Source organism: Plantactinospora sp. CA-294935 (assembly GCF_050936445.1).
In the GTDB taxonomy this organism is placed as follows: domain Bacteria; phylum Actinomycetota; class Actinomycetes; order Mycobacteriales; family Micromonosporaceae; genus Plantactinospora.
The window spans coordinates 281,238-338,908 of record NZ_JBNJMU010000001.1; the positions used below are offsets into that span (position 1 = coordinate 281,238).

General features: G+C 74.0%; 42 protein-coding genes (1 of these 42 only partly in view). 22 read left to right on the forward strand and 20 right to left on the reverse strand.

The genetic code is table 11. The features are described 5' to 3' along the window. Positions 1–1,000, forward strand: the 3' portion of a protein-coding gene (locus ACQEVC_RS01390; protein ID WP_432872574.1) for a pectate lyase family protein. It extends 128 nt beyond the left edge of the window; the window shows 1,000 of its 1,128 coding nt (coding positions 129–1,128); its start codon lies off the left edge, out of view; its stop codon occupies positions 998–1,000. Between the two features lie 56 nt (positions 1,001–1,056). On the opposite strand, the gene ACQEVC_RS01395 is transcribed toward ACQEVC_RS01390, so the two are convergent. Then, positions 1,057–1,752, reverse strand: a complete 696-nt coding sequence (locus ACQEVC_RS01395; protein ID WP_432872576.1) for a GNAT family N-acetyltransferase — start codon at positions 1,750–1,752, stop codon at positions 1,057–1,059. A 383-nt stretch (positions 1,753–2,135) separates the two neighbouring features. Between ACQEVC_RS01395 and ACQEVC_RS01400 the strand changes: the two genes are divergently transcribed. Genes ACQEVC_RS01400 through ACQEVC_RS01415 form a run of 4 tightly spaced genes read left to right on the forward strand, consistent with a single transcriptional unit; the run spans position 2,136 to position 6,372 of the window. Then, positions 2,136–4,904 (forward strand): nitrate- and nitrite sensing domain-containing protein, encoded by a 2,769-nt coding sequence (locus ACQEVC_RS01400; protein ID WP_432872579.1) that lies wholly within the window; start codon positions 2,136–2,138, stop codon positions 4,902–4,904. 51 nt (positions 4,905–4,955) lie between these two features. Then, positions 4,956–5,375, forward strand: coding sequence for a roadblock/LC7 domain-containing protein (locus tag ACQEVC_RS01405; RefSeq protein ID WP_318400639.1), 420 nt, complete (start codon positions 4,956–4,958; stop codon positions 5,373–5,375). A gap of 9 nt (positions 5,376–5,384) precedes the next feature. After that, on the forward strand, positions 5,385–5,771 hold the full coding sequence (locus ACQEVC_RS01410; RefSeq protein WP_432872581.1) for a DUF742 domain-containing protein: 387 nt from the start codon (positions 5,385–5,387) through the stop codon (positions 5,769–5,771). After that, the gene (locus tag ACQEVC_RS01415; RefSeq protein ID WP_432872583.1) at positions 5,752–6,372 is read left to right on the forward strand and encodes a GTP-binding protein; all 621 of its coding nucleotides are present in this window, start codon (positions 5,752–5,754) and stop codon (positions 6,370–6,372) included. Before ACQEVC_RS01410 ends, ACQEVC_RS01415 begins: the two co-directional genes overlap by 20 nt. A 264-nt stretch (positions 6,373–6,636) precedes the next feature. Here ACQEVC_RS01415 and ACQEVC_RS01420 read toward each other — a convergent pair whose 3' ends face one another. Beyond that, positions 6,637–7,152 carry a nucleoside-diphosphate kinase gene (locus ACQEVC_RS01420; protein ID WP_432872584.1) on the reverse strand — a complete coding sequence of 172 codons (516 nt, stop codon included), beginning with the start codon at positions 7,150–7,152 and terminating at the stop codon, positions 6,637–6,639. A gap of 120 nt (positions 7,153–7,272) precedes the next feature. Further along, complete coding sequence (locus ACQEVC_RS01425; RefSeq protein ID WP_432872585.1) at positions 7,273–8,517, reverse strand: DUF418 domain-containing protein; 1,245 nt, start codon at positions 8,515–8,517, stop codon at positions 7,273–7,275. Positions 8,518–8,679: 162 nt separating this feature from the next. On the opposite strand from ACQEVC_RS01425, the gene ACQEVC_RS01430 reads away from it, so the two are divergent. The 3 genes from ACQEVC_RS01430 to ACQEVC_RS01440 all read left to right on the forward strand — a co-directional run bounded on the left by ACQEVC_RS01430 (position 8,680) and on the right by ACQEVC_RS01440 (position 20,295). Then, positions 8,680–9,345 (forward strand): TetR/AcrR family transcriptional regulator, encoded by a 666-nt coding sequence (locus tag ACQEVC_RS01430; protein WP_432872587.1) that lies wholly within the window; start codon positions 8,680–8,682, stop codon positions 9,343–9,345. A 247-nt stretch (positions 9,346–9,592) separates the two neighbouring features. After that, on the forward strand, positions 9,593–14,821 hold the full coding sequence (locus tag ACQEVC_RS01435) for an amino acid adenylation domain-containing protein (protein ID WP_432872588.1): 5,229 nt from the start codon (positions 9,593–9,595) through the stop codon (positions 14,819–14,821). Next, positions 14,818–20,295 carry a non-ribosomal peptide synthetase/MFS transporter gene (locus ACQEVC_RS01440; RefSeq protein ID WP_432872590.1) on the forward strand — a complete coding sequence of 1,826 codons (5,478 nt, stop codon included), beginning with the start codon at positions 14,818–14,820 and terminating at the stop codon, positions 20,293–20,295. The genes ACQEVC_RS01435 and ACQEVC_RS01440 overlap by 4 nt, the downstream gene beginning before the upstream one ends. 47 nt (positions 20,296–20,342) lie before the next feature. Here ACQEVC_RS01440 and ACQEVC_RS01445 read toward each other — a convergent pair whose 3' ends face one another. Beyond that, positions 20,343–21,215 carry an LLM class F420-dependent oxidoreductase gene (locus ACQEVC_RS01445; RefSeq protein ID WP_432872592.1) on the reverse strand — a complete coding sequence of 291 codons (873 nt, stop codon included), beginning with the start codon at positions 21,213–21,215 and terminating at the stop codon, positions 20,343–20,345. 260 nt (positions 21,216–21,475) lie between these two features. Next, a complete protein-coding gene (locus ACQEVC_RS01450) occupies positions 21,476–21,808 on the reverse strand; it encodes a putative quinol monooxygenase (RefSeq protein WP_432872593.1) in 333 nt (110 codons plus the stop codon). 207 nt (positions 21,809–22,015) lie between these two features. On the opposite strand from ACQEVC_RS01450, the gene ACQEVC_RS01455 reads away from it, so the two are divergent. Further along, a complete protein-coding gene (locus tag ACQEVC_RS01455) occupies positions 22,016–23,233 on the forward strand; it encodes a PP2C family protein-serine/threonine phosphatase (protein WP_432872595.1) in 1,218 nt (405 codons plus the stop codon). 108 nt (positions 23,234–23,341) lie between these two features. On the opposite strand, the gene ACQEVC_RS01460 is transcribed toward ACQEVC_RS01455, so the two are convergent. After that, positions 23,342–24,451 (reverse strand): FUSC family protein, encoded by a 1,110-nt coding sequence (locus ACQEVC_RS01460; protein WP_432872597.1) that lies wholly within the window; start codon positions 24,449–24,451, stop codon positions 23,342–23,344. A gap of 112 nt (positions 24,452–24,563) precedes the next feature. Between ACQEVC_RS01460 and ACQEVC_RS01465 the strand changes: the two genes are divergently transcribed. Continuing rightward, positions 24,564–25,106 carry an NUDIX domain-containing protein gene (locus ACQEVC_RS01465; protein WP_432872599.1) on the forward strand — a complete coding sequence of 181 codons (543 nt, stop codon included), beginning with the start codon at positions 24,564–24,566 and terminating at the stop codon, positions 25,104–25,106. A gap of 21 nt (positions 25,107–25,127) precedes the next feature. Here the strand turns inward: ACQEVC_RS01465 and ACQEVC_RS01470 are convergent, their stop codons facing one another. After that, a complete protein-coding gene (locus ACQEVC_RS01470; protein ID WP_432872601.1) occupies positions 25,128–25,718 on the reverse strand; it encodes a TetR/AcrR family transcriptional regulator in 591 nt (196 codons plus the stop codon). A gap of 56 nt (positions 25,719–25,774) precedes the next feature. On the opposite strand from ACQEVC_RS01470, the gene ACQEVC_RS01475 reads away from it, so the two are divergent. From ACQEVC_RS01475 to ACQEVC_RS01495, 5 genes are all read left to right on the forward strand, one after another. Further along, positions 25,775–26,899: an FAD-dependent oxidoreductase gene (locus ACQEVC_RS01475; protein ID WP_432872603.1), complete on the forward strand. Its 1,125-nt coding sequence runs from the start codon at positions 25,775–25,777 to the stop codon at positions 26,897–26,899. A gap of 133 nt (positions 26,900–27,032) precedes the next feature. After that, complete coding sequence (locus tag ACQEVC_RS01480) at positions 27,033–28,448, forward strand: hypothetical protein (protein WP_432872605.1); 1,416 nt, start codon at positions 27,033–27,035, stop codon at positions 28,446–28,448. Positions 28,449–28,771: 323 nt separating this feature from the next. Then, positions 28,772–29,989 carry an AAA family ATPase gene (locus tag ACQEVC_RS01485; RefSeq protein ID WP_432890944.1) on the forward strand — a complete coding sequence of 406 codons (1,218 nt, stop codon included), beginning with the start codon at positions 28,772–28,774 and terminating at the stop codon, positions 29,987–29,989. Continuing rightward, the gene (locus ACQEVC_RS01490) at positions 29,986–31,236 is read left to right on the forward strand and encodes a vWA domain-containing protein (protein WP_432872607.1); all 1,251 of its coding nucleotides are present in this window, start codon (positions 29,986–29,988) and stop codon (positions 31,234–31,236) included. The genes ACQEVC_RS01485 and ACQEVC_RS01490 overlap by 4 nt, the downstream gene beginning before the upstream one ends. 39 nt (positions 31,237–31,275) lie before the next feature. Further along, positions 31,276–32,580 (forward strand): BTAD domain-containing putative transcriptional regulator, encoded by a 1,305-nt coding sequence (locus ACQEVC_RS01495; protein ID WP_432872609.1) that lies wholly within the window; start codon positions 31,276–31,278, stop codon positions 32,578–32,580. A gap of 4 nt (positions 32,581–32,584) precedes the next feature. Here the strand turns inward: ACQEVC_RS01495 and ACQEVC_RS01500 are convergent, their stop codons facing one another. The 9 genes from ACQEVC_RS01500 to ACQEVC_RS01540 form a co-directional block, all read right to left on the reverse strand. Continuing rightward, positions 32,585–34,513 carry an ABC transporter ATP-binding protein gene (locus tag ACQEVC_RS01500; protein WP_432872611.1) on the reverse strand — a complete coding sequence of 643 codons (1,929 nt, stop codon included), beginning with the start codon at positions 34,511–34,513 and terminating at the stop codon, positions 32,585–32,587. Beyond that, positions 34,510–35,052: a TlpA family protein disulfide reductase gene (locus ACQEVC_RS01505; RefSeq protein WP_432872613.1), complete on the reverse strand. Its 543-nt coding sequence runs from the start codon at positions 35,050–35,052 to the stop codon at positions 34,510–34,512. The genes ACQEVC_RS01500 and ACQEVC_RS01505 overlap by 4 nt, the downstream gene beginning before the upstream one ends. Positions 35,053–35,074: 22 nt before the next feature. Next, complete coding sequence (locus tag ACQEVC_RS01510; RefSeq protein ID WP_432872615.1) at positions 35,075–35,578, reverse strand: MauE/DoxX family redox-associated membrane protein; 504 nt, start codon at positions 35,576–35,578, stop codon at positions 35,075–35,077. An 85-nt stretch (positions 35,579–35,663) separates the two neighbouring features. After that, a complete protein-coding gene (locus ACQEVC_RS01515; protein ID WP_346256102.1) occupies positions 35,664–35,864 on the reverse strand; it encodes a hypothetical protein in 201 nt (66 codons plus the stop codon). 151 nt (positions 35,865–36,015) lie between these two features. Beyond that, positions 36,016–36,570 carry a S26 family signal peptidase gene (locus ACQEVC_RS01520; RefSeq protein ID WP_432872617.1) on the reverse strand — a complete coding sequence of 185 codons (555 nt, stop codon included), beginning with the start codon at positions 36,568–36,570 and terminating at the stop codon, positions 36,016–36,018. Positions 36,571–36,667: 97 nt separating this feature from the next. Further along, positions 36,668–37,651 (reverse strand): nitroreductase, encoded by a 984-nt coding sequence (locus ACQEVC_RS01525; protein ID WP_432872619.1) that lies wholly within the window; start codon positions 37,649–37,651, stop codon positions 36,668–36,670. Continuing rightward, on the reverse strand, positions 37,652–38,743 hold the full coding sequence (locus ACQEVC_RS01530; protein ID WP_432872620.1) for a GNAT family N-acetyltransferase: 1,092 nt from the start codon (positions 38,741–38,743) through the stop codon (positions 37,652–37,654). Beyond that, complete coding sequence (locus ACQEVC_RS01535) at positions 38,740–39,180, reverse strand: DUF4188 domain-containing protein (RefSeq protein ID WP_432872622.1); 441 nt, start codon at positions 39,178–39,180, stop codon at positions 38,740–38,742. Before ACQEVC_RS01535 ends, ACQEVC_RS01530 begins: the two co-directional genes overlap by 4 nt. Before the next feature lie 3 nt (positions 39,181–39,183). Next, entirely contained in the window at positions 39,184–40,773 is a 1,590-nt protein-coding gene (locus ACQEVC_RS01540; protein WP_432872624.1) for a phenylacetate--CoA ligase family protein, read from the reverse strand. A 129-nt stretch (positions 40,774–40,902) separates the two neighbouring features. On the opposite strand from ACQEVC_RS01540, the gene ACQEVC_RS01545 reads away from it, so the two are divergent. The 5 genes from ACQEVC_RS01545 to ACQEVC_RS01565 all read left to right on the forward strand — a co-directional run bounded on the left by ACQEVC_RS01545 (position 40,903) and on the right by ACQEVC_RS01565 (position 48,611). After that, positions 40,903–41,550: an HD domain-containing protein gene (locus ACQEVC_RS01545; protein ID WP_432872626.1), complete on the forward strand. Its 648-nt coding sequence runs from the start codon at positions 40,903–40,905 to the stop codon at positions 41,548–41,550. 257 nt (positions 41,551–41,807) lie between these two features. Then, positions 41,808–44,033 carry an MMPL family transporter gene (locus ACQEVC_RS01550; RefSeq protein ID WP_432872628.1) on the forward strand — a complete coding sequence of 742 codons (2,226 nt, stop codon included), beginning with the start codon at positions 41,808–41,810 and terminating at the stop codon, positions 44,031–44,033. A 78-nt stretch (positions 44,034–44,111) separates the two neighbouring features. After that, a complete protein-coding gene (locus ACQEVC_RS01555; RefSeq protein ID WP_432872630.1) occupies positions 44,112–45,287 on the forward strand; it encodes a sensor histidine kinase in 1,176 nt (391 codons plus the stop codon). After that, a complete protein-coding gene (locus tag ACQEVC_RS01560) occupies positions 45,284–45,973 on the forward strand; it encodes a response regulator (RefSeq protein ID WP_432872632.1) in 690 nt (229 codons plus the stop codon). The genes ACQEVC_RS01555 and ACQEVC_RS01560 overlap by 4 nt, the downstream gene beginning before the upstream one ends. Before the next feature lie 106 nt (positions 45,974–46,079). Further along, positions 46,080–48,611, forward strand: coding sequence for an ATP-binding protein (locus tag ACQEVC_RS01565; RefSeq protein WP_432872634.1), 2,532 nt, complete (start codon positions 46,080–46,082; stop codon positions 48,609–48,611). 36 nt (positions 48,612–48,647) lie between these two features. Here the strand turns inward: ACQEVC_RS01565 and ACQEVC_RS01570 are convergent, their stop codons facing one another. The 3 genes from ACQEVC_RS01570 to katG all read right to left on the reverse strand — a co-directional run bounded on the left by ACQEVC_RS01570 (position 48,648) and on the right by katG (position 53,072). Continuing rightward, positions 48,648–49,490, reverse strand: a complete 843-nt coding sequence (locus tag ACQEVC_RS01570) for a trypsin-like serine peptidase (protein WP_432872636.1) — start codon at positions 49,488–49,490, stop codon at positions 48,648–48,650. A gap of 206 nt (positions 49,491–49,696) precedes the next feature. Beyond that, positions 49,697–50,695 (reverse strand): hypothetical protein, encoded by a 999-nt coding sequence (locus tag ACQEVC_RS01575; RefSeq protein ID WP_432872638.1) that lies wholly within the window; start codon positions 50,693–50,695, stop codon positions 49,697–49,699. A gap of 163 nt (positions 50,696–50,858) precedes the next feature. Then, a complete protein-coding gene (gene katG, locus ACQEVC_RS01580) occupies positions 50,859–53,072 on the reverse strand; it encodes a catalase/peroxidase HPI (protein WP_432872640.1) in 2,214 nt (737 codons plus the stop codon). A gap of 843 nt (positions 53,073–53,915) precedes the next feature. On the opposite strand from katG, the gene ACQEVC_RS01585 reads away from it, so the two are divergent. Together ACQEVC_RS01585 and ACQEVC_RS01590 are read left to right on the forward strand one after the other, a co-directional pair. Beyond that, positions 53,916–54,104, forward strand: coding sequence for a hypothetical protein (locus tag ACQEVC_RS01585; protein ID WP_432872642.1), 189 nt, complete (start codon positions 53,916–53,918; stop codon positions 54,102–54,104). Continuing rightward, a complete protein-coding gene (locus ACQEVC_RS01590; protein WP_432872644.1) occupies positions 54,095–57,061 on the forward strand; it encodes an AfsR/SARP family transcriptional regulator in 2,967 nt (988 codons plus the stop codon). The genes ACQEVC_RS01585 and ACQEVC_RS01590 overlap by 10 nt, the downstream gene beginning before the upstream one ends. Positions 57,062–57,158: 97 nt before the next feature. Here ACQEVC_RS01590 and ACQEVC_RS01595 read toward each other — a convergent pair whose 3' ends face one another. Next, positions 57,159–57,281, reverse strand: coding sequence for a hypothetical protein (locus ACQEVC_RS01595; protein WP_432872646.1), 123 nt, complete (start codon positions 57,279–57,281; stop codon positions 57,159–57,161). Between the last annotated feature and the right edge of the window lie 390 nt (positions 57,282–57,671).

Consider the following 57,671-nt stretch of genomic DNA (forward strand, 5'->3'; position numbering starts at 1 on the left):
CGCCGCCGGGCTGGTCGGGGTACTCGCGCTGGCCTCCCCCGGCGCCGCCGGGCCGGCCCAGGCCGGGCCGTTGGACCGGACCGCTCCGGCGGGCAACGCGACGATCCTGTGTACGGACGCCCCGATCGGGTTCGCCTCGGTCAACGCCCTCGGCTTCAACGGCACCACCGGTGGCGCGGGCGGACCGACGGTGACCGTGACCACCGCCGCCGCGCTGGAGGACTACGCCGGGCGACCCGGGCCGTACATCATCCGGATCTCCGGCCGGATCCCGCTCGACGACATGGTGACCGTGGTGGCGAACAAGAGCATCCTGGGTGTCGGCAGCACCGCCGAGATCACCGGCGGCGGCCTCCAGATGGGCTCCACCACCCGGCCCGGCAACAACGTGATCATCCGGAACATCCGGTTCACCGGCGCCGAGGACGACTCGATCAGCGTCACCAACAAGGCCCACCACGTCTGGATCGACCACAACGACCTCTCCGACGGCTACGACGGCCTGCTCGACATCAAGCGGGAGTCGGACTACGTGACGGTCTCCTGGAACAGGTTCCACAACCACAGCAAGTCGTCGCTGGTCGGCCACTCGGACACGTACACCGCCGACGTCGGGAAGTTGCGGGTGACGTACCACCACAACTTCTTCGACGGTACGGATCAGCGGCATCCCCGGGTGCGGTTCGCCGACCCGGTACACGTGTTCAACAACTACTACCGGAACAACGCGCTCTACGGCATCGCCTCCACAGAGGACGCCGGCCTGATGGTCGAGGGCAACTACTTCGAGAACGTGGCGCACCCGATCTACGTCGGATACGACAAGAGCGGCCCCGGCCGGGTGGTGGAGCGCAACAACATCTACGTCAACTCGGGTACCCCGCAGACCGCCGGCACCGTGGTCGAGCCGCGGGGGCTCTATCCGTACAGCGTGGATCCGCCGGCCAGCCTGCCGGGCACGGTCTCCGGTGGGGTCGGGGTGGGCAAGGTCTGTGGCTGAGGGCCACCGGTCGGGTAGGGGTGGGCAAGGTCTGTGGCTGAGGGCCACCGTCCTCGTCAGACGGTCCCCGGGCACGGGGGCGTCGACCGGGCCGTCCTCTCCAGTCCGTAGGCGGACCAGCCACGGTGGTCGAACCCGGCGGCCTCGGCGACCCGGGCCGAGGCGAGGTTGCCCGGATCGTGCAGGTACGTCGGCACCGCGCCCTCGTCCAGCACCCGCCGGGCCGCCTGTGCCACCAGCCGGCGGGCCAAGCCCCGGCCCCGGCCCGCCGGCTCGGTGCCGACGGCGATCTCCTGCCCGTAGCCGTCGTGCCGCTTGATGCCCACCCCGGCGAGGTAGCCGCCGTCGGAGTCCCGCACCACAAGCACCTCGCCGCCGAACGGCCGCAGCCACGGCGGCACCACCGGATCGACGGCGTCGACCCACTCACCACGGTCCGGCAACGGCGCCGGGGCGAGCGTGTAGCGGAACACCGCCCGGTAGCCCACCCAGCCGGGCAGGCCCACCACGGCGGGCAACTCGGCCAGCAGCGCCGCGATCGGCCGGGCGCCGAGCGCGCGTACGGCGGCGGCCCGGGCCGGCGGCACCGAGAGTACGACCCCGAGCGGGCTGCCGACTCCGACGACCGGGTGCGGCTCACCGTCCCAGCCCGGTTGGATCCGGCGCTCGGAGCCGACCACGTCCAGCGATCCGCCGGCCGGCCACTGGCCCAGCCAGGTCACCAGATGGTGATGCAGCCGCTGGTCGAGCATGCACCCGCCCCCGATCAACCTCCGGCCCTCGACAGGCCCCGCCCGGTCAACCCGATCTCAACGCCCGGTCAACCCAATCTCAACGAAGGTTATCAATGGAAGCCGGCCCCCGACCGATGCCGGGGGCGATCCCGGCAGCGGGACCGGCCAGAGTGGACACACCCGGACGGGCGGAGCCACCGTCATTCTCCGATCAGCAGGCCAACCGCCCGGGAAGGGCCAAAAAGGTGATCTTCGTTCAAACCGGGGGTTGAGGCATCACACCGGGCGCTGCTAGCGTGCGCCGGGTACTCAAAGATCGTGGATGCGACCCAGGGCGCCCGCGACGCCAGAACATGGCGAGTGATCGATCATTCGGCCTCCGACCGGCACGGGACGGTGTAATGGGCTTTCGTGCTTCGCGCCTGCGTACCAAGGTTGTCGCCCTGCTGGTCACTCTGGCCGCGCTCTGGGCATTCGGCGCATGGGTCACCCTCCGCGACGGGTTGAACCTGGTCTGGGTGCAGACTCTCGAGGCCCAGGTGTACGCCCCGAGCGAACCGCTGGTCCTGAACCTGCAGAACGAGCGGCGGCTCTCGCTGAGCTACCTCGGTGCACCGGAGGCACCGGCCCGGGAGCCGCTGGAGACCGAGCGCCGCAAGGTACGCGCGGACGTAGCGATCTTCCGTGCCGAGACGCAGGCCTGGTTCACGAAGCTGGCGGCGCGGCCGGAACTGGAGCGACGGGTCGACGAGGCACTGGCCAAGCTCGACGGGCTGGCCACCGTCCGGGAGGCGATCGATGCCCGCCGCATCGACCGGCTGGCCGCCGCGCAGGCGTTCACCGAGGCGATCGACACGGTCTTCCGGATGTACGGCTCGCTCGGCAACCTCGACGCCGGCGACATCGACCGCCGGGTCGAGAACCTCATCCGGTTCACCAAGGCGCGGGAGCTGGCCTCCCAGGCCGACGCGCTGCTGACCGGAGCGTACGCCGCCAACCGGATCAGCCCGGCCGAGCACGCCCGGGTGATCCAGTTGATCGGCACCGAGCGGCTGATCGCGGACGAGGCGATGGCCGAGCTGCCCCGGGCCGACCAGGACCGCTACCGCCAGGCACTCCGGCAGGGACCGCTCGCCCGGCTGCGCGCGGCCGAGGACCGGATCGTCCTCAACGGACGGCCGAACGGCCGCCCGGCGGTTCCGGCGGACGAGTGGCGCGGCACCGTCGACCCCGGGTTGCAGGAGCTGCTCCGGTTGCAGATCGCCGGCGGCGACGAGGTGGTCAAGGCCGCCACGCCCGGCGCCATCGGGACCCTCGTACGGATGCTGATCATGGCCATCCTCGGCCTGGTCGCCGTCGTCATCTCGGTGAACACCGCACGGTCGATCGTCCGCCAGCTCGAACGGCTCCGCGAGGCGGCCCTCAAGCTCGCCCACGAGCGGCTGCCCGACCTGGTCGGCCGGCTCGGCCGGGGCGAAACGGTCGACGTCGGCGCGGAGGCACCGCCGCTGGAGGCCGGCCCGGACGAGATCGGGCAGGTGGCCCAGGCGTTCAACGTCGCCCAGGAGACCGCCGTACGGACCGCGGTCGAGCAGGCCGAGCTGCGCCGCAGCGTACGGGACATCTTCCTCAGCCTGGCCCGGCGTACCCAGGCGCTGATCCACCGGCAGCTCACCCTGCTGGACGCGATGGAGCGCCGGGAGAACGATCCGGAGGAGTTGGAGGACCTGTTCCGGGTGGACCACCTCGCCACCCGGATGCGGCGCAACGCGGAGAACCTGATCGTGCTCTCCGGTTCGACCCCGGGCCGGGCCTGGCGGCGGAACGTCCCGATGATCGACGTACTGCGGGGCGCGGTGGCCGAGGTCGAGGACTACGCCCGGGTCACCGTGCTGCCGGTCGGCGCGGTGGACCTCGCCGGCCGGGCGGTCGGCGACGTGATCCACCTGCTCGCGGAACTGGTCGAGAACGCGCTCTCCTTCTCTCCCCCGCACACCGGGGTGCAGGTCAGCGGTCAACTGGTCGCCAACGGCTACGCCGTGGAGATCGAGGACCGCGGGCTCGGCATGAGCAACGAGGATCGGGTCGCCGCCAACGAGCGGATCGTCACCCAGCACGAGTTCACCCTCACCGGCGGCGCCGCCCAACTCGGCCTGTACGTGGTCAGCCGGCTCACCGAGCGGCACGGCGTACGGGTCCGGCTCAAGGAGTCGCCGTACGGCGGCACCACCGCGGTGGTACTCCTCCCGCTGAGCCTGATCACCGACCGGAGCGCCGAGGGCGAGCCGACCACCGGCTCGATGCCGGTCGAGCGGCTCGCGGCGAGCGCGATCGGCGGCAGCGTACGGCGACCGCCGGGGCGGGAGATCGGTCGCCTGGCGGAGCGGGAGTCGGTACTCCCGCCCGGGCCGGCGCCGGGACAGCGCCCGGGCCGGCGCCCGGAATCGGATCCGGCCCAGCAGGCGCGCCGGGCTGTCGAGTGGCCCGCGGCCGGGAGCCCGCTCGACACACCGGGGCGGCCGGCGGGCGCACCGCCGAGGCCCGACCTGGCACCACCGGCCCCGGGCCTCGCACCGCGGGTGTCGGAGCTGCCGGCCCTGCGGCCCGACCGTGCCCCGACCCGGCCGGAGGGGGGCGCGACGGAGCCGGACGCCACGGCGTCTCCCGGGTCGGCCGGGTCGACGGCGCTCCCGAAATCTGGCGGGCCGACGGCGTTGCCGAAATCTGGCGGGCCGACGGCGTTCCCGGGATCGGCAGAACCGACGGCGCGGTCCGGACTTTCCTCCCGGTCCCCGGGGCAGGCGACCGGGTCGTCCGATGTGGCGTCGCCGGATGCCCGGCCTGGTGCGGGCGCCGCACCGGCGGCCGGGTCCGGATCGTCCCGGCCGGTGGGCTCTGCCTCGCCGGAGGCCGGACAGGGCCCGGCGAGCGGATCGGCCTCGCTGACCCCGTCCGGGCTGCCGGTCCGGGTCCGGCAGGCGAACCTCGCCCCGCCGCTGCGTGACGGTGACGACCGGACCGAACCGGAGCCGGCGGAGGACCACGCTCCCCGTACTCCTGAACAGATCCGCCGGATGATGAGTTCCTATCAATCGGGCACCCGGCGCGGACGGTCCGACGCCGCGCGCCCGCGCGACGACGGGACCGGGTCGGTTCCGCCCGAGGACTGACCGCGCACCGTGTCCGAGATGGCGATGTCACCGGTAGAGAGGGACGAACCCGTGCAGAAGACAGCCTCGAACCTCGACCTGACCTGGTTGCTGGACGACCTGGTCAGTCGGGTGAAACAGACCCAGCACGCCGTCCTGCTCTCCGTCGACGGGCTGCTCATGGCCTCGTCGCGGGAGCTGGACCGGGACGACGCGGAGCACCTGGCCGCGGTGGCCTCGGGCGTGCAGAGCCTGGCCCGGGGTGCCGGCAAGCGGTTCGGCGGCGGGCCCGTGCAGCAGACCATCATCGAGATGCGCTCGGCGTTCCTCTTCGTCACCGCAGCCGGGCACGGCGCCTGTCTGGCCGTACTCGCGTCCGAGGACGCGGACGTCGGTCTGATCGCGTACGAGATGGCGATGCTGGTGACCCGGGCCGGCAAGTACCTCGCGTCGAGCAGCCGGGCACCCGACGCGCCGGTCCAACGGCAGTGATTCCCGGCCATGACCGAGTACGAGGAGCCTCCGGAAATCCACTGGGTCGACGAGCACGCCGGCCCGGTGGTCCGGCCCTATGCGGTGACCCGGGGTCGAGCCCGGCCGGTGACCGGTAAGTTCGACCTGATCTCACAGGTGAGCACGGTGCGGACGGCCTCCTCCCAGGACATCGGGCTCGGGCCGGAGCACCTGGCGATCGTCGCGCTCTGCCGGCGGCAGCTCTCGGTCGCCGAGGTCGCGGCGCACCTGGACCTGCCGCTCGGCACCATCCGAGTACTGCTCGGCGATCTGCTCGAACGACAGCTCGTCCGGGTGTTCGAGCCACGGCCGGCACCGGTCCTGACCGACAACAGCGTTTTTGAACGGGTGATAAATGGGCTACGCGCACTCTGACGGTGCCGACCAGACTCCGGCGCCCGGCGAACCGATGCCGACCGCCGTCAAGATCCTGATTGCGGGAGGCTTCGGCGCCGGCAAGACCACCCTGGTCGGTGCCGTCAGTGAGACCCGTCCACTTCGGACAGAGGAACTCCTCACCCAGGAGGGCGTCAGTGTCGACGACCTCTCCGGGGTGGAGGCCAAGACCACCACCACGGTGGCGATGGACTTCGGCCGGATCAGCATCAACGACGAACTGGTGCTCTATCTCTTCGGCACACCGGGGCAGGACCGGTTCTGGTTCGTCTGGGACGAGCTGGCGCTCGGCGCGCTCGGCGCGGTGGTGCTCGCCGACACCCGCCGGCTCGCCGACTGCTTCCCGTCGGTCGACTACTTCGAGAAGCACGGCACGCCGTTCATCGTGGCGGTCAACTGCTTCGAGGGCGCCCGGCAGTACCAGCTCCAGGAGGTGACCCAGGCGCTGAGCCTCGATCCGGGCGTACCGGTCATGCTCTGCGACGCCCGGACTCGGAAGTCCGGCAAGGAGGTGCTGATCGCCGTGCTCGAACACGCGATGCGCAGCCACCGGGCGATGTCGGCGGCGGCCGCCGGCTGAGCCGCCACCGGGGACGGGTCCCGCCCCCCGTCGTGCACTCGTCCGCCCCGGCGCGGACGAGTCGCATCCTCGTCGTCGCCCGGACGTTCCGGCGGCCACGCGCAGATGTGAGTCCGACCGGGGTAACCGACGGTTAACGGAACTGTGACCGGCCAGCACCCCGCCGCTGGGCCGCCGACCGGTACTCCGGGACGCCGCCGGGTGGCGGCGGCCCGGACCACTCTCCACCGGGCCGCCCCGGTCGGAAGGTGCTGACCGTACAGGTCAGAAGACGTACCGCTCGGCGAGGCCCGGGTAGTCGAACTGCTCGTCGGCGCCGAACCAGAGCTCGGACTCGTACTTCGCCTCGTCGATGCTGCCGGAGGCGTGCACCAGGTTGGCGATGGCCTTGCCGGTCGCCTCGGCGTACGCCTTCGACATGTGCGCGAAGTCGCCCCGGATGGTGCCCGGCGCCGCCTGCCCCGGGAAGGTCGGGCCGATCATGCGGCGGACGTTCGCCACCGCCTCGACCCCCTCCAGCAGCAGCGCCACCACCGGCCCCTGCTGCATGTAGGTGGCGGTGGCGTCGTAGACGCCCTTGCCGAACCGCTCCTCCAGATCGAAGTAGTGCCGGCGGGTGAAGTCCGCGTCCATCTGCTTCATCTTGATGCCGACGATCTTCAGGCCGGCGTCCTCGAAGCGCTGCACCAGGCGTCCGGTCAGCCCCCGCGCGACCGCGTCGGGCTTGAGCAGGACAAGAGTACGTTCTATGGCCGCCACCGGGGCCCCTTCCTCGATCATCTGGTCGGGCCTCCACGAGCTGGACGCCCGGGAGCCCGACACCTGGGGCATCGAGCGCCCGCTCCAGCGACAGGCCGCTGAGATCACGATAGTAGTCGGCCCGGTTCGCCCGGCTTCGCGCTACCGCCCGGTCGCCGGCCCGGTCTGGCCCGCCGCGGCCAGCGGGGTGTGCCGGTAACTGAGCCGGCGGAGCAGCACCTCGGCCGGGCCGCGCCGCCCCGCCCGGCGCATCAGCTCGGCGAGCAGCACGGTGCCGAGCCAGACGCCGAGGGCCACCGCCGAGGCACCGGCGTCACCGAGCCGCCCGCCCAGCCCGCCGGCCCAGGGCGAGAAGAGCGCCACGAACGCCACCGACTGGAGCAGGTAGCAGGTGAGCGAGCGCTGCCCGCAGGCGGCCAGCGCGGTGACCACCGGGCCGGGGGTGCCACGGCGGCCCGGTGCGGTGCCGAGCCGGTGCGCGACCAGGCCGGCCAGCGCGGCGTAGCCGAGGCCGGCGCCGATGCCGGTCAGGCTGTGCAGGACGTACGCCGGCACGGCGCTGGCGGCGCTCCAGCCCGTCCAGATCCGCGCGTCGATCAGCGCCAGCGGGGTACCGCCGAGCACCGCGAGTCCGATCCCGCCCAGCGCGACCCGGGCCAGCAGTCGCCGGTGCCGGCCGGGCTCGTCGAGCAGCCGGCGCCGGGCGGCCCAGATGCCGAGCACCATCGGGGTGACCACGTCCAGCGCCAGCATCGGGGCGAGTACCGCCCAGGTCCCGACCCGGGGGCCGATCGCGGCGAGCGGGGAGTCGTAACCGGTTGGCAGCGGTGTCGAACCGTTCTCGATGATCCCGAGCGGCGGTACGACGGAGACCGCGACGAAGACCAGTGTCCAGAGCCCGGCGACCCGGAGCAGAGTACGGTCCCGGGCCCGGAGCATGCCGACCAGCACCAGCCCGAGCAGGCCGTAGGTGGCGAGGATGTCGCCGAAGAAGAGCAGCAGCGCGTGTACGAAGCCGAACGCGATCAGCCAGCGGCTGCGTCGGCGGAGCAGGCCGCGTACCTCCGGCCAGTCGGCGCCGGACGCGGCGCGCCGGTCGGCCAGCCGGACCATGCCGTAGCCGAAGAGCGCGGCGAACATCGGCAGCGCCCGGCCGTCCACCAGCAGCACCTGGAGCCCGGCGACCACCCGATCGAGGGTGTCGCCGTCGGTGCGGTAGCCCCGGAACAGGGTCTGGTGGCCGTAGAGGTACATGTGGGCGTGGGCCAGCGCGATGAGCAGCAGCATCGCCCCCCGGGCGAGGTCGGGGGCGAGGGATCGGACGGCTGGCGGCCCGGATGTCCGGGGCAGGGCGGCGAGGTCGGTGGGGCCGGAGTGGCTGGACATGGTTCCCCCGTTGGTCCAGGAATGTGGGCAGGGCAGGTCGCGACGGGCCGGGATCGGCCGGCGGACGGCAGAATCGCCGGGTCGACTGCGACGATTAGCTACGGGTGTGTATCTAACCTGCGGCAAATAAGATACGCAAGCGTTTCTTAGTGGAGAGGCAGCATGCGCGAGAAGGAAGCCGGCCCGGAGCCGGAGCGGCGTACCCGGCGGCGCGGCGACGAACTGGTCCGGGCCATCCACGCCGCGGTGCTCCGCCAGGTGGCCGAGGTCGGCGTCGGCGGGCTCACCATGGAGGGCATCGCCAAGGAGGCCGCCACCGCCAAGACCTCGCTGTACCGGCGCTGGTCCTCTCCGCGCGAACTGCTGCTCGACGCGCTGCACGAGGCGCACCCGCAGGAGGTGCCGTCCCCCGGCGCGGACGACCTGCGCGGCGACCTGATCCGCGCGCTGCGCCAACTCGTCGCCTGGATGACCACCCCGGCCGCCACCGCCGTGGTGGCGATCATCATGGAGCGACACCGCCACCCGGACCTGGTGGCGGCGTTGTACACCCGGGTCTTCGACGCCCGGGGCGGCACCTTCACCAGCACCGTCCTGCGGCACTACGCCACCCGGGGCGAGGTCGATCCCGCGCTGCTCACCCCGGTGGTGATGGACATCGGCGAGGCACTGGTGCTCAAGTACAGCACCGACAACGACCACCTGCCGGCCGACGAGATGCTCGCGGCCATCGTGGACCAGGCGATCCTGCCCGCCGTCGGCATCGGCCCGGCCCACCGCCCGACCGCGGCCCCGGTCCGCACGACGACAGAGGGTGGGCCACTGTAGACGCCGAGGCATTGGTGCACCGGACAGGGCGCCAATGCGGGCCAATAGCCGAATGAATGGCGATAACCCGTCTCCGGTGCGGCAACGCCGCAGTTTCCCGGTTTGCTGCCGGTTGCCCAGCGTTGTCGCACGGTCACTCGGGGCTGGTCCGGTTGTGTAAAGATCGGCCGGCGTGGCCACCGCCACGGCGAGGCATCCGTCACCGCCGCACACGTGAACCGTTGCCGGCGAACGAAAGGGGACGCCGTTGTCGCTCCAGGCCGAGCAGGCACCCGCCGGACTCATCCACGAGGCGTTCGAAGCACAGGTCGGGCGGTCGCCCACGGCGACCGCCCTCGTCGTGGACCGGGATCGGTTCAGTTACACCGATCTCGACATCCGCGCCGAGCGGGTCGCCTCGGCGTTGCGCGCCCGGGGTGTCGGCCGGGGCGACCTGGTCGGCGTCTGCCTGCCCCGGACCGCCTGGCTGGTCCCGGCGCTGCTGGGCGTACTCAAGTCCGGCGCGGCGTACGTGCCGCTCGATCCCGGCTATCCCGCCGACCGGCTCCGGCTGATCACCGAGGACGCCCGGCCGCGCCTGGTGGTCTGCGACAGGTCGAGCACCGCCCTGGCGGCGACGGCCGGCGTCGGCGTACTCGACGTCGCCGAACTGCCCGCCGAGCCGGTCCGGCACCGGGTCGAGGGCGGATCCGACGACCTGGCGTACGTGCTCTACACCTCCGGCTCCACCGGGCAGCCCAAGGGAGTGCCGCTGGCCCACCGCAACACCATGGCGTTCCTGCGCTGGGCCGCCGCCGCGTACGGCCCGGACGAGCTGCGGGGCAGCCTGGCCGGCGCCTCGGTCTGCTTCGACTTCTCGGTGCTGGAGATCTTCGCGCCGCTGGTCACCGGCGGCACGGTCATCCTGGCCGAGACCGTCTTCGCCCTGCCCGACCTGCCGGCCCGGGACGAGGTGACGATGCTCTGCGGGCCGCCGTCCGCACTCTCCGTCCTGCTCGGCCGCGCGCTGCCGGCCGGGGTCCGGACCGTCACCTTCGGCGGCGAGGTGCTCACGTCGGCGCTCTGCGCCCGGGCGTACGCCAACCCGGGGCTGCGCCGGGTGGTCAACATCTACGGGCCGACCGAGACCACCACCGCGGTACTCGCCGACGAGGTGCCGCCGGGCGGCGACCCCTGTCTGGGCCGGCCGATCGCCGGGGCGGTGCTGTCGATCCGGGACGACGACGGCCGCCCGGTCGCCGACGGCGAGACCGGAGAGCTGTGGATCGCCGGGCCGGGGGTCGGCACCGGCTACCTCCGCCGGCCCGGGCTGACCGCTCAGCGCTACGTCGAGCGGGACGGCCGGCGGCACTACCGGACCGGCGACCTGATCCGGCGCCGCGACGACCGGTACGCGTTCGTCGGCCGGCGGGACGACCAGGTGAAGGTACGCGGGTTCCGGGTCGAGCCGGGCGAGGTGCAGGCGGCGCTGGCCGGCCATCCCGACGTACGCTCCGCGGTGGTGCTGGCCCCGGTCGACCCGTACGGGACCCGCCGGCTGGTGGGCTACGTCGAGCCGTCCGCGCCGGTGACCGAGCCCGGACTGACGGCGTACCTGCGCGACCGGCTCCCCGGGTTCATGGTCCCGTCCCGGATAGCGGTGCTGGACCGGCTGCCGCTGGGGCCGACCGGCAAGGTGGACCGGGCCGCCCTGCCCGAGGTCGAGTTCGCCCGCGCCGACGACGAGGCGTACGTCGCGCCGCAGGGCGACACCGAGGCCGGGCTGGCCCGGTTGGTGGCCGGGGTGCTGGGGGTGTCCCGGGTCGGCCGGCACGACCGCTTCACCGAGTTGGGTGGGCACTCGCTGGCCGCCGCCCGGCTGCTGGCCCGGGTCGCCGACGAGCACGGGGTCGCGGTGCCGCTCGGCCGGTTCCTCGGCGCGCCGACCGTGGCCGAGCTGGCCCGGGAACTGGCTCCGGACCGGGCCCGGCCGGTGCCGGTCCGGGAGCACCGCGACCGGCATCCGCTCACCGACATGCAGCGGGTCTTCTGGATGCTGCGCCAGGTGACCGGCACGCCCTGGGCCTCCACCGTGGGACTCCGGTTGGCGGTCACCGGGCTGGCCGATGTGGAGCAGCTTCGCGCCGCGCTGGCCGCCCTGGTGGTCCGGCACGAGTCGCTGCGCACCCGGATCCTGGACGGCGCCGACGGCCCGTACGCCGTGGTGTCGCCGCCCGCCCCGGTGCCGGTGACCGAGCTGACGGACCGGGACGGCGCCACCGGCCGAGCCGGCGCGGCGGACGACCCGGCCGCCGGGACACCCGGAGAGCCGTCCACCAACGACGGGTCCAGCGGTGCCGGGTCCACCGGTTCGGCGGTGTCGGGGGTGCCGCAGCGGCACCGGGGGGACCCGCGCCCGGACGACGAGCGGCGTCGGCTGGCCGCCGGCTTCGCGGCGCAGCCGTTCGAGCTGGCCGGCGACGTGCCGATGATCCGGGTCGGCGTGCTCTGGACCGGGCCGGACCGCGCCGAGCTGGCGATCGCGGTCGACCACACCGGGTTCGACGGCGTGTCGATCGGTGTGCTGATGCGGGACCTGGCGGTCGCCCTGGCGGCGGTCCGGGCCGGCACCGATCCCGTTGCCGCACTCCCGCCGCTGCCGGTGCAGGTCTCCGACGTGGCGGTAGCCGACGAACGGGCCCGATCGGGCGCCGGACCGGCCGTGCAGGAGTTCTGGAAATCCACACTGGACGGTGTCGTGCCGCCGTACGACCTGCCGGGCAGGCCACGGCGGGGACCGAGCCGGCACGCCGGGCGCCGGGTGGTCCGGCCGATCGACTCCGGGCTACGGGCCGGGATCGCGGCGCTGGGCGAGCGGGACGGACTGACCCCGTACGCGATGTGGGCCGCCGCCCTGGTCGTGCTCCTGGACGGGCTCACCGGGCGGCCGGACACCCTGCTCGGCGTCGCCGCCGCCAACCGCGACCGGCCCGGGCTGGACCGGCTGATCGGCGCGCTGATGGATGTGCTCCCGGTCCGGGTCGACTGCGCCGACGACCCCTCCTTCGCCGGCCTGGCCGCCCGGGTGGCGGTGAACACCGCGCAGGTGCTGGCGCACCGGGACGTGGCCGTCGGGGACCTGCCCCGGCTCACCGGCGTGGTACGCCCGCTCGGTGCCGGGCTCACCCCGGTCGTGCTCTCGGTGCAGCCGGAGGACCTGCCGATGGAGGTGACCGAGGACGGCGGCACGGTACGCCTGCTCGGCGAACTGGACACCGCCGCCGCGCAGAACGAGCTGACCGTCTACGTCAACGCCGGCGCGGACGGCCCCGAACTGCACGTCGAGTACGACACCGACCGGTTCGAGGCCGCCGACGGGGAACGGATGGCGGACCGGCTGCTCCGGCTGCTCGGCGCGGCGGTCGCCGAGCCGGACCGGCCGATCTCGACACTGCCGCTGCTCGACGCCGGTGAACGGAACTGGCTGCTGCGGGTCGGCGACGGTGGCCCGGTGCCCGTGGCGACCCCGCCGACCGTACTGCCGGCGATCTTCGCGCGGGCGGCCGGCACCCCGGAGGCGGTCGCGGTGGTCGGCCCGGCGGGCACGCTCGACTACGCCGGCCTCGCCGCGCACGCCGAACGGGTCGCCGCGCACCTGGTCGCGCTCGGTGCCGGGCCGGACGCGCCGGTCGGGGTCTGCCTGCCCCGGGACCACCTGCTGCCGGCGACGCTGCTCGGCGTACTCCGGGCCGGCAGCGCGTACCTGCCGCTGGAGCCGGACCAGCCGGTCGACCGGCTCCGGCACCAGGCCACCGAGGGCGGGGTACGACTCGTCCTGGTCACCCCGGCCACCACCGCCGTGGTCGCCGGGCTGCCCGGCGTCCGGCCGGTCGACGTGACCGCCGTACCGGCCACCGCCGGGGTCCCGCTGCCGCCGATGCCGACCGCCGACTCGCTGGCGTATGTGCTCTACACCTCCGGATCGACCGGCAAGCCGAAGGGCGTGGAGGTCACCCACGGCAACCTGGCCGGCTATCTCGCCGCGATGCGCGACGCTCCCGGGTACGGCCCGGCCGACGTCTTCCTGGCCGTCGCCCCGCTCTCCTTCGACCTCTCCTGTTTCGAGCTGTGGCTGGCCCTGATGGTCGGGGCCCGGACCGTCGTGGTCGGCCGGGACACCGCCGTCGACGGTCCGGCCCTGGCCGCCCGGGTCGAGGCGACCGGGGTGACGGCGATGCTGGTCACCCCGTCGACGCTGCGGCTGATGCTGGCGGCGGGCTGGCGCGGCGGCCCGGAGGTCCGGGTGATCAGCGGCGGGGAGCCGCTGGACACGGACCTCGCCGACGAGCTGACCAAGGTGGTCGGCCAGCTCTTCGACGGGTACGGGCCGACCGAGGCGACCGTCCTGGTGACCTGCCATCCGATCCCGCCCGGGATTGCCGGGCCGGTGCCGATCGGCGGGCCGATCCGGGGCGCCCGGCTCTACGTGCTCGACCGGGCGGGCCGGCTCGCCCCACCCGGCGTGGTCGGGGAGCTGTGGATCGGCGGCGCCGGGGTGGCCAGGGGCTACCGCAACCGGCCGGACCTGAGCGCGGCGGCCTTCGACACCGACCCGTACGCATCGGGCGGCCGCCGGTACCGCACCGGTGACCTGGCCCGATGGCGGCCGGACGGGGTACTCGACTACCTCGGCCGGCGGGACACCCAGGTCAAGCTGCGCGGTTACCGGATCGAACTGGAGGAGATCGAGACCGTGCTCCGGAGCCATCCGGCGGTCGCCGACGCGGCGGTGACGATCGTCGAGCCGGGCGGGCCGGACGCGTACCTCGCGGCCTACCTGGTCGGCGACGCGGGCCTCGATCCGGAGTCGGTGGCCGGGCACGCCCGCAGCCGGCTGCCCGGCTACATGGTGCCGCCGCGCTGGACCGTACTGGACCGGCTGCCGCTGACCACGGCGGGCAAGGTGGACCGGGCCGCCCTGCCGGCCCCGGCCGGACCGACCGTCCCGCCGGCACCCCCGCAGACCGAGATGGAGAAGTTCGTCGCCGAACTCTGGGCCGTCGTGCTGGACCGCCCGGAGGTGGGTCGGGACGACGACTTCTTCGCCGTCGGCGGGCACTCGCTCGCGGCCACCCGGCTCACCGGCCGGCTCCGCCAGCAGCTCGGCTGCGACATCGCGGTACCGCTGCTGTTCCAGCACCCCCGGCTGGCCGACTACGCCGCCCGGGTCGAGGAGCTGGTCCTCGCCGACCTGGCCGCCCTCGACGACCTGGCCGACGTCGACCCGTCGGAGCCGGCGCAGCCGGTGCACCCGGCGCAGCCGGTGCACCCGGCGCAGCCGACGCACCCCGTGCAGCCGACGCATCCGATGGCGCCGGCGCATCCGGCGGAGCTGGCCGGAGGTCCCGGTTCGGCGCCGCCGTCCCGGGCCGTGCCGGCACCCGCGACACCGTCGTCGAACGGGGCCGGCCCGGTGGCCGAGGGGTGGCGGCGGTGACCGGGGTGGAGGCCCGGGCGACCGCCGGTAGCGCCGAGGAGCTGCGGAGCCGGCTGGCACAGCGGCTCGCCCGGGCCCGCCAGGCCGGGTCCGCGCCCGCCATCCCGCGCCGGCCGGACCCGGACGCGCCGGTGCCGCTTTCCGGCAGCCAGACCGGGATGTGGTTCGCCGCCCAGTACGAGCCGGAGAGCCCGGCCTACAACGTCCCGACCGGGTTGCGGCTGCGCGGTCCGCTCGACCCGGAGGCGCTGCGCGGGGCGGTCGTCGACCTGGTCGGCCGGCACGCGGTACTGCGCAGCGTCGTCGAGTCCTCCGGCGGCGCGCCGGTCTGCGTGCCCCGGCCGGCGGGCGAACTCCGGGTCGAGGTGGTGGACCTGTCCACGCAGGAGTGCCCGGAGGCGGTCGTCCGGGACCGGTTGGCCCGGTGCGGCGCCGAGCCGTTCGCGCTGGACCGGGACCTGCCGACCCGTGCCGTGCTCTACCGGCTCGCCGACGACGACCACCTGCTCGCGCTCACCTTCCACCACATCGCGGTCGACGCCTGGTCGCTGCGCCTGATCGTCACCGACCTGGCCGCCTGCTACGCCGTACGGACCGGTGCCGCCGGGGCCGTGCCACCCGCACCGTTGCAGTACGCCGACGTGGTCGACTGGGAACGGCGGCGCGCCGACCCGGCCCGGTCCGCCGCCACCCTGGACTGGTGGCGGGAGCGGCTCGCCGGGCTGCCGGCCGTACTCCCGCTGCCGGCCGACCGGCCCCGCCCGGCGGTGGCCGAGTCGGCCGGCGACCGGGTACCGGTCGAGTTGCCCGCCGAGTTCGCCGACCGGGTACGCCGGGCCGCGGCCGAGACCGGCAGCACCCCGTTCATGGTGCTGCTCGCCGCCTGGCAGGCCCTGCTGGCCCGGCTCGCCGGCACCGACGACCTCGCGGTCGGCATGATCTCGGCTGGTCGGCGGCATCCGGAGACCGAGCCGGTGGTGGGGTGCTTCGTGCGTACGGTGCCGGTCCGGGCGGAGCTGTCCGGCGAGCCGACCGGACGGGAGCTGCTGGCCCGGACCCGTACGGCGGTGCTGGACGCCATCGAGCACGCCGACGTGTCGCTGGAGGAGCTGCTGACCGAGGTCCGTCCGGAGCGGGTGGCCGGCGCCCATCCGCTGTTCCAGACCCTGGTGAACGTCTACGACGACCCGCTCGGCGCGGTCCGGCTGTCCGGCCTGCGCACCGAGGCGGTGGAGTTGGACACCCCGACGGCAAAGCTCGACCTGAGCCTCAACGTCGTCGACCCGGGGCCGGGGCGCCCGCTGCCCGGCTGGCTCGGCTACCGCAACGCGCTCTTCGACCGGAGCACGGTGCGGGCCCTGGTCGGCTGGTTCACCGCCCTGCTCGGCGGGCTGGTCGCCGACCTCGACCGGCCGGTGCCGGCAGTTCCGCTGGCACCGGTACCGGGACCGCTGCTCACCGGGCCCGAGCCGAACTGGACCGACGACGCGCCCACCCTCACCGCGCTGGTCGAGCGGCGGATCGCGGAGCGCCCGGCGGCACCCGCCGTGGTGGGGCCGGACGGCGTACTGAGCTACGCCGAGCTGGACCGCCGGGCGGGGCTGCTGGCCCGCCGGCTCCGGACGGCCGGGGTCGGCGCGGACGAGCCGGTGGCGGTCTGGGTCGAACGGAGTACCGACCTGGTGGTCGGGCTGCTCGGCGCGCTGCGGGCCGGTGCGGCGTACCTTCCGCTGGATCCCGGCTATCCGGCGGCCCGGGTGCGGACCATGCTGGCCGCCGTGCGCGGGCGGGTCGTGGTCACCCAGCCCGAGCTGGCGGCCAGGCTCGCCGACGACGCCACCGGCGCCGCCGGGGCCGGACTGCTCCCGGTGGTACTCGTCGAGGGCGCCCCCGCCGGACCCGCGCCGGATTCGCCCGTGCCCTCCGGCCCAGCCCTGCCGACGGAACCGGCCGGATCGGCGGACGGGACGGGGCCGGTGGGCACGACGGACGAGGCGGACCGGCTCGCCTACGTCATCTTCACCTCGGGCTCCACCGGCACGCCGAAGGGCGTCGCGGTGTCGCACCGGTCGATCGTGCACTACCTGCGGGCCGTCCTCGACCGGCTCGGCCCGTCGGCGAGCGGCGGGGCGTCCTTCGCGCTCGTCTCCACCGCCGCCGCGGATCTCGGCCTGACCTGCCTGCTCGGCGCGCTGGTCACCGGCGGCACGCTGCACGTGGTGGACCGGGAGACCTCGCTGGACCCGGCCGCGCTCGCCGGCTACCTCGGCCGGCACCGGGTGGACGTGCTCAAGCTGGTACCCAGTCAGCTCCGCCTGCTGGACGCGCACGGCGACCTGGCCGGGGTGCTGCCCGGCCGGCTGCTGGTGCTGGCCGGCGAGGCGTGCCCGTGGGAGCTGGTGGCGCGGGTCCGGGCGGCCCGGCCGGACCTCGCGGTGCAGAGCCACTACGGTCCGACCGAGACGACGGTCGCCGTGCTCGCCTGCGACCCCGACGAGGTGCCGGAGTCCCGGCGGGACGGCAACCTGCCGCTCGGCCGGCCGCTGGCCGGCGCCCGGCTGTACGTGGTGGACCGGGCCGGGCGCCCGCTGCCGGCCGGCGTACCCGGTGAGCTGGTCGTCGGCGGTCCCGGGGTGGCCCGGGGCTACCTGCACCGTCCGGAGGCGACCGCGGCGTCGTTCGTCCCCGACCCGGTGCACGGCCGCGAACGCTGCTACCGGACCGGCGACCGGGTACGGATCCGCCCCGACGGCACGGTGGACTTCCTGGGCCGGGTCGACGACCAGGTGAAGATCCGGGGTTACCGGGTGGAGCCCGGCGAGGTGGCCGCCGCCTGCCGGGCGGTGCCCGGGGTCGCCGACGCGTACGTGCTGCCGGTCGGCGAGGAGCCGCGGCGGCAGCTCGCGGCCTGGCTGGTCCGGCGCCCGGACACGGAACTCGACGTCGCGACGGTCCGTACCGCGCTGCACGGGCAGCTTCCCGACCACCTGATCCCGACCGCGTACGTGGTGCTCGACGCGCTGCCGCTGAACCCGAACGGCAAGGTGGACCGGTCCGCGCTGCCGGCACCGGTCGCGGCCGGGCACACCCCGTTGACCGGCGACACCCAGCACCGGATCGCCGCCGTCTGGACCGGGCTGCTCGGCGCCGGGCGGGTCGGTGCCGACGACGACTTCTTCGCCCTCGGCGGCGACTCGTTCACGGCGGTCCGGGCCGCCCGGGCGATCGACCCCCGGCTGCGGGTGATCGACCTGTTCACCCACCGGACGGTCGCGCTGTTGGCGCGCCATCTCGACGGGCTGGACGACGGTGCCGAGGCGGGACTGCTGCACCGGCTCGCCGGGCCGCCACCGGGGACTGCGACAACGCTGACCGCGGTCTGCGTCCCGTACGGGGGTGGCTCGGCGGCCGCGTTGCAGCCCTTCGCCGAGGCGCTCGCCACCGCCCACCCCGGCACCCAGGTGTACGCCGTCGAGCTGCCCGGCCACGACCCGGCCCGCCCGGACGAGCCGCTGCTCCCGCTCCCCGACCTGGTACGCCGGTGCGCCGCCGAACTCGACGCGGTCCCCGGGCCGCTGCTGGTCTACGGCCACTGTGTCGGCACCGCCGCCGCACTGGCGCTCGCCCAGCGGCTGGAACGGGACGGCCGGGAGGTGGTCGGGCTGGTGCTCGGGGCGAGCTTCCCGATGGCCCGGCTGCCCGGCCGGCTGTCCCGGTGGATCGGCCGGCTCTTCCCGACCGACCGGTGGCTCTCCGACCGGGCGTACCGGAACTTCCTCACCGTGATGGGCGGGCTGGAGGACGTCGCGGACACCCCGGAGGCGGCCGCCGACACCGCCACCATGCTGCGGGCGCTGCGGCACGACGCCCGGGATGCCGAGGCGTGGCTCAGCGACCGGCTCGGCGCACCGGACGCACCCCGGCTGCACGCCCCGGTCCTCGCCGTGGTCGGCGAACGGGACCGCAGCACCGAGCTGTACGCCGAGCGGTACCGCGAGTGGGGCGCCTTCGCGGAGCGCGTCGAGCTGGCCACCATCCCCCGGGCCGGGCACTACTTCCTGAAGCACCAGGCGGCCGGACTGGGCGACCTGGTGGCCGCGCGGCTGCGTGCCTGGCGAACCGGTGAGTTGCCGGCGGCCGGCGGGGCGGAGTTGCTGGCCCGGGTGGAGACCCGGCGCAACCTGCGGGCGTTCGGGCTGCTCGCCGGCGGGCAGTTCGTCTCGATGGTGGGCAGCCAGCTCAGCGCGTTCGCGCTCGGGGTCTGGGTCTACCAGCAGACCGGCCGGCTGCTCGACTTCGCGATGATCACCATGCTGGCGCTGGTCCCGGCGGTCTTCGCCGCGCCGATCGGCGGCGCGGTCACCGACCGCTTCGACCGGCGGCGGGTGATGCTCGGCGCCGACCTGGCCGGTGCCGTCGCGATGGGCGCGCTGGCGCTGCAACTCTGGCTCGGCGAGCTGCGGATCTGGCAGGTGATGCTGGCGGTCACGGTCGGCTCGCTCGCCACGGCGGTGCAGCGGCCGGCGTACCTGGCCGCGACCGCGCAACTGGTGCCGAAGCCGTACCTGCCGCAGGCGAACGCGCTGGCCAACCTCGGCACCGGGGTCGGTACGCTGCTCGGCCCGCTCGCCGGTGGCGTGCTGATCACCGCGCTCGGCCTGCCCGGTGTGGTCGCGCTGGACGTGGCCTGCTTCCTGGTCGCGGTCGGCACGCTGCTGGTGGTCCGCTTCCCGGACCGGCTGTTCCGGCGCCGGGAGGAGACCTTCGGCCGGGCGCTCGCCGGAGGCTGGCGGTTCATCGCCCGGCGCCGCCCGATGATCGTCATGATCGTCTTCTACGTGCCGGTGAACTACCTGCTGGCGGTGGCGATGGTCCTGGTCACCCCGCTGGTGCTCGACTTCGGCTCACCGGCCACCCTGGGTCTGGTCACCGGGATCGGCGGGCTCGGTGCGGCGGTGGGCGCACTGGCCATGGTGGTCTGGGGCGGCACCCGGCGGCTGGCGGTCGGCATGGTCGGCTTCACCGTCCCGGTCGGCCTCGGCACGGTGCTGATGGGCGTACGCCCCGAGCCGGCGCTGGTCGCGGCCGGGCTGTTCCTCTACTGGGCGTCGCTGTCGATCCTGAACGCGCACTGGATCTCGATCATCCAGGTGAAGGTGGTGCAGGACCTCCAGGGAAGGGTGCTGGCGGTCAACCAGATGCTGGCCGCCGCGATGATGCCGCTGGGCTTCGTCACCGCGCCGGCGATCGCGGAGCGGGTGGTCGACCCGCTGGTGCCGGGTGGCGCCGGCCGGGCCATCGCGGTGTTGCTGGTCTGCACCGGCGCGCTGCTGATGCTGTGGAGCACGGCGGGGCTGGCGTACCGGCCGCTGCGGCGCCTGGAGGACGACCTGCCGGACGGGGTCGCCGGAGCGGAGATCGACGACGACCTCGACGCGCTGCAACGGGAGTTCGACGCCCGCCCGACGCGCTGACCACTCCCCGCCGGCCCGCCGGGACCGACCGGCCGGGTCGGCGGGGTTCAGAACTGGCGTACCACCGGGATGACGTCGGTGCCGATCCGTTCCAGTACGTCCAGCCGGGGCAGTTGCGGCACCGCGCCGATCGCCACGTCGAAGCCGAGGTCGTGCAGCCGGCGCAGCTCGTCGAGGAGTTGGCCGGTCTTCTCGCCGTTCTCCCCGATGTCCATGAACTGGTAGACGGTCTTGGTGATCTCGGCGTAGTCGCGGCCCTCCCGCTCGCAGTGCTCGCGCAGGACGGCCAGTTTGCGCTCCAGTTCCGGGGTGTTGAACAGGTTGCACGCCTGGGCGTATCTGGCGACCAGCCGCAGGGTCTTCTTCTCGCCACCACCGCCGATCATGATCGGTGGACGGGGGCGGCTCAGCGGCTGCGGGGAGTTCAGCAGCCGCTCGGCCCGGATGTGCCGGCCGTGGAACGGCCCGTCGTCGTCGGACCACATCTGGAGCAGGTACCGCAGGGTCTCCTCAAGCAGCTCGAAGCGCTCGGCGATCGGCGGGAACGGGAAGCCGAGCCCCCGGGACTCCTCCTCGTTCCAGCCGGCGCCGATGCCGAGCATGGCCCGCCCGCCGGAGAGGACGTCCAGGGTCGTCACGATCTTGGCGAGCAGCCCCGGCGGCCGGTGGTGCACTCCGGTGATCAGGGTGAGCAGGGTGGCCCGCTCGGTGTGCCCGGCGAGGAAGCCCAGCGTGGTGTACGCCTCCAGCATCTCCGCCTCGGGCGGGCCGACGGTCTGGATCTGGAAGAAGTGGTCCATCAGAGCGAGATAGTCGAACCCGACCCGGTCGGCCGTACGGGCCACGGCGGCCAGGTCGGCGCCGAGCCCCGCCGGCCCGTTCGGCCAGGTCAGGTTGGGAATCTGTAGGCCAAGCCGCATAGCGTCCGCTCGCCTCCTCTCGACATGTCCCAACGGACATATCCCCCGCAACCCTAACCGCCCGCCCGCCGGGCGGCCCGGTTCACCGACCGGCCACGCCGAGAAAGTCGCGGGGCCGGGGACCAACGTGGACTACGAGATCGCCGAGCTGATCGTCCTGCTCCGGGCCCGACGACTCAGCGCGGTCGAGCTGACCCGGGCCTACCTGGAGCGGATCGACCGGCCCAACGGCCCCTTCGAGACGTACGGCGACAACGGGTTCAGCTCCGCTCGGGCACGGTCATCTCGCCGAGGATCGACCAGCCGTCCTGCGGGATCGTGGTGTTGACGATCTTCGGCGTCTCGGCGAGGTGTGGCGGAAGGGTGGCCTGCGCCTGCCGGAAGTGCTCCGACCGCACGTGCGCGGCACCCGCGTCACCGTCCCGGAACGCCTCGACCAGGACGTACTCGGTCGGGTCGTCGATGCTGCGCGACCACTCGAACCACAGGCAGCCGGGCTCGGCACGGGTCGCCCGGGTGAAGTCGCCGGCGATCTCGGGCCACCTGTCGGCGTACTCCGGCAGCACTCGGAACTTCGCGGTGATAAAGATCATCTGGATCTCCTCGTACGGCTGGTCGGGCACCCGCGACCGGGGTCGCGCCGCAGATCCTAGTGCCCTGGTATCCGTACCCGCCCGCTTGCCGCCGATCGCGGCCTTTCTCCGGTTATGGCCGCCATCCGACTGTCCTGCGCCAGACCCGCGTCGAACCGCCCGTCGACCAGGGTCCCGCCGGACACGGCAGGGGCTAGGCTTTCCCGCGTGATCGAGGCGGACGACTCCGGAGCCGACGAACGGCTGCGCCGGATCGAGGCGGTGACCGACTCCGCGCTGTCCCGGCTCGACGTGGAGGACCTGCTCGACGAACTGCTCGCCCGGGTCTGTGAGCTGCTCGGGGTCGACACGGCCGCGATCCTGCTGCTCGACCAGCACGCCCAGCAGCTCGTGGCCACCGCCACGAAGGGGCTGGAGGAGGAGGTCCCGCCGGGTTTCCGGGTCGCGGTCGGCCGGGGGTTCGCCGGCCGGATCGCCCAGGAGAAACGGCCGGTGGTGCTCGAACGGGTCACCCCGGCCGAGGTGGTCAACCCGATCCTGCACGACAAGGGCATCCGGTCGATGCTCGGCGTACCCATGTTCGCCGGCTCCGAACTGGTCGGCGTGCTGCACGTCGGCACCCTCGCCCGGCGTCGGTTCGGCGCCGACGACATCCGGCTGCTGCAACTCGTCGCCGACCGCGCGAGCCTGGCCAGCCAGGCCCGACTGGGCAGCATCGACCGGACCGCCGCGCTCGCCCTGCAACGCAGCCTGCTGCCGACCCGGCTACCGAAGGCGCCCGGCGTCGACATGGCCGCCCGATATGTGCCCGGCCACCACACCGGGGTCGGCGGCGACTGGTACGACGTCTTCACCCTCCCCTCCGGCTGGCTCGGCATCGTGGTCGGCGACGTCTCCGGGCACGGGCTACCCGCAGCGGTGGTGATGGGGCGGCTACGCAGCGCGCTGCGCGCCTACGCCCTGGAGTGCGACGATCCCGCCGACGCGCTGACCCGGCTCGACCGCAAGATCCAGCACTTCGAGGCGGGCAAGCTGGCCACGGTGCTCTACGCGCTGGTCAGCCCCGATCGGACTCGCCTGCGCGTCTCGCTCGCCGGACACCTGCCGCCGATGCTGGCCCGGACCGACCAGCCGGCGGACACCCTGTCGCTCCCCGTCGACCTCCCGCTCGGCACCGGGCGCCCGAAGCCCCGCCGCAGCACCGCCGTCGACTTCCCGCCGGGCGCCCTGCTGGTCTGCTACACGGACGGGCTCGTCGAACGTCGGGGCGAACTCATCGACATCGGGTTGGAGCGGCTGCGTGCGGCGGTCCGACCCGGACCGGCCGAGGTGGCCTGCGCGACCGTCATGGCCGCGCTCGGCGTCGAACAGCCCGTCGACGACGTGGCACTGCTGGCGCTGCGCCGCCACCCGCCCGCCGGATAACCGTTCCGCGCTCAGCGGCGGCACCCCGTTCGGTTAACAGCGGTGGCGAGCCGTCCTGTTCACAGCGCCGGCAACCCGTTCCGTTCCAGCAACGGCAGGCCGTCCTGTTCACAGCGGCGGCAACCCGAGGGCCTCGTCGACCCGGCCCAGCACCGCGACGTCGTCCGCGCCCACGCCGCGGAGCAGATCGATCGCGGTCGCCCGGATCTGACCCACGATCATGATGATCGGCAGCGCCGGATTCCGGGTGAGCAGCCGCCCGGCGATGCGTACCGCGTCCAGGGCGGCGGCGTCGGTCTGCTCGGCGTACCGGTCGGCCGCCTCGTCCTGCCCGCTCAGGTCGGCGGCGAGCGCCTCGCCGGCACAGCGCATCGCCTCGGCGAGCGACCGCAGCGCCTCGCCCAACTCCGTCGGGCTGGCCACCGGCAGCCGGGTCAGCGCCACCCCCGCCCGGGCCAGCACCCGCAGGTTGCGTACGGCGTAGTCGACCTGCCGGCTCGACGCGTTGAGCGCGTGTACCCGGCCGATGTGCCGGCGCCGCCGTACGTGCAGCCGCAGCGCCTCCCCGGCGGCAAGTACCGCCGTCTGGAGCCGGTCCACCGCGGCGTCCAGCCCGCGCGCCCGGTCGAGCGCGGCGAGCGCCGCCGGCTCGTCGCGGCGGTCGAGCGCCTCGCTGATCTCGGTGAGCAGCTCCGCCAGCGCGGCGAAGGTCTGGCGCGACTCGGCCAGCAGCGGGGCGAGCGGCTGCCGGGCGCTGGCCAACTGGCTCGCCGCCAGTGCCACCACCCCGCCGATCAGCGCGTCGACGAACCGGAACGGCACCAGCGCGTCGGTCGACGGCGGCACCGTCACCAGATAGAGGGCGGAGACCGTAGCCTGCACCACTGTGACGTTGCTGGCACCGATCGCCGTGGCGAGCCCGACGGTCAGCAGCACGACGGTGAGTACCGTCCAGGTGGTCCGGCCGAGCGCCTGCACCACGAGGTCGGCGACGAGTACCCCGGCGGCGACCCCGAGCACCACCTCCACGGCCCGGCGCATCCGCTGGCCCCGGGCCTGGCCCAGCACGATCAGCGCCGCCGCCGGGGCGAAGAACGGCTGCGGGTGGCCGAGCACCGCCGCCGCGATCGCCCAGGAGACGGTCGCGGCCAGCGTCGCCTCGACCACCGGCAGCCAGCCCTGGCGCAGCCGGTCGGCGACGGGCCGGAGCCAACCCACCGGAGAAACACCTCGTCCCTTGCGATCGTTGCCCGCACGATATCCGCTGTCCGGCCCCCTCCGCCGCTGGCGCCCGTCGTCGCCGACCGCCTCGGCCGGTAGCCTGCTCGCCGTGACCGGTGTCCTGCACTCGCACTGCTCCTACTGCGGCACCGCCTATTCGGCGCCCGCCTGGCCCCGGGTCTGCGCCCACTGCGGCCAGACCACCTGGCGCAACCCGTCCCCGGTGGCGCTGGCGATCCTGCCGGTGCTGACCGCCGACGGCATCGGCGTGGTGGTGCAGCGCCGCGACATCGAGCCGGGTCGGGGGCTGCTGGCGTTGCCGGGCGGGTTCATCGACTACGGCGAGGACTGGCGCGACGCGCTGGTCCGGGAACTCCGCGAGGAGACCGGCCTGGTCGCCGACGCCGGGACCGCGAGACTGTACGCGGTGCACAGCGTGCCGGCGGGTGGCACGATCCTGATCTTCGGCGTACTGCCGGCACGGCCGGTCGAGTCGCTGCCCGCCTCGGCACCGACCGAGGAGGCCACCGAGTGGCTGGTGCTCACCGAGCCGGCGGAGCTGGCCTTCGCCACCCACACCCAGGTACTGGCCGAATTCCTGGCCGCCAACCGTCCATCCGGATCGACAGTCCCGCCCCCGCCCGACGGCTGATCCGGCTGTTCGTCGGCGGGTTCAGCCGTCGCCCGGCGCGGCCCGGACGATCGCGCCGGCCAACTCCCGGGTCAGCTCGGGAGTGACCTCGCCTGGCGCGCTGCTGACCAGGGTGAAGAGCGCGCCGCCGTAGAGCGCGACGAGCGTCGGCACCGCCTCCGGTGGAATCCGCAGGTCGAGGTCGGTGTGGTGCCCGGTGGTGAACGCGACCGAGCGCTGGAGCAGCCCGCACAGCGCGTCGGCGAGTACCGGCCGGCGCAGGCTCTCCAGCCGGAGTTCGAAGATCGCCAGGTAGCGGTCCCGGTGATCGGTGGCGGCGGTGAACAGCGACCCGGCGATCAGGTCCACCGCCCGGTCGCGGGTATCCGCCGAGGACGGCCGGTACGCCGCCCCGGCCGCGTCCATGTCGGCGTAGTGCAGCTCGCCGACCCGGTCCGCCGCCGCGACCAGCAGCGCCTCCCGGCTGCGGAAGTAGTTGGCGGCGGTGCCGGTGGGCAGGCCGGCCCGTTTCTCGACCGCGCGGTGGGTGACCCCGTGCACCCCGGTCTCGGCGAGCAGCGCGATGGCGGCGTCGGCGAGTTCGGCCCGGCGCCGTTGGTTGGGTGGTGGCACGTCCCGATGGTATGCCAACATGCGTAGTACAACGATCGTAGTGAACGGGGTGTGTCATGGACGTGGTCATCGTCGGCGCCGGCATCGGCGGGCTGGCCCTGGCGAACGGCCTGCTGGCCGACGGGCACCGGGTCCGGGTGCTCGAACGGGCGCCGGGGCCGCGTACCGACGGCGCGGCGGTGACCGTCTTCGGCAACGGTGCGGCGGCAGCGGCCGACCTCGGGGTACCCCTGGACGGGCTCGGTGGCGACGTCGAGACGCTGGAGTTCTGCACCCCGGACGGGCGGCCCTTCGCCCGGGCGGACCTGCGGGTGACCCGCCGTGGCACCGGCTTCGGGGTGGCCACCGTGCCGCGCGCCGCGATCCTCGAACGGTTCACCGGGGCACTGCCGCCGGGCACCGTCCGGTACGGCCGCGCGGTGACCGACCTGCGGGTGGGACCCGACGGCGTGGCCGTCGCCGGGGAGCCCGCGGACGTACTGGTCGGCGCCGACGGCTACCGGTCGGTGGTACGCCGGGCCGTGCTCGACGAGGCACCGGCGACCCGGAACGGCTGGGTGAGCTGGCAGGGGCTGACCAGGGCACTGCCCGAGTTGGCCGGTGACGTGCACGCCCGCTGCCTGGTCGGTTCCGCCGGACTCTGCGGGCTGATGCCGGCCGGCGACGGTCTGCTCCAGTGGTGGTTCGACGTACCGGAGCCGGCACCGGACGACCGGCCTGTCGTCGAGTGGCTGCGGACCCGGTTCGCCTCGTACGCCGAGCCGGTCGGCGAGTTGCTGGCCGGACTCGGCGAGTCGGACGTGCAGGCGTACCCGCACGTGCTGCACCGGGTGCCGGCACGCTGGGGAACCGGGCCGGTGACCCTGCTCGGCGACGCGGCGCACGCGTTCCCGCCGTCCCAGGCCCAGGGCGCCAACCAGGCCCTGGAGGACGCCTGGCTGCTCCGCCGCGCACTGGGTACGCCGGGCGGCGACCCGACCGCCGCCCTGCGCCGGTACGAGCGGATCCGCAGCCGCCGGGTACGCCGGATCTCCCGGCTGGCGGCGAGCGAGGTCACCAACCAGCCGCCCGGAGCGCTGACCCGGCTCGCCGGCCGGCTGCTGAGCCCCGCCCTGACCGGAAGGCTGCACCTGGCGACGATCCGGCGGTGCAGCAGTGTCCTCAACGACGACCGCCCCTGACCCGCCGCCTCCACCCGGCCGAGCACCGACCCGGCCGCCTCCCTGGCCCGCCGATGCCGGAGGCGGTATTCTGCTCGGCGATGAAAACCTCTCTCCGCAGATTGGGGGTCCAGTCCACGCAAGGTGAGTGCTGATGCACCCATCGACTGTGGACAGAGACTCCCGGCTCTCCTTCTGGCAGCGCGTGCGCGAGTTCGCCGTGCCGCCCCCCATGATCGAGTTGGCTACCGCCCGCCGCGCGCTCGGCGACTGGGCCGGAGCCTGCGCCGCCGCACGCGTCGATGTGGATCTGCGACTGCGTTCCGTGGCGCGCACCTACGGCCGCGAACTGGTGGCCCAACTCCGGGCCGACCTCGGCCATCTCGCCCCTGACCTGCTGCGCTGGCACCTGCCCCGGGTGGCTCCGGACGGGTTGCTGCGACCGGGCCTGACCATCTCGCTGGCTCGGTACCCCGGGACGGACGCCGGCGGCCCGCACCTGGTGGCCCGGACCGCGCCGGCCTGGGCGGACGCCGGGCAGCGGATCAGCCTCGGACTGTGGGACCCGGCGCGGCCGACCGAACCGGGCGGGCCACATCCGCATCCCCGCCCGGACCGGCGGTTCCGGCTCGACCTGCACCGTCACCTCTGGGACGTACGCCGGACCGGAGAGCTCCGGGCCAGGTCCGGAGCAGCCCGGCAACTCGGCGCCGGCCGGCTCGACGCGGAACGGGACGTGCCGCACGGCTTCGACTGCGCGGTGGCGCACTGGGCCGCCGAGGCGGAGCTGCTGCGGCACGCGGACGGCAGCAGCGGCGCCACCGTCACCGTCCGACTCGGCTCCCGGCACCGGCTGCTGCTGGACCTGGTCCCGGATCCGGGCGGCGGCCCCGCCGGGTTACGGATCCGGACGGTGCCGGCGCGGAGCCACCCCGCCGGGCTACCGGTGCTGCCGGACGCGGCAACCTGGGTACCGCCCGACCTGGCGCTGCTCCGGGCCGGGCTGATCCGGCCCGACCAACTGCATCCGCTGGTCGCCTCGGCGCTCGCACCGGACCGCCCGGTCGCCGAGACCCCGGCGGCCCCGGTCGGCGACTCCGCGCCCCGGTACGTCGAGTGCCGTGGCGCCCGGCACCGGATCGGCCTGGTCGACGGCACACTCGTCGCACTGGACCACGATCCCGCCGAGATCCGCCGCGAGGAGCTACTGGCCGCGCTGACCGGCACGCCACTGCCCTGTCTCCAGGCAATCGACGGGGCACACCGTCAACCGGAGAACCTCGGCGACATCCGGGCCCGGCTGGACCACGGTGACACCGACGGAGCCGTCGCCGCCGTCGAGCGGCTGCTCGGACCGGACGCGCTGCTCCGCGGCGGCGCGCTGCGGGACGAACTGGAGACGGCCGCGCTCCGCCGGGTCTCGCACGGGCTGTACCGGGCCGGGCTGGGCGAGTCCGCGCCGCACCCGGCCAGCGGGCTCGGCGGGCGCCACCGTGACCTGTCCCGGCGGGCCGCCCGACTGTCGCGTACCTCCTCCCGGGCACGTCCGCGGCACGCGACCGCCCGCTGACCCGCGCGCCCCGCCTCCTCCGCTGCCCTGCCCCACTGCCGACCGGCCCCTGCCGGCCCGACTCGACCTCAAGGTGATCTCACATGCGTATCTCGATGCCGTCCGCCCCCTCCTCCGTCGACGCGCCCGCCTGCCCCACCCGCTCCGCGTCCCCACCCCCGGCTCCGCCCGCTACCGTTGCGCGCCCTCCGGGTGCTCCCGCCGCCATCGCCGGCGCTTCCGCTGCCGTCGCGGTTGCTCCCGCCGCCGCTGACGCTGCCGATGCGAGTGCTTCGGCTGCCGCGCCGGGCGCTCCAGTCGCCGCTCCCGGTGTCCGGGCCGGACTGTCCCGGACCGGCCAGCTCGACGTGGCCCACGAGCTGCTCGCCCTGCTGGGCGACACCGCGACCGAGCCGCGACCCGACCCGCAACTGGAGGCGCTGACCCTGGCCGTGGCCGCCGACCTGCCGGTGCTGCTCTGGGGAGAGCCGGGAATCGGCAAGACGGCTGTGCTGAACCAACTCGCCTCCGCCCTCGACCTGCCGCTGACCACGGTGATCGCCAGCGTGCACGAGCCGTCCGACTTCGCCGGGTTGCCCGTGATCGGCGACGACCCGGCGGTACAGGGTGTGCCGATGGCCCCGCCGGACTGGGCCGTACGCCTGGTGCGGGCCGGCCGGGGTCTGCTCTTCCTGGACGAACTCTCCACCGCGCCGCCGGCCGTACAGGCCGCGCTGCTCCGGGTGGTGCTGGAACGGCGGGTCGGGGCGCTGCGGCTGCCGCCCGGAGTGCGGATCGTGGCCGCCGCCAACCCGCGCTCCTCGGCCGCCGACGGCTGGGAGCTGAGCCCGCCGCTGGCCAACCGGTTCGTGCACCTACAGTGGACGTACGACCACCAGGTCGTGGTCCGGGGGCTGGGCGGGACCTGGTCCACGGCCGTGCTGCCCCGCCTCGACCCGGAGCGGTTGCCCGAGGCGGTGACGTTCGCCCGGCGCGCGGTGTGCGGGTTCCTGACCGCCCGCCCCGGGCTCGTGCACCGGCTGCCGGACAACGAGGCCCGCCGGGGCGGTCCGTGGCCGTCACCGCGCAGTTGGGACATGACGCTGCGGCTGGTCGCCTTCGCCACCGCGGCCGACACCTCCCGGGAGGTGCTGTCCATGCTGGTCAGGGGGACCGTCGGCGACGGCCCGGGGCTGGAGTTGCTGGCCAGTCTGGACCGGCTGGACCTGCCGGACCCCGAATCGCTGCTGGCCGACCCGGCCCGGGCGGACCTGCCCGAGCGGGGCGACCTGCGGCAGGCCGTACTCGACGGGGTGGTCGAGGCGGTCCGGAAGCTCCCCGACCGGTCCCGTTGGGACGCGGCCTGGAGACTGCTGGTCCGGGCGCTGGAGACCGGCGCCCCGGACCTGGTGGTGGTACCCGCGACCACCCTCGCCGCGCTCCGCCAGCCCGACTGGGACCTGCCGGAGTCGATCGACCGGCTCGCCGGGGTGGTCTCGTTGACCCGGCGGGCGGACGAGGTGGCGACCCGGGCCGCCGCCACCGCCGGGGCCGGCCGATGACCCGCCCGACCGGCACCCTCGACACCGAGAAGCTCTTCACCGCCCGGCTGCACGCGGCCCGGGCCCGGCCCTACCTGGCGACGGCGCTCTTCGCGCTGCACGCCGTGGAGTCGGGGCGGGTGCCGACGATGGCCGTGGACCGGCACTGGCGGTGTTACGTCTCGCCCGCGTTCGTGGACCGGACCCCGGTGGAGGAGTTGGCCGGGGTGTGGGTACACGAGGTCTCGCACCTGCTGCGCGACCACCACGGCCGCGGCGACCGGGTCGCCGTGCGGCGCGGGCTGGTCGGGCCGGGAGAACGGCTGCGGATGAACATCGCGGCGGACTGCGAGATCAACGACGACGTGTACGGGGACGGGCTGGCCCGACCCGACGGCGCCGTCGATCCGGGGCTGCTGGGCCTGCACCCGGGCGAACTGATGGAGGACTACCTGCGGCAGTTCCGGCTCGGCCCGCACACCCAGGACTTCGTCTGGCTGGACTGCGGCAGTGGTGCCGACGGGCTGGACCGGGAGTGGGATCTGGGACCGGACGGCGCACACGGGCTCACCGCGCAGGAGCGGGACGCCGTCCGGTTCCGGGTCGCCCAGGGCATCGCCGCCCGGCCGGGTACCGCGCCGAAGGGCTGGCAGCGGTGGGCGGAGGAGGCGTTCCATCCACCGCAGCCGTGGCGGGACCTGCTCGGCGCGGCCATCCGGTCGGCGGCCAACGGACCCGGCGCGGGCGACGACTACACGTACGGCCGGCCGGCGCGGCGCTCCGCCAGCCTGCCCGGGGTGATCCTGCCGAGTCTGCGCCGCAGGCCGCCCCGGGTCTCCGTGGTGATCGACACCTCCGGCTCGGTCAGCGACGCCGAGTTGGGCAGTGCGCTCCTGGAGGTCGCCGCGATCGGTCGCGCCGTGGGCGGCCGGCGTGACCTGGTCAGTGTGCTGCCGTGTGACGCGGCGGCCGGGACCGTGCACCGGCTGTGCCGGGCCGAGGGGATTCCGCTGATCGGCGGCGGCGGGACGGACCTGCGTACCGGATTCGCGGCGGCGCTGCGGAGCCGGCCCGCTCCGGACGTCGTGGTGGTACTCACCGACGGCCAGACCCCGTGGCCGGTCACCCGGCCGGCGTGCCGGACGGTGGTGGGGCTGTTTCCCCGCCCGGCGGCGGCCCGGTCCTGGCGGGAGAACAATCCCGACTACGTCCCGGACGCGCCGCCGGGCTGGGCCCGGGTGGTGGAGATCGGCCCGGCCACCCGATAGATCGGTCACCCTTGATATTTCCGGAAGTTTTTCGGTAACTTGACCCGAACAGCATCGACGCTGTCCGGCAAGGGTGTGCAGATCGTCACGGGGGCGAGCATGGCATTCGAGTTCCGGCTTCTGGGTTCGTTCGAGCTTCTCGACGGTCTGCGTCCGGTACCGCTCACGGCCCACAAACCCCGGGCGTTGCTGGCCATGCTGGTGCTGCACGCCGGGCAGCTCGTGCCGTGGCACCGGATGCTGGACGAGCTGTGGGACGGCAGGCCGCCCCGGTCGGCCATCCCGAACCTGCGCACCTACGCGACCGAGCTGCGCCGGTCGGTGTTCCGGAACGGGCAGCAGCTCGCGACCGAGCCGGGCGGCTACCGGCTGCACCTCGGGTGTGAGGTGGTCGACCTCGTGGAGTTCGACCAGCTCTGCGCGCAGGCGCGCCGCCGGCACGCGGAGGGTGAACTGCTGCTGGCCGAGTCCGCGTACGCGGAGGCGCTGCGGCTGTGGCGCGGGCCGCCGCTGGCCGGTCTGCGTACCGGCCCGGTGCTGGCGGCCGCGGCCACGGTGCTGGAGGAGCGCCGGACCGGGGTCGCGGAGGACTACTTCGAGGTACGGCTGGACCTGCTCCGGGCCGGACACGGTGGCGGGCCGGGGCTCGTCGCCGACCTGCGCCAGCACATCGCGGCCTTCCCGTTGCGGGAACATCCGCGCCGGCAGCTCATGCTCGCGCTCTACCGGCTCGGCGACGTCGCCGGAGCCCTCGCCTCGTACTCCGGCGCCTGCACGGAGTTGCGGGAGTCGCTCGGCCTCGACCCGGACCGCGAACTCGCCCGGTTGCACGCGGCGATCCTGCGCCGGGATCCCGGCCTGCTCCGAGCCGGCCTACCCCGTCCGCAGGCCCCGCCGGCCCGTCGACCCGGCCGGGGCGACGGCGACGGCAGCGGTCGACCGGTGCAGGTGGCGGTCTGCGGCCCCGGCCCGCGCACCGACGCCGAACTCGCCCGGGCGGGGCAGTTGGGGCGGCTGCTGGCCCGGCGCGGTGCGGCGGTGCTCTGCGGCGGGGAGGACGGGCTGGTGGAGGCGGTTGCCGCCGGTGCCCGGGCCGAGCACGGGATGGTGGTCCCGATGGAGTTCGGGCAGTCCCGCACCGGGGCGCTGGGCTGGTCGGCCGACGCGGTGATCGTGGTCGGCGGCTCCTGGGGCACCCTGTGCGAGGCCGCGGCGGCGGTACGCGGCGGCGTCCCGGTTGTCGCGCTCGGCGGCTGGACGGTGGTGGATTCGACCGGTCGGCCCGTACCCGGCATCCAGGGCGCCGACACCCCGGCCGCGGCCGTCGACCTCGCCGTCGGCTGACCTCTCAGCCGGCTCCCCCACCGCGCACTCCGGGCACCGGCCCGTCCACAGTCGACATCGGCACCTGGTAGCCGCTGGCCTGGAGCCGGAAGAGCCGGGCGTACCGGCCGGCACGGGAGATCAGCGACTCGTGCGATCCCTGTTCGACGATCCGGCCGCCGTCCAGCACCACGATGAGGTCCGCGTCCCGGACGGCGGAGAGCCGGTGCGAGATCAGCAGGCTGGTACGCCCCTGCCGGAGCGTGCGCAGCCGCCGGTGCACCTCGTGCTCGGCCTCGGCGTCCAGCCCGGCCGTCGGCTCGTCCAGGATCAGCAGGTCCCGCTGGTCCCGCAGCAGGGCACGGGCGACCGCCACCCGCTGCCACTGCCCGCCGGAGAGCGCGACGCCGGCCCGTGGGTCCGACGCGTCCGCCTCGTCGAGGAAGATCCGGGACAGCAGGGTGTCGTATCCGGCGGGCAGCGCGGCGAGGGTCTCGTGGCAGCCGGCGAGCCGGGCCGCGCCCGTCACCGCCGCCCGGTCGTCGAGCCGGCCCAGGTCGCCGACGCCGATGTTCTCCGCCGCCGACAGGTCGTACCCCATGAAGTCCTGGAACACCACGCCGAGCCGTTCACGCAGCCCGCGTACGTCGTACTCGCGCAGGTCGGTGCCGTCCCAGCGGACGCTGCCCCGGACCGGGTCGTAGAACCGGCACAGCAGCTTGACCAGGGTGCTCTTGCCGGCCCCGTTGAGCCCGACCAGTCCCACCGCGGCGCCGGCAGGGATGACCAGGTCCACCCCGCGCAGCACCCACGGCTGCCCGTCGGCGTACCGGAACCAGACGTCGCGCAGCTCGACGTCGCGTTCCAGCGGTCCCGGACCGACTCCCGGCCGGGCCGGCTCCGGCAGGTCGGGCGGCGCGGCCACCACCGCCCGGTAGTGGTCGAAGAGCAGCAGCGCGTGGTGCGTCGCCGCGCCCTGCGCCACCATGCCGCCGAGCGCCGCCTGCACCCCGGCCACCGCGGCCACGAAGAGGGTGACGTCGCCGACGCCGAGCCGCCCGCCGGCCGCGAGCACAACCGCCCAGGCCAGTCCCCCGGCCGCCACCGCCGCCGCCAGCAGCGCCAGCCCCGCCTGGCCGAGCATCTCGCGGCGGTCCATCGTGTCCTGTTCGCGGTTGACGTGCCGCAGTTCCCGCAGCAACCGGGTGTTGAAGAAGTCGCCGAGCCCGAAGAGCCGGATCTCCTTGGCCGCTTCGAGGCTGGTCAGCAGCCGGGCGTAGAACAGCTCGCGCCGCTGCGCGTGCCCGAGCCGCCAGGCGAGCGCGGCGCGCTGCCGGCTGAGCCGGATCTCCACCCAGGTGGTCGGCGCGGCCGCCACCACGACCACCAGCACCATCGCCGGGGCGACGGCCAGCAGGGAGCCGACGAAGCCGAGCAGGGTCAGGAGGCCCTGCGCGACGCCGAGCCCGCCACTGACGCACTGGGCCGGCCCGAGCCGCCCGGCGCCCTCGGCCAGTTGCAGCCGGTCGCGGAAGCGGGGGTTCTCCAACCGGGCCAGCCCGGCGAATCCGTTCACCGCCGTGTAGAGGCGACCGGTCACCAGCAGCCGGAGCGCCCGGCCGCTGACGCCGTCGACGTACCCGGTCAGGTGTGGCTGGGCCGCCACGGCCGCGCCGACCACTCCCAGCGCGGCGGCCAGCAGCAGCACGTCGCCGAGGTACCGGCCGGCCTCGCCGGCCGCCAGCCGGTCCACCACCAGCTTGGTGAGCCAGGCCAGCGCCACCGGCCCGCCGCCGGCCAGGAGCGCGAGCAGCAGTTTGGCCACCGTCGCGGCCGGCGCCGCCCGCCAGGCCAGCCCGAGGGCGTCGACCAGATAACGCCCGGCGGTACCCGCGCCGAGCCGCGTCGACGTGGGCGCCGCCCGCCACGCCTCCGGGTCGGCGGTCCGGGTCATACCGCCGGCAGTTCGGGCAGCCGGTCGACCGCGGAACCGGCCGCCTTGACCCGGCCGTCGGCGTCCAGCACGCACATCGCCGGATAGCCCTGGACCGCGAACGCCCGGTGCAGCGGCCCCTCCTCGACCTCGATCACCACCCGGGCGACCGGTTCGAGCAGGGCCACCAGTTCGCCGGTGGCCTCGGGTGTGCCGACGGCGACCGCGAGGACCCGCTCCCGGCCGCCCGCCGCCGCGCGCTCGGCGAACCGGGGCGCCTGCTCCCGGCAGGGGGCGCAGTCCGGCGAGAAGAACCCGACCAGGGCACCGCCGGCCAGGTCGTCCGGGCCGAGCGCCTCGCCCGTGGTGGTCCGTACCGGCGCGAGCGGGCCCGGTTCGGCGCCCGCCGCCAGGATGAGGTCGAACTCGGGGCGCCCGGCGCCCGTCGCGTCCAGCCGGGCGGTGTGCTCGCGCAGCCGCCGGATGACGCCGTAGGTGAAAATCAGGTTGGCTCCGGCGACGAGTCCTATCAGGACCGTCGCCACGACGAGGTAGGGCACGACGGATCTCCCCCTGTGTCGGTCACGCCCACAGCTCGACGAGGTCGTCGAGGTGGACGACGAAGGTCGCCAGGATGGCGGCGGCGCCCGCCGAGAGCAGCACGCCGGGCCCGTCGACGGGCGGGGCCGCACCGGCCGACAGCGCCGCGAGCAGGCCCGTCCCGGCGACCAGGAACAGCAACAGATTGCGTACGACGTGCCGCACGCCGAGCCGGGCCGAGCCGTTGCCGAAGCACCGGCAGCGGACGTCCAGTCGGCGCCGGACGACCAGCAGCACGCCGGCGGCCAGTACGGCGAGCAGCCCGGTGGCCAGCCCGAAGCCCCAGGCCGGCGCCACCAGCAGCAGCGGCGGCACCAGTGCCTCGACGACGGTGAGCAGCACCGCCACCGCCCCGGTACGGCGTACCAGCGGGGTGAGGGAGCCCGCGAACTCACCGAACGCGCGCCGGGAACGCAGCCTGCTCGCCGTCGACCAGCCGAAGACCACGGCCAGCAACACCCCGCAGCCGATTCCCAGGTACGCCATCGTCTGCCGCCTCCCTCGGTCCCCGTGATGCCGGCTCGGCGGTGCCGGCTGTGCCGGTACGGGGCCGGCACCGCCGAGGTGTGGGCTACGGACAGCCGGTGGGTCCGGTACGCGCCTGGCAGCTACAGGTGTAGCCGGTGCCCTGGGCGCAGCACCGCTCGTAGTAGAGATAGCTGGAGCGGCAGTAGCAGTAGCTGCTCCACCAGCAGGGTTGGGCCTGTGCCTCGACCTTCGGCACGGCCATCGTCACCATCCTGTCGGCGACCCGGCGGACGAACCTCTTCATCCTGCACTCCCTTCCGGAACGGTCGGGCCCCACGCTAGGCACCGGCAGTACACCGGCCATACAGCTTCCGCATAGTGCGGCTCGGCCGCGGCCGGCGACTCAGATCCAGCCGGGGTGGGACCGACTCAGATCCGACCGGGGTGGGACCGACTCAGATCCGGCGGAGCACGACGCCGAGCAGCCGGTCGGCGGTGACGTAGCCGTAGTGCCGCGAGTCGTAGCTCGACGCCGCGTTGTCGCCGATCGCGACCAGCCGGTCCGGCGGAACGATCTCGTCGTCCAGAGTGGCCAGTGCCGGCCCGGCACCGTGCGGCACGGGGTCGCCCGCGACCGCCACGGCCCGCTTGATCAGCCACCCGTCGGACGGCCGCGCCCGCCCCGGTATCGGGTCCGGGACAGAGGGCCGCGTCGGGCCCGGCCCTGCGCCGGATTCAGCGCCGCGGTCGGGCCCGGTGATCCTCGGTGCCGCCGCCCCGGCCGGCCGGACCGGTGGCTCCGGGGCCTCGGCGAAGACGACCAGGTCGCCGGTGCGGAGCTGCGCGGCGCGGCGGCGACGGACCAGGACCCGGTCACCCTCCCGCAACCCCGGCTCCATGCTGGGACCGCGCACGGTCACCACCACGTACCGCCTGCGGAGCAGCGCGATGCCGAGCACCGCCACCACTACCGGCCCGACGGCAAGCACGGCAGGCCACGCCCCGTCCATGGCTCACCACTGTACCGACAGCAGTTTCGCGGTGTCCGCGTTGTACGCGCAGTGCGGCTCGGCCGCGCCACCCGGCCCGGCGGCGTACGCCGGGCGGTCAGTCGCCGGCGTGCTCGGCGCCGTCGGTCCGGCGGGCCGAGCGTGCCGCCGTACCGGCCGGTCGGCCGACCCGGACGACGTGCAGCAGCCGTTCCGGCGGCAGGCCCAGTACCGAACCCAGCGCGTCGCGGGTCGCGGGCGCGTCGACGAGTTGGCTCAACGGATGCGCCGCCAGGCCGGCGGCGTGCAGGGTCAGCCAGACCCGCATCAGCACCCGCCCGAACCCGACCAGGCGCGCGTCGTCCACTCCGGACGGTCCGACGAGGACCAGCACCGCGCCGCCGAGCGCGAGCGGGTTGCCGGCGGCCGCGGCGAGCAGCCGGGGTAATCCGAGCCGGCGCAGCACCGGGTACGCCGCCAGTGCCGCCCGCAGTCCGGCCGCCTCGGTCCGGGACAGTCCCAGGCAGCGGTCGGTGAGCCCGTCGGCGTGGTAGTCGGGGTGTCCCGGGGTGAGCCGCAGCCAGGACCGCAGCTCGGCGACGACCGCCGGATCCGCGTACAGGTGCCGGTCGGCGACCCGGAGCAGTCGGGCCAGCCGGTCGGCGTCCGGCACCACCCGTACCGCTCCGCCGGCCGCCCGCGCCACCGCGTCGGCCGCCGCGACCGCGTCGGTTGGCGGACCCGCCGAGAACCGCCCCCGGTGGGTACGCCGCCCGCGCACCTCCGCCGTCCCGAACGGGGTGTCGTAACGGCTCCCGGACGCCCGCAGCCAGCCCACCCGACGCTCCTCGGCACAGTGGTCCGGCACGAACCCGACCCGCAGCCCCGCGTCGGCCGCGACGACCAGGCAGGTCTCCACGAACGCGCCGAGCGACAGCCACAGGTCCCGCCCCGTCGGGTCGGCCGCCGGCAGCGCGTCCGCCGGATCCCAGCCCACCCGGATCTCCGCGGCCCGGTGGTCGAGCCGCCACGGCTGGGTGTTGTGCGCACTCGGCGCCCGCCAGCAGAGCGGCTCCAGTGCCCGGAACGCCGCGACGTCCACCTACAACGCCTTCTCGTAGAAGGTGTACCCGTGCAGCGGCCGGCCGCCCATCGCCCGGAACTGCGCGGCCGAGGCCGGGTTGTCCCGGCCGACGTACGTGCTGCGCAGCGTGGTGTAGCCCCCGGCGTGCAGGTTCCGGTGCAGTTGCGCGGAGAGCATCCGCTGGTAGCCGCGCCCCTGGTATTCCGGGAGCACGCCCTTGACGATCAGTACCGCCTCCCGCCGGTACCGCCGCCGGGTCGCCAGCAGCCGGAGCTGGTTGACCAGGTTGAGGTTGCCGCGCACCCGGATCACGAACTCGCTGATGTCCGGGATGCAGAGCACGAAGGCCACCGGCCGCTCGGCCCGGGTCAGATAGAGCAGCAACGACTCGTCCAGCAGGTACGCCAACCCGTCGGTCTGCCGGCGCAACTGCTCGGCCGAGATCTCGGTGTAGTAGCCGAGCTGGGCGAAGGAGGCGTTCAGCAGTTCGCGCAGCAGATCGAGTTGCTCGTCCAGCCGCCGCAGGTCGCCCCGGTGCACTCGTAGCTGCGGATCCTCCAGCAGCGGGTCGGAGCCGGCCGGGGCGGGGGTCACCGGGCAGATCCAGGTGTCCGACTCGAACCGCCGGGCGAAGCCGTACGACTCGTAGCCGGTCACGTACCTCGGCGGGTTGTAGGCGCTGTCGACGAAGCCGCGGTCGGCGTACCCGGAGGTGATGACCCCACCGGCCTCGTTGGGCAGCAACGCCACCGGCCCGAAGAGCACCTCCCGGTCACCGGCGGCCCGGCCGGCCGCGGTGATCGCCTCGAAGAGCGGCTCCGCCGCCGGCTCGGTGAACTCGGTCAGCCCGAAGAGCTGGCACCGCCGGCCGAGTTTGGCGTCGAGGCCGGCGTCGGTGTGCAGCGTGGTCCGGCCCACCGCCGCACCGGTGTCGGCGTCCCGGAGCAGGTACATCGGCACACCCTCGCGCCACCAGCGCCGGACCTGCGCGCGCGTCGGCGGCACGAAGCGCGGCTCGTCCGCGTACACCCGGTCGGAGACGGCGAGGAAGTCCCGCAGCCCGCGCCGGTCGACGACGCGTTCCAGCGTGGTCGTCGCGGCGCTGGTCACCGCCGCACCGCCGGTCCGGTCGTCTCGGTGCCGAGCGGGGTGAAGGTCGGGATGTGCGCCATCTCGGTGGACTCGGCCCGCCACGTCCCGTTGGAGTAGCCGTCCGGCTCGGCGGTGTAGAGCCGGATGTAGCCGGCGGTCGCGTTCCGGGTGCCGTCGGTGACCCACATCATCAGCCTCCGGTGGTGCCGGGAGCGGGCGAACCGCAGCATCGCGTCCCGGTCGGCGAAGAACGCGATGGTGCCGAGGGTGAACGGAAACTCCCAGTAGACGGTGTGCCAGCGGTATCCGGACATCCGCCGGAGGTCGCGGACCATCCGGAGCCAGACCGGCCAGAGCCGCAGGATCGCCAGCGGGCTCCGGTAGCGGGTCGCGCCGATGAACATCGCGCCGGCCCGGGCCTGCGCCGGAGCCTGGGAGAAATCCCGGGTACGCATTCCTCAACCTCCCAGCAGGTAGACGTTCTTGATCTTCTGCTCTCCGGCGAACGGGCCGGTACCCGGCTCGTGCAGTTCCACCCTCAGCTCACCGGCGGTCGGGTCCTCGGTCAACGACTGCGCGAAGTCCCGGGAGACGGCGGCGAGGTGCCGGCGTACCCCGTCCCGGCAGGCCGTGGCGAGGGCGTCCCGGACCGGTCCGGCCAGCGGGCGGCGCAACTCCAGGTGCACCACCGGCCGGCTCTCCAGCCCCGCGTCCTCGACCAGCGCCAGCCGGAACCGGCTGATCTCGCCGGCGTACGGGTTACCGGCGTAGAGGCCGTACTCGACGTCCTGGGGGTAGAGGTTGGCGCCGAGGTAGGAGACCGTCGAGTCGCGCCGGCCGAAGAGCAGCAGCACCGGCAGGGTCATCCGCTCGCCGGCCACCGCCGCCCGGCACTCGGCCCGGCACTCCGGGTCGTCCCGGACCAGGTCGAGGATCCTCCGGTACGGCAGCAGCACCGCCTCGTCGCCGACGTTGTAGCGCAGCCGTGGCTGGAGCACGTCCAGGCTGGTCACCGTGCAGAGCAGTTCGCGCCGTTCGTTGGTCTCCAGATAGGTGGCCAGCGGGTTGTACTGGAACACCATCGGCAGCCGCTGTTCCCGCTCGCCGAGCAGCGCCGCCCGGAACCCGGAATCGGTCCACAGTCGACGGCGCAGCCAGACCGTGAACGCGGTCTCCGCGCCGATCCCGATGGTCAGGTCCGAGGCGCCGTACGCGGACCGTACCCGGGCGAACCGCTCCTCCAGATAGCTCCGCAACGCCTCGGTCATCCCCTCGCCACCGCAACTGGCCGAGATGCGGTAGTCCGACCACGGGAAGCCGTCGGCGTCGAGCCGGTCCCGCAGGTGCTTCAGGAACGGCGGGTACGCGGTCACCAGGTAGTCGAAGTCCGGCCCGAACTCGTGAAGGGTATCGATGATCTTGCCGAGGTCGGGGCCGGTGTTCTTCACCACCGCGATCCGGGCCATCGCGGCGCCGGTGGTGGTCCCGGTCGCCCAGGCGCCCATCGAGTAGGCGTTGATGACGAACGGCCGGCGCATCGGGAAGACCAGGCTGGTGTAGCCGGCGATGTCGTGGTGCACCGCGCGCAGTTCGCGTTCGCCGCGCGGCCAGTTGAACGGCCGGCCCGACGAGCCGGCCGACTCGTCCACCACCACGCCCCGGGCCGGCAGGTGGCCGCCCCAGCAGCGCCGGGCGGCGTCGTGCGGCACGACGTAGTTCTCCTTGTCGGTCTCCGGGAACTCGTCGAGCCGGCGGCGGACCCGTCCCTGCGCCGGCCGGGCCCGCAGGAAGGCCCGGTACGCCGGGACGTCCAGTGCGGCGAGCGCGCAGACCGCCCGCGCGTTCGCCGCCGCGATCCGGTCGAGGGCCGGGTGGTGCCGGCCGGCCAGCCACCGCCAGCCGGCCGGGTGCCGGAGGGCGAGCCGGAACACGGCTGTGCGGAGCCGCCCGGCGAGCGACAGGCGGGCCCGGCGCCAGCGTTCGCGAAGGGTCAGACCTGGTGACGTGAATGTGGACGGAGCGGGGTACCGACGCAACGTCTCGGTCATCACAGCAGTGTCGGCCGGCCCGGCTGCGCGAACCTGAGCATCCGTACCCAGTCCTGGCTGGCCGGTAGCGGTGGCGCCGTGGGCAGCGGGTGCTTGCCGCCGCCGGGTACAGCTTGCCAGACTCGGCGGGTGACCGGACTGCTGACCCGGTGGCGTACGGCGGCCGTGGCGGCCGGAGCCACCCGGGACGAGGCGACCATCACCGTCGCCGGTGCCGAGTTGCTCCAGCGCTGGCGCGAGTCGCACCGGCGCTACCACGACGTGCGGCACCTGGCGGCCGTACTCGCGGTGGTGGACGAAGCGGCGGACCATGCCGTCCGGCCCGACCTGGTCCGGCTGGCGGCCTGGTGCCACGACGCGGTCTACGACCCCCGGGCGGGCGGCGACGCCAACGAGCGGGCGAGCGCGGAACTCGGCGCCGGCCTGCTGACCGGGCTCGGCATACCGGCGGAGGCGGTGGCCGAGGTGGTCCGGCTGGTGCTGCTCACCGCCGGGCACCGGGCCGCGCCGGAGGACCGGGACGGCGCCCTGCTCTGCGACGCCGACCTGGCGATCCTGGCCGCCCCCGCCGCCGGGTACGACCGCTACGCCGCCGCGATCCGGGCCGAGTACGCGCACGTCCCCGATTCGTCGTTCCGGGCCGGTCGTGCGGCCGTACTGCGGAACCTGCTCGCCCTTCCGGCGCTCTACCACACACCGGAACTGACCCGCCGGGGCGAACGGCCGGCCCGGGCCAACCTGCGCCGCGAGTTGGCCGGGCTCGGCGTCCCCGACTGAACCTTCAGCCTGAACCGCGCGGCGCTCACGCACCGCGCCCGACCTTGCGGCCAAGCCCGTTTCCCGGGTACGGATGTCCGCGGCCCACCGGAGCGCAGGACGAGGTTGAAAAGGTTCACTGACCACCGCCACCGGGACCGCCGTGCGGCGTACTGCGATTTCCGTAGTCGGGGTGCCAGCAGCCGCACGACGACGGGACGGTTCCCGGGGCCGACTCTGAGGGGGCAACCGATCCCGATCCCGGAGGCCCCTGTCCCGTGGCTACGTTTCTCTACCGACTCGGCCGGCTGGCCTTCCGCCGTCGCTGGTACGTCCTGCTGGTCTGGTTGGCGGTGCTGGGCGGCGTCGGGCTCGCGTCCCGCACGGCGGCGGAACTGCCCGAGGATTCCGGGACGATGCCGGGGATCGAGGCGAGCGACGCGTTCGAGCTGATGCGGCAGCGCTTCCCCGGCAACGCCGAGCAGACGAGCGCGCGGGTCGTCTTCGTCGCCCCGGCCGGGGAGCGGCTGACCGACGCCGGCAACCGGGCGATCGTCGACCGGCTCGTCACCGAGGCGTCCCGGGGCAGCCAGGTCGCCGCCGCCATCGACCCGTTCCGGGCCCGCGCGGTGAGCGCGGACGGCTCCACCGGGTACGCGACCGTCACGTACGCGGCGCCGGCCGACGACCTGACCGATACCAGCCGGCAGCAGTTGCGGGAGGCGGTGGACCGGGCTCGGGCGGCCGGGTTGACGGTGGAGGTCGGCGGGCCGGTGCTGGCCAGCGAGCCCGAGGTCGGCGGGGTGAGCGAGGTGGTGGGAATCGGGCTCGCCGCGCTGGTCCTGCTGGTCACATTCGGCTCGCTGGTGGCGGCGGGGTTGCCGCTGCTGACCGCCGTGCTCGGGGTGGGCGTCAGCATGCTGGCGATCTTCGCGGTCGGCGCGTACTTCGGGCTCTCCACCGCGAGCACCACCCTGGCCGCCATGCTCGGGCTCGCGGTCGGGATCGACTACGCCCTCTTCGTGGTCTCCCGCTATCGGGAGGAACGCGCCCAGGGGCACCCGCCGCGGGAAGCCGCCGGGCTGGCCGTCGGCACCGCCGGCTCGGCGGTGGTGGTCGCCGGGCTGACCGTGGTCATCGCGCTGGCCGGGCTAGCGGCGGTCGGCATTCCGACGGCGGCCAGGATGGGCCTGAGCGCCGCCGGAGCGGTGATCGTCGCGGTGCTGATCGCGGTGACCCTGGTCCCCGCGCTGCTGGCCTTCTGCCCGGACGCCGTACTTGCCCGGCGGGTCCGCCGCGGCCGGGCGACCGGTTCGGCGGGTACGGCCGACAACCTCGGCACCCGGTGGGCGCGGTTCGTGCTGCGCCGGCCCATGGCCGTGCTGCTCGGCTCGGTCGCCGGCCTGGTGCTGCTCGCCGTTCCGGTGCTGGACCTGCGGCTGGGCATGCCCGGCGACGAGAGCCGGTCGACCGCGACCACGGAACGCCGGGCGTACGACGCGCTGGCCGCCGGCTTCGGGCCGGGCGTCAACGGCCCGCTGGTCGTCGTGGTGGACGCCCGGAACGCGGCCGATCCGCAGGCGGCGGCGCGGACCATCGGGGCGACGATCGCCACGACCCCCGGTGTGGTGTCGGTCTCCCCGGCACAGTTCAACCCGGCCGGCGACACCGCGCTGTTCACCGCCGTCCCGGCCAGTTCGCCGACCAGCGAGCAGACCGGGGACCTGCTCGGACGCATCCGCGACGCGCGGCCGGGCACCGTGGCCGGCACCGGCGCGACGTTCCTGGTCACCGGCAGCACGGCGGTGGAGATCGACGTCGCCCGGAAGGTGCCGGGGGCGCTCGTCCCGTACCTGGCGATCGTGCTCGGCCTGGCCTTCCTGCTGCTGGTGGTGATCTTCCGCTCGCTGCTGGTACCGCTGAAGGCCGTCTTCGGCTTCCTGCTGTCGCTACTCGCCTCGGTCGGCGCGGTCGTCGCGGTCTTCCAGTGGGGCTGGGGTGCCGACCTGATCGGCCTCGAACAGACCGGGCCGATCATCAGCCTGATGCCGATCACGCTGGTCGGGATCATCTTCGGCCTGGCCATGGACTACGAGGTGTTCCTTGTCTCGCGGATGCGGGAGGCGCACAGCCACGGGGAGCCCGCCCGCCAGGCGGTGGTCACCGGCTTCCGGCACAGCGCCCGGGTGGTGGTGGCCGCCGCGCTGATCATGATCGCCGTCTTCGCCGGGTTCGTCGGTGCCGACCTGGCCATGATCAAGATGATCGGGTTCAGCCTGGCCGCCGCCGTACTCTTCGACGCCTTCGTCGTCCGGATGGCCCTGGGGCCCGCGCTGCTCGCGCTGCTCGGCGAGCGGGCCTGGGCGCTGCCGCACTGGCTGGACCGGCTGCTGCCCCGCCTCGACCTGGAAGGCGAGGCCCTGCGCCGCCACCGGCACACCACCGACGGCACCCCGACCGTCGACCCGGTACCGGTGGCCGGCCGGCAGTCATCGCCGGGATGAGCTGCGGCAACCCGGGTCAGCTCGCGGTGCGGGCATCATCGACCATGGAACTCCAGACCACGCCGGCCGGAGCCTGTCATGACGATCAGCCAGTACGCCCGGGAGCACCCCCGGCTCGTCGACGCAGCCCTGGTCGCCCTGCTGGTCTGCGCGGCCGCCGGTCCCACCTCGCTGAACAGCGACCTCTCCGGCACCGACAACCTGAGCTGGCGCTCCGCGGTCCCGCTGGTCCTGCTCGGCGCGCTGGCGCTGCTCTGGCGGCGCAGCCACCCGCGTGCCGTGGTGCTGGTCACGGCGGTCTGTGCCAGCGCCGCCGGCGGGTTCGGCTACCTGGTCACGCCGTTGCTGCTCGCCCCGCTGATGGTCGCGCTCTACGAGTTGGCCGTGCTGGTCCCGGGCCGGACCCTCCGGCGGTACTACCTCGGGACCACCGTCGCGGTGGTGGTGTCGGCACTCGTCGGCGACGACTACGGCTATCCGTGGCTGCTGACCGTCCTCAACCCCCTGCTCTTCCTGCTGCTGCCGGTCGCGCTGGCCGAGGCCACCCGGCTCCGGCACGCCTACCTGGCCGCCGTCACCGCCCGCGCGGAGTACGCCGAGCGGAGCCGCGAGGAGGAGGCCCGGCACCGGGTCGCCGAGGAGCGGGTACGCATCGCCCGCGAACTGCACGACGTCGTCGCCCACCACCTGGCCCTGGCCAACGCCCAGGCCGGCACGGCCGCCTACCTGGCACGCGACCGGTCCGACCAGGTACCCCGGATCCTCACCGAGCTGACCGGCACCACCTCCGCCGCGCTGCGTGAACTCAAGGCCACGGTCGGCCTGCTGCGGCAGCCCGGCGACCCGAACTCCCCGCTGGAACCCGCGCCCGGGCTCGGGCAGCTCCCGGAACTCACCGCCGCGTTCGCCTCCGCCGGGCTCGACGTCCAGGTGACCGTCGAGGGCGAAGCGCGGCAACTCTCCCCGGGCGTCGACCTGACGGCGTACCGGATCGTGCAGGAGGCGCTCACCAACGTGACCAGACACGCCGCCACCAGCACCGCCTCGGTGCGGCTGGCCTACGGCACAGACCGGCTGACCATCACGGTCAGCAACGACTCCGTACCCACCGCCTCCGCCGCCGGGTCGCCGGGCGAGGGCTTCGGCATCGTCGGCATGCGCGAGCGCGCCCACTCGGCGGGCGGCCGGTTCCGGGCCGGAGCGCGCTCCACCGGCGGGTTCACCGTCGCCACCGAGCTGCCGATCCGATCGTGACCGCCGTCGAGGACCGCCCCGGGGCCATCCGGGTCCTGCTCGCCGACGACCAGGCGCTACTCCGGGCGACCTTCCGGTTGCTGATCGAGGCCAACCCCGACATGGCGGTGGTGGGCGAGGCTGCCGACGGCGAGGAGGCGGTGGCGCTGGCCCGCGCCCATCACCCGGCCGTCGTCCTGATGGACATCCGGATGCCCCGGGTCAACGGCCTCGACGCCACCGCCGCCATCTGCGCCGACCCGACCCTCGCCGCCACCCGGGTGCTCGTGCTCACCACCTTCGAGACCGAGGAGTACGTCGCCCGGGCTCTGCGCGCGGGCGCCAGCGGCTTCCTCGGCAAGGACGTCTCCGCCGACGGGCTGCTCGACGGGATCCGCACCGTCGCGGCCGGCGAGGCGCTGCTGTCGGCCGCGGCGACCCGGGCCCTGATCAGCCGCTTCCTCAGCACCGCCGAGCCGGACCCGCCCGCCGGATCCGTCGCGCGGCTGGCGACGCTCACGCCCCGGGAGCGCGAGGTGCTGGTGCTGGCCGCCGAGGGCAGGTCGAACGCCGAGATCGCCGAGCGGCTCGTGGTCAGCCCGCTGACCGTGCGTACCCACATCCAGCGCGCCATGACCAAGCTGCACGCCCGGGACCGTACCCAACTTGTCGTGATCGCCTACCGGACCGGCCTGGTACGACGATGATCGATGCGATTGGCGGCCCGGACTATCCTGGGTGCACCTTCCTCGAAGCCCGGTCGGGGTGCCGGTACGCCGAGCGAAGGTGCCGTACGCCGGGAGAAGGTGCGGGATGCGGGAGACCGGTCGGGGGGCGTTGCTCCGGTTCGTCGCCGAACTGACGCGGCTCCGGCAACTCGCCGGTGCGCCGTCGTTGAACAACCTGGTCGCGGTCGCCGCCCGGTTGGGAAAGCCGCTCGCCCGGACCACACTCAGCGACAAGCTGAACGCCAAGTCGCTTCCGGACTGGGAGTTCGTCCTCGCGTACGTGCACGCCTGTCTGGGCTACGCCGAGCAGGTCGGTGCCCGGGTCCCGGCGGAGCTGACCGACCTGAGCCGGTGGGATGCCGCGCACTGGCGGCTGCTGCGAGCCGTGGACAGCGCCCGGGCGGCCGACCGGCTCGGCGTCGCCGCGTACACCGAGATCGGCCGCCATGCCGCCCGCGTCGACCCGTCGGTGCGACCGGCTCCGCCCGACCCGGCGGCGCCCGGCCGGCCGGCGGGGCCGGTCGCGACGGAGGCGCCGACCGCCGACCTGCCGGTGGTGCCCCGGCAGTTGCCGGCCGCGCTGCGGCACTTCGCGGGGCGGGCGGCGGAGGTCGCCGCCCTGACCGAGCTGCTCGCCGAGTCGGCCGGCCCGCCGGGGGCGGTGCTGATCTCGGCCATCGGCGGGACGGCCGGGATCGGCAAGACCGCCCTCGCGGTGTGCTGGGCGCACCAGGTGGCCGACCGGTTTCCCGACGGGCAGCTCTACGTCGACCTGCGCGGCTTCGACCCCACCGGGCCGGCGACCGGGCCGGAACAGGCGCTGCGCGACTTCCTGGAAGCCCTTGCCCTGCCGGCGGAGCGGATCCCGGTGGGGCTGGCCGCCCGGGCCGGGCTCTACCGCAGCCTGCTCGCCGGCAAGCGGGTGCTGGTGCTGCTGGACAACGCCCACGACGCCGACCAGGTACGCCCGCTGCTGCCCGGGTCGCCGGGCTGCCTGGTGGTGGTGACCAGCCGCAACCAGATGCCGGCACTCGTCGCCGAGATGGGCGCGTACCCGCTGGTCCTGGACCCGTTGCCCGGGCCGGAGGCGCGCGAGCTGCTCGGCCGGCGTCTCGGTCCCGATCGGGTCGCCCGGGAGCCGGAGGCGACCGATCGGATCGTCGCCGCCTCCGCCGGGCTGCCGCTGGCGCTGGCCATCGTCGCCGCCCGCGCGGCCACCCACCCGGACTTCCGGCTGGCCCGGCTCGCCGACGAACTGGGCGACACCCGGGCCAGCCTGGACGGGTTCGCCGGGGCCGAGACCGGCACCGACATCCGGACGGTCTTCTCCTGGTCCCTGCGGAACCTGGATCCGGCCAGCGCGCGCCTGTTCCGGCTGCTCGGCCTGCACCCCGGACCGGACCTGTCGGTGACGGCGGCGGCGAGCCTCGCCGGCCTGGCCGTGCCGGAGGTCCGGCGGTCGCTGGCGACGCTGGCCCGGGCGAACCTGGTCACCGAGCACACCCCCGGTCGGTACACCCTGCACGACCTGCTCCGGGCCTACGCCGCCGAGCAGGCCGGCCCGGACGACTCCGATCCGGCATGCCGCGCCGCGTTGGGCCGGCTCTTCGACCACTACCTGCACACCACACACGCCGCGGACCTGCTGGTGCACCGCCACCGGGACGACATCAGCCTGCCACCGGCACAGCCCGGTGCGGTGCTGCCGGACCTGGCCGACGACACCGAGGCGTGGCGCTGGCTCACCGTCGAGCACCGGGTACTGCTCGCCGCGGTCGCCCAGGCCGCCGCCACCGGCTTCGACGTGCACGCGTGGCAGCTCGCCTGGACGATGAACACCTACCTGGACCGGCTGGGAGCCTGGCAGGACCAGTCCACCGCACAGCACCTGGCGCTGCTCGCCGCCTCGCGGGTGGGCGACCGGAACGGCCAGGCCCGGGCCCACCGCAACCGGGCGATCGCGTGCCTGCGACTGGGCGAGTTCGACGAGGCCCACCACCACCTGAGGCAGTCCCTCGACCTCTACGGCGCACTCGGCGACCGGGTCGGCAGTGCCCGTACCCAGCTCAATCTCGGCATCCTGGCCGAACGCCGGGGGCGCTACGCACAGGCCCTGCACCACGCGCGGCGGGCCTTCGACCTGTTCGACGCGGTCGACCACGCGGCCGGCCGGGCCAACGCGCTCAACAACATCGGCTGGTACCACATCCAGCTCGGCGACCACCGGCGGGCGCTCGGCTACTGCCAGCAGGCCCTCGTCGAGCAGCAGCGGGTCGGCAACCGGTACTGGCAGGCGCACACCTGGGACAGCCTCGGCACCGCACACCACCACCTCGGGGATCACCGGCAGGCCGTCGACTGCTACGAACAGGCGCTCGCGCTGTGGCGGGAGGCCGGCGAGCGCTACCACGAGGCCACCACCCTGACCCATCTGGGCGACACCCAGCACGCCACCGGGGCCGCCGAGCCGGCCCGGACAGCCTGGCAGCAGGCCCTCGACATCCTCGACCGGCTCGGTCACCCGGACGCCGAACAGCTCCGCAGCAGGTTGTGTACCGAGGTCGAGGCCCGGGTCCGGGCGGACGCCGGGTGCGCTCCGGACGGGTCACCGCCCTGAGCACACCCGGTGCCGCCCACCCGCGCGAGGTCAGGGTCACCGCCAGGACATGAGTTCCCGGTACGCCGCCTGGGTGATCCGGGTGGCGAGGTTGTTGACCGCGCCGGGCCCACCGCCGTGCGGGCCGGAGCTGTGGATTCCGAACACCGTCCACGGTTCCGGGTCCGGGTCCGGCAGCGGAATCGGCTTCGGCCGGGTCGGGCACCATTCGTCCGGGTCGACCGTGTAGAGCGGGCTGCCGTCCTGCCCGGAGCTGGTGTCGTGCTGGTGATACAGGACGCTGGCCGTCTCCGCGCGGATGTGGTCCTGGCTGCGCCACTGGGTCGACCGCCGGTCGGCCGGATACCCCTGGCTGACCGTGCAGGCACCGGTCACGGACTCGTTCGTCCAGCCGAGCGGGTACCAGCCGGTGGCGTTCCCGATCGCGCAGTCGAGCTGCACGGCACCGTAGTCCTGGCCCGGGTCGGAGCCCCTGGTCCAGCCGCTGGCGGCGAAGACGGCGCGCGCCCGGCACGACCCGTACGGTGCCCGGTCGCCGTCGTAGCCCGGATAGGCGATCAGGTTGCTGCGCCACTGGCCCCCCGCACCGGTGTGCACGCAGTGCCCGGCAGTCGCCACCGTACGCTCACTGATCATGAAACCGGTGCACTGCCCACCGGTGAAGGTGAGCAGCACGGTCGCGCTGCCCGGGAAACTGGTGGTGTCGGTGACCGGGGTGCGCTCGTCCGGCTGGAAGACCCCGCCGACGTTGGCGGCCGCGGCCGCGGCACCGGTGTCCGGGGGCGACGACTCGGTGGCCGCAGCCGGGTTGCTCCCGGCGACCACCGAGCCGGCAACGGCGACGGCGAAGGCGAGGGCCGTCCATCTTCTTCTCACCATGACTTCCCTTCGACCGGCGGGGAATCCCGCGCAGCGGATGTCGATGGCCGTCATCGTCGACCGGGCGGCCGCTGTCCGGCGGATTTCCGGACAGCGGCCACGGTGAGGAAGGCACGCGGGGCTCGGGGCGAGTTCATCGGATCTGGCGTGGCCGGGCGAGCACGGGTCCGCAGCTCAGCCGGGCCGGGCGAACACGGGTCCGCAGCTCAGCGTGGCCGGGCGAGCACGGGTCCGGAGGGCCGCCTGGCGCGTCGGGTGACGGCGTCCGCGACGATCAGTAGGCCGGGGGCGGCGCCGAGCAACCAGATCGCGACCAGCGGCCAATGGATCAGCGCACCCACCGCCCCGCGGATCTGCGGGACATCCCCGACCTGGTAGGACGCCTGTTCGTCCGAGCTGCGGCAGGTCAGCGAGTAGGTACCGGGTCCGGGAACGTCGAAGACGGCGACCCAGGCGTAGGAGGCGGCGTCGCCGCCGTAGTCACCGGGCGGGATCGTGACCAACTCCGCCGATCGAGCAGGCAGGCCGGCGCCGGTGACCTGGCAGGCAGGATCCCGCGGTGCGAAGCCCACCGCATAGATGCCGTACCGGCCTGCCGCCGGCAACGTCAGTTCTCCCGGCGTACCGGCTGATGCCGGGTACGGCCCCACTCCCCCGTAGCCGTTGACGTCGTACCGCACGGTGCTGGCCTCGGCGCCCAGCCGTACGGTCGGCTGCACAAGCAGGATGCCCAGCACGGCAACGATCCCGCCGACGAGGTAGCCGTGCGGATCCGACAGTCGACGGCGCACGAGCCTCGGCCCGAGCAGGTGACCGACCGCCGCACCGCAGGTCGCCGAGACGGCGCCGCCGAACAGGACACTCCACCATCCGACCGCACCACTCATCGGGATGACCCACCGGTAGACCGCGATGGACGCGCCCAGAAACACCGCACTGACCAGCATGGCCACCGCCACGGCCGGGACGAGGCCGGCGGCGCCGCGCTGGCGGGCGTACCGGGCCTTCGACGCCGCCACGGCGCTGAGCACCGACAGTGCTGCTACGGTCCACCACAGCGCCGTCGAGACCTCCTGGTCCTCCTCCCACCGGTGGCTCCACTCGTGGAACACCAACGGGGCCGGCACGGTCACCATGATCCACACCGCGGACCCGACCGGACCGGGAAAGGCCCGCCCTACCACCCGCCAGGTCGCCGCGTCCATGCACCGATCATCGAGCACCGAACCTCGGTTCTCAAAGCCCGCTCCGTGCGTTCCCCACACACCCCGCCGACGGCACCTGCAAGGCGATGCGATGCCGTCCTGCCCTGGGACGCGTTGACAGCGTCCGGGCCGGCCGATGGACGGCCGGCCCGGACGTCGGGAATCAGCCGAGGTCGAACCGGTCGAGGTTCATGACCTTGTCCCACGCGGCCACGAAGTCCCGCACGAACTTCTCGCTCGCGTCGAAGGTCGCGTAGACCTCCGCGTTGGCGCGGAGCTGGGAGTGCGAACCGAAGACGAGGTCGACGGCGGTGGCGGTCCACCTGACCTCGCCGGTGGCGCGGTCCCGGCCCTCGTACACGTTCTCCGCCGACTCGGCCGCCTTCCATTCCGTGCGCAGGTCGAGCAGATTCACGAAGAAGTCGTTCGTCAACGTCCCGGGCCGGTCGGTGAAGACCCCGTGCGGGGACTGCCCGGTGTTGGCGTTCAGTGCCCGCATGCCGCCGATCAGCACCGTCATCTCGGGGGCGCTCAGGTCCAACATGAACGCCCGGTCCAGCAGCAGGGTCTCCGGCGACAGCTTCTCCCCGGTACGCAGGTAGTTGCGGAATCCGTCGGCCCTCGGTTCGAGGACGGCGAAGGTCTCCACGTCGGTCTGCTCCTGCGACGCGTCGGTACGCCCCGGCACGAACGGCACCGCGATGTCGTGCCCGGCGTTCCTGGCCGCCTGCTCCACGGCCGCGCACCCGGCCAGGACGATCAGGTCGGCGAGCGAGACCTTCCGGCCGCCGGACTGCGCGGCGTTGAAGTCCTGCTGGATCCGCTCCAGCGTCCCCAGCACGGTGGCCAGCTCGGCCGGGTTGTTGACCTCCCAGTCCTTCTGCGGCGCGAGGCGGATCCGCGCCCCGTTGGCGCCGCCACGCTTGTCGGTGGCGCGGAAGCTGGCCGCCGAAGCCCAGGCCGTGGCGACCAACTGGGAGACGGACAGCCCGGAGTCGAGGATCCTGCCCTTGAGCGCGGCGGTGTCCTCCTCCGTGATCAGCTCGTGGTCGACCTCGGGAACCGGGTCCTGCCAGAGCTGCGGCTCCGGAACCCACGGGCCGAGGTAGCGCGAAACCGGCCCCATGTCGCGGTGCAGCAGCTTGAACCACGCCTTGGCGAACGCCTCTTCGAGCTGGTCCGGGTTCTGCCAGAAGCGCCGGGCGATCGGCTCGTAGATCGGGTCGATCTTCAGCGCCAGGTCCGACGTCAGCATCATCGGGGCGTGCCGCTTCGACGGGTCATGGGCGTCCGGCACGGTGCCGTCGGCCGAGGCGTCCTTCGGCTTCCACTGCTTCGCGCCGGCCGGGCTGGTCGTCAGCTCCCAGTCGTACCTGAACAGGTTGTCCAGGAAGCCGTTGTCCCACCTGACCGGGTTGTTGGTCCAGGCGCCCTCCAACCCGCTGGTGAGCGTGTCGCCGCCCTTGCCGCTGCCGTAGGCGTTCTTCCAGCCGAGACCCTGCTGCTCGACCGGGGCGCCCTCCGGCTCCGGTCCGAGGTACTGCGGGTCGACCGCACCGTGCGCCTTGCCGACCGTGTGGCCGCCGACGATCAGCGCCACCGTCTCCTCGTCGTTCATCGCCATCCGGCCGAAGGTCTCCCGGATGTCCCGGGCCGACGCCAGCGCATCCGGGTGGCCAGCAGGTCCCTCCGGATTCACGTAGATCAGTCCCATCTGCACGGCGCCGAGCGGAGCCGCGAGTTCCCGGTCGCCGCTGTAGCGCTCGTCACCGAGCCAGGTGTCCTCCGGTCCCCAGAAGATCTCCTCGGGCTCCCAGATGTCCTCGCGCCCGAACCCGAACCCGAAGGTCTTGAACCCCATCGACTCGTACGCGCAGTTGCCGGCGAAGACCAGCAGGTCCGCCCAGGAGATCCTTCGGCCGTACTTCTGCTTGATCGGCCAGAGCAGCCGGCGCGCCTTGTCCAGGCTCGCGTTGTCCGGCCAGCTGTTGAGTGGCGCGAACCGCTGCGAACCGCTGCCGCCACCACCCCGGCCGTCGGCGATCCGGTACGTGCCGGCGGCGTGCCAGCTCATCCGGATGAAGAGCGGCCCGTAGTGGCCGTAGTCGGCCGGCCACCAGTCCTGCGAGGTCGTCATCAGCTCGAAGATGTCCCGCCTGAGCGCGTCGACGTCGAGCTTCTTGAACTCTTCCGCATAGTTGAAGTCCTCGCCCATCGGGTTGGACCGGGGCGAGTGCTGGTGCAGGACCGAGAGGTCCAGCTGATTCGGCCACCAGTCCCGGTTCGTCCTGGGCCGGGTCACCTTGACAGCAGGTGCGGGGATTGCGGGATTTTCGCTTTCGCTGATGCTCTCGGTCGCGGCCTTCTTGTCAGACACGTCTGTCCTTCCTGTCTCGCTCTGAATGACTGGTTGCTCTTGCCGTCGGTTGCTCCGCTCCACGGCTGTGCGGGCCTGGTGTGTCGAGCGCTGCGTCTCCGCGACCAGCCGTCAGGCTCGGCGGAGGTTGCCGTGACACCCCGGGGCACCTGCCCCGGGGGGATGGCCTCGACTTCGGCCCTCCGGTAACCCGGACGTCTCGGCGGGCCGGCGGGTGTCAGGCGGGCGGTGTGGCCGACCGCGCCCTCGACGGCGGCTCTGGCCCCGGGGGATGGATCGACGAGTTGGTGGTGGTTCTCCCCGGTTCGCGCCACCGAGCCGATCGGCTCGCAACGCCGCGCCAGACCCGTTCCCGCACATCGTGCTGTCGAAGTCCGGCGTCGTTGGCACCCCGTGAAGTCTCGTCCTTTTTTTGGAACCAATCAAGTATCGGCCGTCCGTCCTCGACCTCGTGTTCGCGAACCGTAGGGCCACGCTGGTGCGTCTGGCGCCCGCTTCGGGGCACCGAGCGGACAGCCGCCCGCCGGCGTCCTCGGTGACCACCGACGTCGGCCACGCCAGACCCGGATACTATCGCCCGAAAGCACCCTCAGTGTCCCCATGGCCCGGTTCAGCCGTCTACGGCGAGCCGGCAGTCAGCGGCGACCCGGGCGTCGAACGCCGCCCGGGAGGCATTCACGCTGCTCAGCGGCGGCCTGGCGCACTACGCCGCAAGGCCCGGCGCCGAGCCGGCGGCCCGACCACCGGCGATGAATACGAGCTGAAACAGCCCCCTGGAACACTCCCAGCGTCTGTCCACAGGATGGTGCTTGCAGGACATAAAGGATGAATTGGAGTAGCCCGGTGTCAAAGATCCGCTGGGCGGGCGACGCGGCGGTCGGGACGCTGCTCATGGCCGCCGACCTCAGCTACGTCAGCTCGGACACCGCCGAGCCGATCGCCTCGACGGATACGGTCGGCAACCTGGCCGAGCGGGGTGGCCCGGCCGACGGCCCGCTCGCCCCCACAGTCCGCCCGGACCCGTGGCACTAGCGTTCGGGCTGCTCGGTCCCTTCCAGATGCGGGTGGCGGACCAGGCGCTGCCGGTCCGCTCCCCGAAGCACCGCATCCTGCTCGCCGCCCTGGTGCTGCGGGCCGGACGGGCCGTACCGGTCGGCGAGCTGGTCGAGACGACGTGGGGCACCCGCCAGCCGGACAACCCGCGCCGTGCCGTCCAGCTCGCGGTGGTACGGCTGCGGGCGCTCCTGGACGAGGCCGGCTGTTCCGGCGCGATCGTCACCGACGGGGACGGCTACTTCATCGACGTACCGCCGGAACGGGTCGACGTCGAGCGGTTCCGCAGCGGCCTGGCCGACGCCGACCGGGCCGCCGAGCGGTCCGACCCGGTGACCGAGGCGTACGCCCTGCACGCGGCCCTGTCCGAGTGGCGCGGCGAGCCGCTCACCGACGTACCCTCGGACACCCTCCAACAGCGGACCCTGCCCCGCCTGCGCGAGCAGCGGCTGTACGCGCTGGAACGCCGATTCGACGTGGACCTGCGGCTCGGCCGGCACGAACGGGTCGTGCAGGACCTGGTGCAGGCGACGGCCGAGCACCCGCTGCGAGAACGGTTCTGGGTGCAGCTGATGACCGCCCTGCACCGGGGCGGACGGCGGGGCGACGCCCTCGCCGCCTACCACGACGGGCGACGGCACCTGGCCGAGGAGCTCGGCATCGACCCGGGCGAGGAGATGCGGCAGGTGCACGCGACCATCCTCGGCGGCTTCCGGTCGCCGGCCACCGGCACGGTGCTGCTGCCGGCGGTGCCACGGCAGCTCCCGCCCGAGGTGTCCGGATTCACCGGGCGGGACCGTGAGATCGGCCGCCTCGACGCGCTGCCGCTCGGCTCCGGCCCAGCCGCCACCATCATCATGATCAGCGGCACCGCCGGGGTCGGCAAGACCTCCCTCGCGCTGCACTGGGCGCGTCGCGCCGCCGACCGGTTCCCGGACGGCCAGCTCTGGGTCAACCTGCGCGGGTACGACCACCGCCCGACCATGACGCCCGGACAGGCGCTCACGCTCTTCCTGCGTGCGCTCGGAGTACCCGGCGAGGCGATCCCGCCGGAGGTGGAGAGCCAGGCCGGACTGTACCGGTCCGTTATGGACGGACGTCGCGTGCTCGTGGTCGTGGACAACGCGAGCGCCGCCGAGCAGGTCCGGCCGCTGCTGCCCGGCGGCCCCGGCAGCGCGGTGATCGTGACCACCCGCAACCAGCTCACCGGCATGGTCGCCGTCGAGGGCGCGTACCCGGTCGAACTGGACCTCTTCACCGCTGCGGAGGGGCACGAGCTGCTGGCCCGCCGCCTCGGCGCCGAGCGGGTACAAGCCGCCCCGACGGCGGTACGCGAGATCGTCGAACGGTGCGCCGGCCTGCCGCTCGCCCTCGCGCTCGTCGCCGCCCGTGCCGCCCAGCGCCCGGCGCTGCCGCTGGCCGCGCTCGCGGGGCAGCTACGCGCCGCCCGGGACAGCCTGGACGAGTTCGCCTCCCCCGACGCGGCCACCGACGCACGCGCGGTCTTCTGCTACTCGTACCGGACACTGAGCGAACCGGCCATGCGGCTGTTCCGGCTGCTCGGCCTGCACCCCGGTTCGGACATCGCGGTGGACGCGCTGGCCAGTCTCGCCGGCCTGCCCCGGGCCGAGCTGCGCCCCCTGCTCGCCGAGCTGGACGCGGCCCACCTGGTGACCGAACATGTCGACGGCCGGTGGACGCTGCACGATCTGCTCCGCGCGTACGCCACCGAACTCACACACGCCAACGACGCCGCGGCCGACCGGGACGCCGCACTGCGCCGCGTGCTCGACCACTACGTGCGGACCGGGCACGCCGCCGCGCTGCTCATCGAGCCGCTACGCGAGCCGATTCCCCTCGCCCCGGCCGACCCCGCCGTATCGGTCCGGCCGCCGGCCGGGCGTGCGGAGGCGCTGGCGTGGTTCGGCGCCGAGTACACCGGGCTGCTCGCCGCGATCGAGCGGGCCGGCCGCGGGACGTTCGACACGCACACCTGGCAACTGGTGTGGACACTCGCCGACTTCCAGCAGTGGCGGGGCCTCTGGCACGACCGGGCCGCCAGCCTGCAGGCCGCGCTGGAGGCCACCCGCCGGCTGGACCACCGCGCGGAGCAGGCCCGCGCCCACCGCGGACTCGGGTACGCGTACACCCGGTTGCACCGCAACGACGACGCCCAACTGCACCTGCGGCACGCCCTCGACCTGTACACCCAACTCGGCGACCCGCTCGGTCAGGGACGCGCGCACCACGGCCTGTCGTACGTCCTGGAGCGGCGCGGCGACCCGCGCGCCGCGCTGTGGCACGCCCAGCGTGCCCTGCACCTCTTCCCGCCGGACGGCAACCGGGCGCACCGGGCCCGCGCCCTCGGCACCGTGGGCTGGTGCCACGGCCAACTCGGCGACCACCGGCAGTCGCTGCACGTCAACCGGGAGGCACTCGAACTGCTCGCCGACACGGGTGACCGGGTCGCCGAGGCCGCCACCTGGGACAGCATCGGGTACGCCCACCACCACCTCGGCGAACACCACCTGGCCGTCGAGGCGTACCAGACCGCGCTGCGGCTGCGCCGCGAGGTCGGGCACCGGTACGGCGTGGCCAACACCCTCGACCACCTCGGCGATACCTACGAAGCGCTCGGCGACGCCGACGCGGCCCGGCGCGCGTGGCGGGACGCGCTCGACGTGCTGGAGCAGCTCCGCGAGCCCGACGCCGAGCGGGTACACGCCAAACTCGGCCGCCTCGACACCGGGCTCGGCGAGCGCGACCGAGCAGGATCATCCGGCGTTGTCGCTGCGGCTCGTGGCGCGGCGCCGGTCCCAGGTGCGGTCGACGTGCCGGACGACAGCGAGGGCCAGGGTCGCCAGGGCGGCGACGGTGGCCGCGACCCCGATGACGACGGCCACCTCGATCCCGACACCGGGTGGCCACGCCGATGACGACCAGCAACGGGATGAGCAGTAACGCGAAGAAGCGGAAGCCGACGCCGACCGGACGGCCTCGCCTGATCACACCAGTGAACCCTCTTCGATCTGTTCAGCACAGAGCCTTCGCACCGACGAGCGAGCCCGCGACCCGTCGCCGGTGCGGCTCCAGGGTGAGCGTCCGGGCGGCCAGGTCCGTCCGCAACTGCGCCGCGGACCCGGAAGCAGCCAGCACGGCCGCAGCCTAGAAACTCGCGGCTTCTCTCCAGCTTCATCCGTTTGCGGCCCCTCGGAGCACGCTCATCGGTAAATCGCTCGGCCGCGTCTGCTGCGGCAGCGGCTTGCCTCGACGGCGTCCGATCCGTCGATGGCTTGCATTCCTCGCTGACGTCGGCTCTGCGGTCCGCCGCGTTTCGGGGGGTCCGCCGTCGCCCAGGCGATGCCTGAGCAGCCCTGATTCTTTACTCGGATGTCGCCGATCCATCGTTTGGATGACGCATCGGTGTCGGCCGGCAGGAGTTGGTTGTCAAGTCGTCGCAGTCGTCTTGAACAGGAGTTATTCTCTGTGCCTCCCTCTCGTCGTACCTTCCTCGCTGGCGGCGTCGGCGTAGGCCTTGCCGTCGCC

What these genes read in the sequence shown, in the direction of transcription:
- ACQEVC_RS01445 (WP_432872592.1), bottom strand. Translation starts at nt 21,215, where the DNA reads ATGCGGCTTGGCCTACAGATTCCCAACCTGACCTGGCCGAACGGGCCG.
- ACQEVC_RS01450 (WP_432872593.1), bottom strand. Translation starts at nt 21,808, where the DNA reads ATGATCTTTATCACCGCGAAGTTCCGAGTGCTGCCGGAGTACGCCGAC.
- ACQEVC_RS01555 (WP_432872630.1), top strand. Translation starts at nt 44,112, where the DNA reads ATGACGATCAGCCAGTACGCCCGGGAGCACCCCCGGCTCGTCGACGCA.
- ACQEVC_RS01535 (WP_432872622.1), bottom strand. Translation starts at nt 39,180, where the DNA reads ATGCGTACCCGGGATTTCTCCCAGGCTCCGGCGCAGGCCCGGGCCGGC.
- ACQEVC_RS01410 (WP_432872581.1), top strand. Translation starts at nt 5,385, where the DNA reads ATGACCGAGTACGAGGAGCCTCCGGAAATCCACTGGGTCGACGAGCAC.
- ACQEVC_RS01425 (WP_432872585.1), bottom strand. Translation starts at nt 8,517, where the DNA reads ATGTCCAGCCACTCCGGCCCCACCGACCTCGCCGCCCTGCCCCGGACA.
- ACQEVC_RS01430 (WP_432872587.1), top strand. Translation starts at nt 8,680, where the DNA reads ATGCGCGAGAAGGAAGCCGGCCCGGAGCCGGAGCGGCGTACCCGGCGG.
- ACQEVC_RS01565 (WP_432872634.1), top strand. Translation starts at nt 46,080, where the DNA reads ATGCGGGAGACCGGTCGGGGGGCGTTGCTCCGGTTCGTCGCCGAACTG.
- ACQEVC_RS01415 (WP_432872583.1), top strand. Translation starts at nt 5,752, where the DNA reads ATGGGCTACGCGCACTCTGACGGTGCCGACCAGACTCCGGCGCCCGGC.
- ACQEVC_RS01475 (WP_432872603.1), top strand. Translation starts at nt 25,775, where the DNA reads ATGGACGTGGTCATCGTCGGCGCCGGCATCGGCGGGCTGGCCCTGGCG.
- ACQEVC_RS01520 (WP_432872617.1), bottom strand. Translation starts at nt 36,570, where the DNA reads ATGGACGGGGCGTGGCCTGCCGTGCTTGCCGTCGGGCCGGTAGTGGTG.
- ACQEVC_RS01420 (WP_432872584.1), bottom strand. Translation starts at nt 7,152, where the DNA reads ATGATCGAGGAAGGGGCCCCGGTGGCGGCCATAGAACGTACTCTTGTC.
- ACQEVC_RS01540 (WP_432872624.1), bottom strand. Translation starts at nt 40,773, where the DNA reads ATGACCGAGACGTTGCGTCGGTACCCCGCTCCGTCCACATTCACGTCA.
- ACQEVC_RS01480 (WP_432872605.1), top strand. Translation starts at nt 27,033, where the DNA reads ATGCACCCATCGACTGTGGACAGAGACTCCCGGCTCTCCTTCTGGCAG.
- ACQEVC_RS01395 (WP_432872576.1), bottom strand. Translation starts at nt 1,752, where the DNA reads ATGCTCGACCAGCGGCTGCATCACCATCTGGTGACCTGGCTGGGCCAG.
- ACQEVC_RS01515 (WP_346256102.1), bottom strand. Translation starts at nt 35,864, where the DNA reads ATGAAGAGGTTCGTCCGCCGGGTCGCCGACAGGATGGTGACGATGGCC.
- ACQEVC_RS01575 (WP_432872638.1), bottom strand. Translation starts at nt 50,695, where the DNA reads ATGGACGCGGCGACCTGGCGGGTGGTAGGGCGGGCCTTTCCCGGTCCG.
- ACQEVC_RS01510 (WP_432872615.1), bottom strand. Translation starts at nt 35,578, where the DNA reads ATGGCGTACCTGGGAATCGGCTGCGGGGTGTTGCTGGCCGTGGTCTTC.
- ACQEVC_RS01490 (WP_432872607.1), top strand. Translation starts at nt 29,986, where the DNA reads ATGACCCGCCCGACCGGCACCCTCGACACCGAGAAGCTCTTCACCGCC.
- ACQEVC_RS01400 (WP_432872579.1), top strand. Translation starts at nt 2,136, where the DNA reads ATGGGCTTTCGTGCTTCGCGCCTGCGTACCAAGGTTGTCGCCCTGCTG.
- ACQEVC_RS01570 (WP_432872636.1), bottom strand. Translation starts at nt 49,490, where the DNA reads ATGGTGAGAAGAAGATGGACGGCCCTCGCCTTCGCCGTCGCCGTTGCC.
- ACQEVC_RS01500 (WP_432872611.1), bottom strand. Translation starts at nt 34,513, where the DNA reads ATGACCCGGACCGCCGACCCGGAGGCGTGGCGGGCGGCGCCCACGTCG.